Origin of the sequence: Nostoc sp. FACHB-133, from assembly GCF_014698055.1 — a bacterium.
GTDB lineage: Bacteria > Cyanobacteriota > Cyanobacteriia > Cyanobacteriales > Nostocaceae > Nostoc.
On sequence record NZ_JACJSH010000008.1, the window covers coordinates 57672 to 115342 of the forward strand.

The following is a 57671-nucleotide window of genomic DNA, read 5'->3' on the forward strand; positions in this document are numbered from 1 at the left end:
TACGAATAAAATGTTTTACCCCTAAGATATTTTCTGATTCAACTAAGGGACGATAAATCTCTAATAAAACTTTTACTCCTGCTTTCTTAGAAGTATCCAGAAATGCTTGAATTTTTCCCTTGTCTGCTTCTCCTACATAAGGTATTAATAGATCAATTCCTTTAGAAGATACTTGAGTTGAAACATCAATATTGTAAATGTGGTCATACCAGCCTAAGAAGAAGGGTAAATTTCGTTTCCGATTAACTGTTAAATATTTGGTGGCATTGAAACTTAAAAGAATGCAGCTAGTACTAGCTATTACGAAACCAGGAATCAAGCCTATAAATTTACGTCGCTTTATCAGCATGAAATACCGAATTTAATAACACACTTAATTAAATGTCGCATTGATTAGTTTGGCAATATTTGGCATTATCTATAAACTCTTGCAACTTATTCAAGGGAATTATCTGGAATGATGACCCACCTTGCACCGCCGCCGTGATGTAAGCAAACTTTTGTCCACGATAAAACTGGTCACGTCCAACCTTGGTGGCATACCGAGACTTCTGGAAGTCATTAGCAATATTAGAATTATAAATATTTTGTAACAGTTTCACCGCTTTGGCATTTTTTGTGGTGAATTTGATGCTTGAGTCACCACTCACAGTTATTCCTTCTTTAGTCACTGTCCCATTTTGAGAAGTGACATCAGCATAAAAGTATAAATTTCCCTTTGTACCCTCGTAGCCGTGGGCTTCGCTGTTGTATCTCAAAGTTGGTAATTGCGATCGCGTTTTTGCCCACTTAACAACAGTGTTGATGTTTTGCTCTGGAAGCGCATTTGCAGGAGTGACGGCTAAAATAACTGCGATCGCAGATAGGGCAACATTGAATAAATAGTTAAATTTAGAACTTTTGTGCATAGTATTTTCCCGTTAAAGAATACTGATAGCTAAAGCTAAAAAACACTGCATTTTGAGAATTATTTCCAGGGCGGCGTTATTTCGCAATCTTAAGTCATCAGTAGCAAAAACAACTTAACATCGACTAATGACTACTGTCCACCGATCATTGCTGAAGGAAATTTAGTTTCAACTAAGATTTTGTAACATTTGCAATAATCTTAGAATGGATACTGCCACAAACATCAAAATAGAGGTTTTCGGCATCAGTAGACCATGCCTAGCCTATTTCTGAGTTACAAAACTTAGATTTGATCTCAGCCAAACAAGAGTATGTACTCTTGAGACTGGATGTATCTAAGCTACGGGTTCTACACACTTCTTAATAAACCAGCCTTGAGAACGCAAAACGTTCTAATCTAAAAGCTAACTGGGTTAATTTACTGGCAGTTTTGCAGGCAATACTCTCAAGTTCATAAAGCATAGAGACACCGATGTGTCAAGCCTCAAAGCGACCCAGATTTAACATATATAACGATTATGATGGGAGTTTTACAAAGCCGATGAGTGTTAAGGCGAGTGGTGGAAGCTCAGTTGCGCGTCCGCAACTATATCAAACCCTAGCTGTAGCGACAATTACCCAAGCCGAGCAGCAAGACCGCTTTTTGGGAAGTGGTGAACTCAATGAACTGGCAAGCTATTTTGCATCTGGTGCAAAGCGGTTAGAAATTTCCCAAACGCTTACAGATAATGCCGAGATTATTGTGTCTCGCGCTGCCAACCGGATTTTTGTTGGTGGTTCGCCAATGGCTTTTTTAGAAAAGCCCAGAGAAGCAGAACTAGTAACTGCTGGTGGTGGTGGTGCTAATGTTCAGCAAGGGATGCAACTAGGAACTGTAACCTACGTTGAAAGTCGTGGCGGGTTCCTAGAAAATTTACGATCAATATTTAACTCATCCCCCAGCGGTCCGGTACCCGCAGGTTTCAGACCAATTAACATTGCTCGTTACGGCCCCAGCAATATGGCCAAGAGCTTGCGGGATTTATCCTGGTTCTTGCGCTACGCTACTTATGCGATCGTTGCTGGCGACCCCAACATCATAGCGGTGAACACACGGGGTTTGCGGGAAATAATTGAAAATGCCTGCTCTGGTGAAGCAACGCTGGTAGCTTTGCAAGAAATCAAAGCCGGATCACTTTCCTTTTTCCGCAAGGATGCTGAGGCTACAGAAATTGTGTCTCAGTACATGGATGTTTTGTTAACAGAATTCAAAGCAGCCACACCTTCAAATAAAGTCCGTCAACGTCCCTCTAGCGACCAACAAGGGTTGCAACTGCCGCAAATTTACTTTAATGCAGCAGAACGCCGTCCCAAGTTTGTGATGAAAACTGGGTTGTCAGCTAGCGAAAAAAATGAGGTAATCAAAGCGGCATATCGGCAAATTTTTGAGCGCGACATTACCCGTGCTTATAGCTTGTCCATATCTGACTTAGAATCCAAGGTAAAAAATGGCGATATCTCCGTGAAGGAGTTTGTTCGTCGTCTTGCTAAATCTCCCCTTTACCAAAAACAGTTTTACCAGCCTTTTATTAACAGCCGAGTCGTCGAACTTGCTTTCCGCCACATTTTAGGACGGGGCCCAAGTAGCCGGGAAGAAGTGCAAAAATACTTCTCGATTATTTCTAATGGTGGTCTGCCAGCCTTGGTAGATGCCTTAGTCGATTCTGCTGAATACGGCGACTATTTTGGTGAAGAAACAGTACCTTACCTCCGGGGTCTGGGCCAAGAAGCACAAGAATGTCGCAACTGGGGGCCGCAGCAAGACCTGTTTAACTACAGTGCGCCTTTCCGCAAAATCCCTCAGTTCATTACCACATTTGCGGCTTACGAACAGCCACTACCAGACCAACATCCTTACGGTTCTGGTAATGACCCCCTCGAAATTCAGTTTGGCGCGATTTTCCCGAAAGAAACTCGCAACCCCAGCACCCGTCCTGCTCCTTTTGGCAAAGATACCAAACGCATCCTGATTCACCAAGGCGCAGGGATTAATAACCAAAATAGTAATCCCAAAGCACGGGGTGAAGCTCCTGGTACACTTGGGCCCAAGGTGTTCAAATTAGACCAACTACCTGGTACAAGAGGTAAAAAGGCTGCCAAAAATTCTAGCGTCAGATTCTCCGAAAGCTCAACCCAAGCTGTGATTAGAGCTGCTTACCTGCAAGTTTTCGGTCGCGATCTTTACGAAGGTCAGCGCCCTAAAGTATTGGAAATAAAGCTGGAAAACGGCGACATCTCTGTACGGGAGTTTATCCGTGCTTTGGCTAAGTCTGATGTATTCCGCAATCTGTACTGGTCATCGCTCTATGTTTGTAAAGCGATCGAGTATATTCACCGCCGCTTGTTGGGTCGTCCGACTTATGGCCGTCAAGAAATCAACAAGTACTTTGACATTGCTTCCAAACAAGGTTTTTACGCAGTAGTTGATGCCATCATTAACAGCGTAGAATACAGCGAAGCATTTGGTGAAGATACAATTCCTTACGAACGGTATCTGACTCCCGGTGGTGTATCTGGGCGGCAATTGCGCGTTGGTAGCATTCGTGAAGATGTTGCCGCAAAAGTTCAGAAGGAAGTAACGCCAAGCTTTGTGACATTGGGTACAGTCACAGAAAAACGGTCAGAACCAGATATTCAGTTCCGTATTAACCAAGGTGTTAGCAAGCAACGCGAACAAACCAAAATCTTCAAACTGGTTTCCAATACCAGCGACAAAGTTGCAGTAAAAACCTTGATTAGCGCTGCCTATCGTCAGATTTTTGAGCGCGATATTGCACCCTACATCGCTAAAAATGAATTTACGGCGTGGGAAAGCAAGTTGGGGAACGGCGAAATCAGTGTGAAGGAATTTATTCAAGGTTTGGGTTACTCGAACCTCTACCTGAAAGAATTCTACACACCTTACCCCAACACCAAAGTGATTGAGTTGGGAACCAAACACTTCTTAGGACGTGCGCCATTAGACCAAGCAGAAATCCGCAAGTATAACCAAATTTTGGCGACTCAAGGGATTCGTGCCTTTATTGGTGCTTTGGTAGATAGTGTGGAATATAACCAAGTATTTGGTGAAGATACGGTTCCTTACCGTCGCTTCCCAACCCTACCTGCGGCAAACTTCCCGAATACCGAGAAGCTGTACAACCAGCTGACCAAGCAAAACGATGACGTAGTTGTGCCTAGCTTTAAACCCGTGCAAGCCCGCGTAGGAGTTAGTAACGATACACCACTTTTGACGCAGGCGATCGCAGATATAGCAGCCCAAACAAACGGTATCAACAAGAGCAAGCCCGCTTTTGCTGAACTAGGTCGTTCCTACAACGATGGTAGCGGACAACCCGTAGAAGTGAGTGTGCGTAAACATGCACGCATTTACCGTCTAACAGAAAGTGCAAACCAAGCCGAAACACAACAGGCAATCAACGCCATTTACTGTCAGGTATTGGATGTATTTAGCGGTGAAGTACCTGATAATTTCCGCCGTACTGACCTAGACAACAAACTCCAGAATGGTGAAATTTCCGTGCGGGAGTTTGTGCGTGAGCTAGCTAGTTCCGAAATCTATCGTCAGCGCTTCTTATCACCTTATCCTCATGCCAAGGTCATTGAGTTCCTCTTCCGTCACCTGTTGGGGCGTACACCCGCAGATCAGGAAGAAATTCGCCAGTGCAACCAGCTGCTAACTGATAGTGGTTTATCGGCTGCTGTAAAAGCAATAGTCGAAAGTCCAGAATATAGCCGCTACTTCGGTGAAGATGTTGTGCCTTACAACCGCTTCCCAATAGGGAATAGGGAATAGGGAATAGGGAATAGGGAATAGGGAATAGGGAATAGGGTACAGATTATTTACTGTTCCCTGTCCCCTGTAACCTTTGCCCTTTCCCTTTCGTAACCTTTCGTAATATTGCTCTCAGATTACAGCTAAAACAGGGAATTCTGAAAGGTAATATTACAAAGTGTTAAGAGCAGTCATAAATGCTCAACAGAATGCCGGAAAATGTTTTGCGGAAGGTAACTGAGTTTAAAAGCTTGTGTACTTGTGTTGACTCAAAAAACTCGTAATTGATTAGCCGTAGCAGTTATCAAAGTGTTGTGTCTAAAAGAACGAGAGAACAAACTCAGTAAACCAAATTTAGAGTCTCACCAGTTAAATCAAATCCTGGTTTCATTTGTATTGGAGGAATCCATTAATGAGTATCGTCACGAAAGCTATCGTGAATGCTGACGCAGAAGCTCGCTACCTCAGCCCTGGTGAATTGGATCGGATCAAATCCTTTGTTGCCAGTGGTGAACGCCGCGTGCGGATTGCTCAAATTTTGACAGAAAATCGTGAGCGGCTGGTTAAGCAAGCTGGCGATCAATTGTTCCAAAAGCGTCCTGATGTTGTGTCTCCTGGTGGTAACGCTTACGGTCAAGAATTGACTGCTACTTGCCTGCGTGACCTAGATTACTACCTCCGCCTCGTTACCTACGGTATCGTTGCTGGTGATGTTACACCGATTGAAGAAATTGGTGTTATCGGTGCCCGTGAACTGTACAAGTCCTTGGGAACCCCTATTGATGGTGTTGCTGAAGGTATCCGTGGGCTGAAGAATGTAGCTACTACATTGCTGTCTGGTGATGATGCTTCTGAAGCTGGTACCTACTTCGACTACCTAGTTGGTGCCCTGCTATAGGGTGATGCTGTTTCCCTGCCGAAACAGAAGTATTGCAATACGGTTGGAAATAAGGAATTAACAACATGGCTCAAGACGCAATTACCGCTGTCATTAACTCCGCAGACGTTCAAGGTAAATACTTAGACAGCTCTGCTTTAGAAAAACTAAAAGGCTACTTCGCTACTGGCGAACTGCGGGTACGTGCTGCTAGCACCATCAGCGCTAACGCTGCTGCGATCGTCAAAGAAGCTGTAGCAAAATCTTTGCTATACTCTGACATCACCCGTCCCGGCGGCAACATGTACACTACCCGCCGCTATGCTGCTTGCATCCGTGATTTGGACTACTACCTCCGCTATGCCACCTACGCTATGTTAGCTGGCGATCCTTCCATTTTGGATGAGCGTGTATTAAATGGCTTGAAGGAAACCTACAACTCTTTAGGAGTTCCCGTTGGTGCTACTGTGCAAGCTATCCAAGCAATCAAGGAAGTAACCGCTAGCTTGGTTGGTTCTGACGCTGGTAAGGAAATGGGCGTTTACTTAGACTATATCTCTTCTGGCTTAAGCTAAGAGCTAGTTTGCGCTTAACAATTTAGGTGCGGCTTTATTAAGGTCTGGAAATCAACCGTGAGTGCTAGAACGTTATATTGCTTATCTTGGTAAATTATCAGTGATGAGTGTTGGTGGTCTAGTATTGATGTTTGATTTCCAGCCTTGGAATGATTAAAAGATTTGCACTCAAGATTTTGAGATAAAAAAAGTTTTCACAAAGTTTACAGGAGATTTTCAAAATATGTCCCGTTTGTTTAAAATTACTGCTCTAGTTCCCAGCCAAACCCGAATTCGTACCCAACGCGAACTACAAAATACCTACTTCACTAAGCTAGTTCCATACGAAAACTGGTTCCGTGAACAGCAACGTATTCAAAAAGCAGGCGGTAAAATTATCAAAGTGGAATTGGCAACTGGTAAACAAGGTGCTAATACTGGCTTGTCGTAATTCTGTAAATAGAATATTATTTTAGGGAATTGGTAAGAGGTTGAAAAAGACCTCTTTTTTGTTGAGAATTAATATTACAAAAAATCTGTTTTCTATTTTGGAAAATTAGACTATCGCAAAATTTATGAATCTAGGTCTATGGGTGATAAAAATTGATAAAGAGGTCTAATACCAGACCTCTTTTTTTATTACTTATATTTCTGAAAGTTAAGAGTTGAACATCTCTATAAGGCGATAACCACGAGTATATAGCGGAACTGGAGCGCCAGAATTCTGTTTTTTCCTGGCTTGTTCACAACTTTCATCAAACACAATTAGCGTTTCTTGACCAACTTTCAGCCAGTCTTCATAAGGCACGCTCATATCTTCTTCAACACCACCAAGACTAGGTGCTACCATTACCCGGTAGGCTTCATTGAATTTCCTCCGAAACCGGAAATCTACAGAAATTCTTAAACCTTCAGTTTTCCTTCTTACTGTTTGGTGCAATCCACGGGCATCATTAAAGTACATCGTGCCATGTTGCAGTTGTGCTTCTGTATAGGAGACAACCATTGGAACATTCTGACCTTCATCGAAGTCTGACATCACTTGCATAAACTGTAGTTCAATCTCGCGGGGCATCTCACCTGCTTCAATGGTTATATTATCGATGTCGCCAAATAGTGGCAGAACTACTACAGTCGCATCAGCAGCAACACCTGCCCAGACATCGCTATGGCATTTTGAGCTAGCGAAGGGCAAACTCAATTTTTTTGCATCAGTTTTACCATAAACTATGCGGAGATTGACTGGTAAATCTACTGCATCAATCAGTTCATTTGCTCCTAATTGGTAGAAAGCCTCAGCTACACTTTTTTGAAAGAGGTTAAATGCTAAAGTATGTTCTCGCTTGGGCATCAAAAGACCAGTACCTGTGTAGTTCGGTAATGTATTTCTTGCTTCCAATAGTCGTTCCAGCATTTCGGCTTCTGAAAGAATTATGTGACTATTCAGACACGCTGAAATATAACCAGCAGCAGCAATGCGGATCTGCTGGAACAACTCAGCCTTTAATGTGTGTTCAAACAATAATCGGTACTGTCGTCTTGTAGCAATTTTCTCAGCAAGCTCATCAAAGAGTCGATCGCCAAGTTGAGAGAATGCGATCGCACGGTCATATTCTACGCGATCGCCCACTACTGACTTGTCTAACAGTTCTTCTAACATGATCTCTTCCAAGGTTATTCTAAATTATTTAAATCACTCATACATCCCAAGCCATTTCATTTTAAAAACGATCTGACTATTACAACTTAACAAGATTATTCTCCTTATACTTCGTAAAATATACTGTTTACTTTCTATTGTTTATCTTGATTTAAAGAGTTAACTTTAACCAGATTAGTAAAGTATATGTAAAGTTAAAGTTTAAGCCTCAATATATTTGTATGTAAAGTAGCCATTAACTAAGTATTTCGAAAACTTCATGAAGCCTGATTATATTAATGTTTTTATATTTAAAGAAATTAAAAAGTTAAGAATATTTCATTTAGGTTTAATCTTGAAACCTATCATTTTTTTACGCAAAATTAACCATAAAACAAAAATCAGTAAAATCAACATTAGCATTAAATTAGGTAAATGTTACAACATATATAGTATTAAATTCTTATAAACCTCGATTGATTAAAACCAAGATAACTCTAATATAAATAGATAGCTAAATATGTCAAATAATCACAAAGACTCAACTATCAACTTATACAATCGCACAGCATCAGACTGGATTAGAGGAGAACCTAGTTCGCTCTCAGACTTTACAGCACGTCCTTTTGTACTAGAGCTTTGTGAGCCTGTTAGTGGACTGCGAGTAGTTGATATAGGTTGTGGAGAAGGTTATTGCAGTCGAGAATTACATAGGCGTGGTGCTGCACAAGTATATGGAATAGACCTTTCCCAAGGCATGATTGAAGCTGCAAAGTTGCAAGAAGTCGAAGATGGTTTAGGTATTAGCTATGAAGTAGGATGTGCTACCAATCTCAAGCAGTTTGATGATGGCAAAATTGACTTAGTTGTTGCAGTATTTTTATTTAACTATTTGACAATTTCTCAAACCCAAGAATGTATGGCAGAAGTTGCACGCATTCTTCGTCCCGGCGGTAAATTTGTATTTAGCGTTCCCCATCCATCTTTTCCATATATGCGGGAGGCAGCATATCCATTTTATTTTCAAGTTGAGGGTGCAGGCTACTTCAGTAAGCGAGATCAGCAGTTTCCTGGTCGTATTTGGAAACGAGATGGCTCCTGGTTAAATGTCCAATTGATTCACAAAACTCTTGAAGATTACTTTAATGCCCTTAGAATTGCTGGCTTTAATACTATGCCAATTTTACAGGAATTACGTGTAACTCCAGAACATATTGCAGTAGACCAATCATTTTTTAGTCCTTTACTTGACCAACCACTCCATCTAGCCCTACAAATATCACGATGACACAGATATCTTCTTTAGCAAGAAATTCTTTCCGTGAAATAACAGTTAATCATCCTTTATGGAACCATGAGTTCCTAATCCGTTGTCGGGCTGGAAATTTATTTTTACCAGACGTACAGATACTAGCTGTTCAGATGTACAAATTCTCCAAACAATTTAATCGGATCTTGGCCAGTATTTTATCTTGTTGCGAAGATGAAAGTAGTCAGTTAGTCATCTTAGAAAACCTATTTGACGAAATGGGACAGGGAGATATAACTCAGTCCCACCCAGAGTTGTTTCGTCAATTTACCCGCGCCCTTGGTATCGACGACGAAACTTTGGCAGCACTGCCCACTGTACCTGAAACTCGTGCCCTGATTGAAACTTACTTGCAGATGCCACATAAATATGGCTACTTAGCTGCACTAAGTGCTGTCTGTTATGCTTCCGAAGGGATTGTTAGCTCACTTTACACGCAACTATATAAAGGAATTATTGGTGCTGCTCCCTTACCCAAAGAAGCCCTGATCTTTTTTGAAGTCCATATTGATGTAGATGATAGTCATGCAGCAAAGCTGGCAGCAGTGATTGAACCTCAAATCACCATGAATGAGGAGGATATCAAGGTAAAACTGGCTATTGTTGAAGCTATGGATGCGCGTGTCCAATTTTTTAATGGGATTCAGCGTCAAATCTCTAAATACAGCTTGTATCCTGATTCATGGGTGCATTTTGATGCATTGCTGTAGTATTGTGTCAAGTTTAAATTGATGAGTAAACAAGTTTGTAGTAAGGACTTTAGTGCTTACTACAGATCCTCAAAACTATCTGGGCAAAGCAATAAGTGAAAATACGGTTGTAACAATGAGGATTTGTAGCATTAGAATACAAATAGTTTTACTTGTTTTTTTGGGATTTTAAATCTGTAACAAAACATTTTCAAAGTATAACTACAGAAAATATTGTCATTTAAATAACCTTTTTAAGAAATTAGTTGTCGAGTCTTGGGTAAATTCACAAAGCAAAATTAGGTGCAGTCATCAGGAGGCTTCCATGTACGGTTTAGTGAACAAGGCGATTCAAGACATGGTATGCAGTCGTTTTGGCGAAGAGACTTGGAAACAAATTAAGCACAAAGCAGAGGTGGACGTAGATGTTTTCCTCAGTATGGAAGGCTATCCCGATGACATCACCCACAAGTTGGTAAAAGCTGCTAGTGTCGTTCTAAGTTTATCTCCCAAACAGATTATGCAAGCCTTTGGGGAATTCTGGGTTCAGTACACAGCCCAAGAAGGCTATGGTGAAATGCTGGACATGAGTGGAGATACATTGCCTGAGTTTTTAGAAAACCTCGACAATCTTCATGCTCGTGTAGGAGTTAGCTTTCCTAAACTCCAGCCCCCATCATTTGAGTGTACTGATATGGAGAAAAATTCTCTAAATTTACACTATCGTTCTGATCGAGAAGGGCTAACTCCAATGGTTATTGGTCTAATCAAAGGATTGGGAACAAGGTTTGATACAGAAGTTCATATTACCCAAACCCAGAATCGGGATGAAGGTGCTGAACATGATGAATTTTTAGTAATTTATAAACCAAATTGAGTGCAGCAGCATGGCTCCTCCTCAGCTTACGCTTTCACCAGAGTTACTGGCGAAAGCTTTTCCCTTCCACTTTGCATTTAGCCGTAATCGTGAAATTGTACAAACTGGTGATGTCTTGGAGCGCATTAGTCCTGAGCCATTAGTTGGTAAATTGATTGAGCAGCATTTCCAGATTAATCGTCCAAAGATTCTGATTGATTTTGATGCTATTAGTAACCAGCCTCGTGCCCTATTTATTTTAGAGTTTCTTCACAATGGAATGCAGCTAAAGGGTCAGATGATGTATCAACCAGAGGAGGAGGTAATATTTTTTTTAGGTTCTCCCTGGATTACAGATACAACTAGCTTGGCTCCTTTGGGTATCAAGCTCAAAGACTTTGCGATTCACGACCCAATAGTTGATTTTCTGTTTTTACTGCAAGCTCAGAACACTGCTTTGACTGATGCCAAAAAGTTAACAAGCGAACTGAAACAACAAAGGGCACAACTGCGGAGTGCGCTGCAAATTAAGGAGAACCTAGCGGAAATTGCTGAGGCTCAGGCTAAAAGATTGGAAAAATCTCTCCGGGAGCTACAGCAAACTCAAGCCCAATTGGTTCAGGCGGAGAAAATGTCCAGTTTGGGGCAGTTGGTTGCAGGAGTTGCTCACGAAATTAACAACCCTGTTAACTTTATTTACGGAAATTTAAAATATACAAAAGATTATACACAGTGTTTGCTGAAGCTTGTACTTCTTTACCAGCAATTTTATGCCAATCCTGTGCCAGAAATTAAAGAATACATTGAGGAAATCGAGTTAGATTTTTTACTAGATGATTTGCCTAAAATTCTAGATTCGATGCAAGTAGGAGCCGAAAGGATCTCTGAAATTGTCTTGTCTCTGCGGAACTTCTCTCGTCTTGATGAAGCAGGAATGAAAAAGGTTGATATTCACCACGGACTAGATAGTACCTTGCTGATTTTACAGAATCGGTTTAAGAATAGTGTAGATCATCCTGGGATAAAAGTAGTTAAAAACTATGGAAACTTGCCTTTGGTAGATTGCTACGCCGGCCAACTCAATCAAGTATTCATGAATATTATCAGTAATGCCATCGATGCACTCGAAAGCCATAACGATAAACGTGCGATCGCAGAAATTCATGCCAGTCCGAATATAATTACAATTATTACAGAAGTCATTGAAACAAACTGTGTTATCCGAATTGCTGATAATGGTTCAGGAATGACAGAAGCAGTTAAGGAACGACTGTTTGATCCATTTTTCACAACTAAGCCTGTGGGTAAGGGTACAGGACTAGGTTTGTCAATTAGCTATCAAATTGTAGTTGAAAAACATGGGGGAACACTGAAATGTGTATCAGAAACTGGGCAGGGCACTGAATTCTGGATTGAAATTCCCCTCTCTATGGACACACAAGCAGTTGATTGCGTCAAATCGTTGAGTTATGTTTTATGAATTATGAGAATTAAGAAATGCTTGCAGTGGCAGAGAAGCACTAACCATTTATTTTTAACTCTCTGAATTCTCAATTATTTTTAAAACTACTGTGTTTAATGTATAAAATATTGATTTTAGTTTACGTGTAGTGATGCTATCTCTATGGGATGGTAAGCATAGCTTGTTTCGTCTAAGGATATGGCATTCATAGCCAACCAAATTTGTCAAAAATATTTAACTAACAGTGTATTGAAGTTAACAACTCTAAGATTTATAGTTTTAAAGACTACTTATGAGTTATAAGTTATGATTTATGAGTTTTATTTCTAACTCCTAATTCCTAACTTTTTACCTGTACTGCTCGTGAATCTACGCCGCCTGATTCCAATTTTTGATAGTTCAGTTTCGAACTGGGCACTAGAAGCGCGTTTGTTGCGCTGGTTAACGTTGATTTGGCTGTTTGTCGGCTTGATAATGTTATTTTCAGCATCCTATCCCGTCGCTGACGCGCGTCAGAGTGATGGACTGTACTACTTTAAGCGTCAACTACTTTGGGTCTTAGTTTCTTTAATCGGATTTAATATTATTGTTAATTTGCCGTTACAAAAAATTTTGGGAGTATCCCATTGGTTTTTGTTGCTGTTTTTGGCATTAATTTTCGTCACACTGATCCCAGGATTGGGAAAAAAGGCATTTGACGCAGCCCGTTGGATTGCGATCGGGCCAATTCCTATTCAACCTTCAGAATTAATTAAACCCTTTTTGGTGCTGCAAAGTGCTCGGCTTTTTGGTCAGTGGGAACGTATCAGTTGGCGGGTTCGCTTTGCTTGGTTGGGTATTTTCGGTTTGGTACTTTTAGGAATTCTTGCCCAGCCCAACTTAAGTACAACAGCACTTTGCGGTATGACTATTTGGCTAATTGCTCTCGCGGCTGGCTTACCTTACAAGTACCTGGGAGGAACAGCAATTGGCGGAGTAATGTTGGCGATACTCAGTATTAGCATAAAAGAGTATCAGCGTAAGCGGGTGATGTCATTCCTCAATCCTTGGGCGGATGCTACAGGAGATGGCTACCAGTTGGTGCAAAGTCTACTAGCTGTGGGTTCTGGTAGGACTTGGGGAGCCGGGTTTGGGCTTTCTCAACAAAAACTGTTTTATTTACCCATTCAGGATACCGATTTTATTTTTGCCGTGTTCGCTGAGGAGTTTGGCTTTGTTGGCAGTATGGTGTTGTTGGCACTTTTAGCTACATTTGCCACCCTCGGATTAATTGTGGCGCTGAAGGCTAAAAATATAGTGCATCGATTGGTAGCGATCGGTGTGACGATTTTGATGATAGGACAATCACTGCTCCATATTGGTGTGGCTACAGGTTCTCTACCAACTACAGGCTTACCTTTACCAATGTTTAGTTATGGTGGTAATTCTATGATTGCTAGCTTAATAGCTGCTGGGTTGCTGATTCGGGTAGCACGCGAGAGTAATGAAGCTGAGGTGGTACCGTTACGAAAACCCCTGTTTCAAAATGGGCGACGACATCGGAGTTTTCAGAAAAATAGGAATTGAGTTAGTAGTAAATAGGGCAGGCAACCTTTCACAGCCTATTAAGAATGTTCCTAAGAGCCTGATAAAACTTACCTCTGAGGTAAGGGGCTTTGAAATGGGTTAGGTGGAATTGGGTTAATGGTAGGTATAGGAGTAGGCACTACTTTTTTGAGGACTGTGATTACAAATCCTTTTTGCTGGGGTGGTTGCTTATTAGATATATCATTAACTTGCAGCGTGATTTGAGGTGGGAAGGCTAGATTAACTGGAAACTGCTTTGAGTCACTTAATGCAACTTCATCGCCGTATGGCAGAAGTTTAACTTGAATATTTTCTTTTTCCCCTTCTACTCTCCAACTCAGGGTAGCAGTTGTTCCTTCGTCGAGAACCAGATTTGGTTGCTCACTACCGTTGATTGTGAAAGAAACAATCCTAAATGGTTTTGGTAAGATTTCTATTTTAGATTCAGTTTTTTTAAAACTAGTTTTTTGACTTCCATTAGAAAGAGCTTTGATTTGAAAGGCAAATTTTCCTGCTTTATATGCAGGTATAGGAATATTTATACATCGTAATTCTTGATTTTGTTGCGTACATAGCTTTTTAAGCTTAGGGTCTGCAAGATTACCTTGATTAATTTTATAAGCAATTGGTTCACCGTAGGATGTCTCATCATCTGCACCGCCAGCAATTTGAATTTGTTGCAGGAGTAATGGACGTGCAATAGTCCAACTTAAAAGAATATTTTGACCTTTTGTATACTGTGGTTTATCGGCTTGAAAATTAACAACTTCAGCAATTGGTTTCTCAGCTATTTCTACTTGGGTTGTTTGGGTTGATACTTGATTAGTTCGAGAGAATAATTGTATGCCATTTTGATAAGAGGCTTGTAACTCAAAAGTGTAATTTCCTTTTGTTTTCACTCCAGTCTTGACGTTACTACAAATAAGGTCTTCTTGTTGTATCTGACAAAGAGGTGTACCTCCCTTACCCAGTGCTTCAGGAATGCCATTGCTAAAGTCATAAATAATAGGCTCAATGGGTTGCGAACCTTTAGCAGTCAGAACCAACTTTTGCAACTGTTTATAGTGGTGAATTTCCCAGTTCAAAGAAACCTCATCACCTTCAGTAATTTGAGAGTCCTTTGCACTAAAATTTTCTAATTTCAAAGGATCGGGATTTAAAATTCGCCAAAGGATGAATCCTATTCCTCCTAATAATCCCAAAATTGCCAAAATTAACAGAATAAATTGCCACAAAGGACGAGGTTTCCATACCAAGCTGCCTTGAGGCAATGTGTTAGGTAGGGGTAAATTTTTTTGGTCTTTGATGTCCAGTTGAAAGTTAACCACTAGCCCTGCACCAAACCACGGTTTTCGCCACCAAGGTCTGGGTTTGACCGTCAAGTTGGCCACAGCATTTCTATTTGGTAATAATCTTATTTCAGTCGGATCAAATTTGTAAGTATATAGTTCTTCTTCGTCTCGACTTTTTAAGCTTAATATCAGTTCGCGGACAATATTACCCTGATTCGCTAGTGATAATTCATACTTGCCAAGACTACGGCTAACTTGTCCCAAAATCGTATGAAGTTCTATATCTAAGCGATAATTTGTCGGAATTTGAATATACACCAAGTCTAGCAGTACTAAGTCGGGAGAATTCTCCGAATACAAGCGGATTGTAGGAGAGTAGCTTCCTGCGAGTGTATCCCCAGGTGGGTGAAATTTCAACAATATTTGACCTTTAGTACCAGGGTTTAGTTCTAGCGCAGTAACTTCAGATACCAATCCAGAACCCTCGTATCCACTTGCAGGGTAATTAATTGTGAACCAGTCTTCGTCTAAATCTGGACAACTCAAGCGGAACCTATCGACGAGATAAGAGCGATTATCAACTATAATCTCTACTTGCAGAGGCTCACTAGGATTGAAAATTAGTGGCTTGTTGGGGTTGGTGTTAGGTCTAATGGAAAATGTCGGGTCATTCACCCGAATTGCAGTCTGTTCTTGTAGCAGAACCTTAATTTGGTTTGGGAAGGTTATGGGTGTATCTTGAGGATAATGTAGAGGTGAATCTACGACTAATGTATAGTCATAGGTTCCGGGAAGAGTATTTGCGGCAATTTGAAACTCAAATTTTACTTCATCACTATTCTGTTGAGAAGCTAATGCTAAACTTTCTCTAGGAGAACTAGACCAACCGGTTAAATTTTGAAATACTTCGTCAAAAACAAAATGTAAGTCAATAACCGCATCTTGGTCTCCTTGATTGATTACAACAACATAGAGTTCAATGGTATCTCCTGGCATTCCAAATTGAATTCCAGGTGGGTTGATAATAACTTGCAGTGGATTGAATTTAGCTTGCATGTCATTGACTCTCTTATTTGATGCGGTGTAGTTTGACTTGAAAATCTTCACCACCACTAACAATCATGGTTCCTTGATTAGTTTTCAAATCGATACTATTGATTTTTTTGGAGCTTTGGTAAATTGTTTTACCTTCTGCTGCCTTTATTTTGTCGAGCTTATGTTCGGGAGTTAAGTACCAAAGCACCACTCGTCCATCATCGCCACCACTTACTAGCAAACCACCATCATCACTAAATGCTAGACTACGCACAGATGTTTTTGATGCTGACCAGCGATCTAATGGCAAACAATTGAGTTCATTAACTTTTTCCTGCGGATTGGGATTTTTGAGAGTTTGGCACTGATTCAAATTCCAAATCGTAATGAATCCCGCAGAATCGGAAGTTGCTAGGATTTTTTCTGTGGAGTTAGGAACAAAAGCCAATCCCCAAATATAGTCTTCACGCCCAACTAATGGGTCTAGTTTTTCTAGATTTTGCACTGATAAACTTGGGAATTTTTTATCAGATTGAGTTGGGTTCCACTGCCACAAGATAAAACGCTTAAAGTTTCCGGCAATTACTAGAGTTTTGGCATCTGGGCTGAGATTTAATGCCCGGACTTGGAAACCTGATAGTTTCAATGTACTTTGTACGTCGATAACTTGCGGTTCTGGCTGAAAATCGCTGTTAGGCGCTGATCTTGACCATACTCTAACTTTACCACTGCCATAGCCACTGAATAAGTTAAGTGAATTTGAAGTGAAAGCTAAATCAAAGACGCGATCGCCTTTTGCTTTAGGATCTTTAAGGTCTTGAAGTTCGCTAATCTTTAGACCTGATGGTACATCTCTGAGTTCTATTACACCATTATCGAGACCAACGGCAACGCGATCATTTTGTAATGGCATGAAGCGTAAGACTTCTACAGCATCATCGGTAATCGCCATTAAACCTTTGGGCTGTTGCCGTTGGTCACAAGCTACGGGTTGCCCAGCGTATGTTACTGTGTCATCGGGGCCTAAGCTATCAGCAGCAATTCTCCAAAGTCTTAATGTGCAATCATCTGAGCCACTGACCACAGATAAACCAATACCACTAAAGCGTATTGAGTTTACAGAACGTGTATGCATTATATCTCTTGGTTGCAGTATTAATGCTAGGAATGCAGCTAAGAGTGCGATCGCAGCTAGCTGTAGCCATAGAGGTATAATTGGCAAAGCCTCCACTTCTAATGTCTGCGTGGCGGGGTCTGTACTCCCTAAACGTTGGTCGGATAATTCAGATTTAGCTTCTAATAAAAGAGTTTTACCGATTCCTACCCAAGGGCGTTTTGTTTTAACATCAAGAATGACCCTACTTGTCTCTCCTAAATGGAGATTGGCATTTTCAGGAAGCTTTTTGAAAGTACATTTTCGCCAGTCTCTACCCTGTACCTGGACATTAATTTGCTGGTTGAGGTTGCTAGCGTTTTTAAATAGTAATTCAAAGGAAGCTGTATCAGATTTCCAGTCAGGCAACCATGCCGATTTACTAGGAATTTTGAGGTGTTTTTGAGTGGTGGTAAAGTCTATAAAACCCACTGGTAAGACTTCAATGTTGCCTTCAGCACTGGTTGGATAACCATTATTGCTAACAGCTTCAATAGTAAAAGGGTAATTTTGGCTGGGCGCTTGCACTACAGAAGGAGGTTGACATTGAAATGTGGCTTCTCCTAATCCACCTGGATCTAGAGATAATCGGCGTTCTGCACTACTTGCTAGCCAAGATGGATTAACGCCTGTAAAACGTAGCCCCACATCAGTTGGTTGTTGCCCCAAGTTCCGCACCCGTACTGGTATATCTACTGAATTTCGGGGATAAACTTGAAACTCTCGCACAGGCAATTCGACACTTAAATGTGTTGGTCTGTTATCTCGTTCGATTTTCAGACGCAGCACAAGTCTGCACTGTTGTGCTAATTGCGGCGAAAAAATATTAACCATCAGGTTGACAGTACCGACAAATCCTGGAATAGGTGTATTGAATATGAAGACTTGAAATATGGTACTGCTTCCTGGTGGTTTAGCTGCTGCCACCTCTGGTTCGAGTCGATACCATCGGTATCCAGTGTTCCGGGTTTCTCCGGCGGCGGTAATTTCTACCTGAAAATTGACAAAGCGATCACTGTCATTATTGACAGTTACCTCAAATGATACAGGAGTATCACCTGGACGAAACGTTAGGTTCTGAGTAGAAAGGCTGGCATTAATAACACTTTTTTCCATGCTATTATTTATACTATTTTATTATTTTCCATGACTAATACTATTAAAAAATTAATATCTGCGAAAAAGTGACAATCGTTTTTTTGGTTTGATTATTCAAATGTATATATTCAATATTGTGTAATAAATTTCTCAATTGATAAAAGTCATTTTCATAAAAGCTATATAGTATATTCAAATAGAAATTCATCAATTGGATATCTGCCGCAATTCCCAATAAAGCTTGACAACCCAAGTTTATGGGTGAAAAATTGAGTTTTTCTGATAAAACTACCACAAAACCTGATTTTTAGTACCCATGCCAGATGTTTATTTAATAACTCAGCAAAAATACATACTTACTATTGCTTTACAAAAGTAGCAACTTGCTATAATTAACTGAATGATTATTGATAAAATACGTAAAATTTTTGGTATAATCTTAACTATTTATATAAGTAAATATTTGGGCAAAACTCCTATATAAAGTATTTGTTTTAGTAGTAACCCAAGTTGCTAGTTACTCTGATGAGCGATCGCTTTGGGACAGTTAAGCAATAAAATGCCCTCCAAGAAGAAAATTAGGAGGGCTATATGCTAAACGAAATAATTGCCATATATGCTATCACAGACGATCTTTTAAAGGCGATTGGGCATTATGAAGACAGTCATAGAGAGATGAATGACGCAGAAATTATCACAACTGCTTTTCTTCAGGCGATGTTCTTTAATGGTAATCATAGCAAGGCTTGTAGCTATATGAAAGACCATAAGTTAATATCTAATATGTTAGAAAAGTCATGTTTTAACCGGAGATTACACAGTGTCTCAATGTTAATCAACGACTTGTTTCATCAAGTGGGAATGGTACTGAAAGAAATTAGTGATTCCACGGAATATCTTTTAGACTAGTTTCCAGTGCCGATCTGCGACAACATCCGGATCTTTAATGTCAAAATAATCCAGTCGGCGCTATGCGCCAACGCCACTTTGTTGCACGTGTAGGCGTAGCCCGCCGGAGGCATCGCATCAATTGAGTGGTAACATTGATACTTTGTTCTCTGACGAACCATTAACACTAACCTTGCACTCCCCCAACGATTAGATGCGCCCAAGGTAACAACCACAGTTCAGTCGATAACCCGCAACTTGGGTTAATACCTTTATATCTTATACCAGTACAAAAGAACTAATTCACTAAAGTAACTATCAAGTTTGACGGTTTGTCTTTTGACAGCGATCGCAACTTTATGTAAAGTGCCGCACTAGAGGAGTGCTGAGTACTAAGTAAAGAAGAAAAGAATTTCTTATTACTTTTTCAAAATCTTTATTCTGACACTCAGAACTCATGACTCAGAACTCAGGACTTTTTTTATGGTAGATTTGTTGCTGATCTCAATCCTGGGGTTCCTGGGGAGTTTTGGGCACTGCTTTGGGATGTGTGGCCCTTTAACAGTGGCATTTTCCCTATCTCATCAGCCGAAAGGGACATCACCCTCAGAAAAGCCGAACACTTGGCGACAACAATTAAAATTTCATCTTTTGCTAAACCTGGGGCGGATGTTGAGCTATGCTCTAGTCGGTGCTGGCATTGGGGCGTTAGGTTCGGTATTGCTGCAAAGTGGACAGCTAGCGGGTATTGGCAGCGACTTTCGGCACTGGATGGCAATTCTGACTGGTGTGATGCTGATTTGGTTTGGCTTAGGACAAGTAAAACCCGATTTGCTCCCACGCATTCCCGTGTTACATCCCCTATTACAGGGTAGGCTACACGATCGCCTCAGCACAGGAATGGTTAAGCTTTCCTTTAAAAATAAATGGTGGACACCAATACTTTTGGGGATGACTTGGGGTTTAATGCCCTGTGGTTTCCTGTATGCTGCCCAAATCAAAGCCGTTGAAACTGGCAATTTATGGATGGGTGGGGCAACCATGCTGGCTTTTGGACTGGGAACCCTGCCCACTATGTTAGGTGTAGGCATCTCCACGTCGTTGGTAAGTAAAGACAAGCGCAGTCAGTTATTTCGATTAGGCGGTTGGGTGACACTCACCATTGGCATCATTACCCTGCTACGGACTGGTGACACAATGGTAGATTACACCGGGCACACCGCTTTATTCTGCTTAATATTGGCGTTAATTGCGCGTCCTATAAGTGGGTTGTGGGCTTCACCATTGCGTTATCGCCGCGCCTTGGGGGTGGGATCTTTTGTGCTTTCTGTGGTTCACACGTTCCACATGATAGAACACTCATTGCAATGGAATTTTGCCGCCTTTTCTTTTATGCCGCCAGAATTTCAGTGGGGTATGGCTGCGGGTGCTGTAGCATTAATATTAATGTCCCCCGCCGCTTTAACGAGTTGGGAATCGTTGCAGAAATCTTTGGGCAAGCGTTGGCGACAGATTCATCTATTGGGTGTGCCAGCCTTGCTCTTGAGTGCTATTCATGCTGTGTTGATTGGTTCCCATTATCTGGGTTCCTTGCAATCAACTTGGGGAAATAACTTAGCGGCAGTACTGATGGGAATTATTACCCTCAGTGTCTTACTAGTGCGTTCGCGTTTTTTTTGGTCAAAGTTAGCCGTAGAAAAGTTTTATGTCCCCCCAACAAAATCGCGGTAAATTATCCTTGTTCTCTGGCTCAATCCCAACGAGTCAAAAACAGAGGCATCAACTACTCAAAGGCATTTCTTGGAAGAGTCAAGGAACAATAAAGTATTTATTATTCCTGAGTTTCTTAGTTATATCAATAACTAATCCTTACCCTGCATCTGCTCATAAGGTGGAAGTTTCTGGAGATGTTGGTGGCACCCTCCACATTGAGCCAAATGATAATCCTCGGGCTGGAGAACCCTCCCAAGTCTGGTTTGCGCTTACCCGCAGAGGCGGAAGGGTTATTCCCCTGTCACAGTGTAATTGTCGGTTGGCTGTTTACGCTGAACCCTATGCAACCGGAGAGCCTGCACTGCTAGAACCGCAGTTAGAAGCTGTAGCAGCCGAACGTTATCAAGGTATTCCAGGTACAGAAATTACCTTTCCCAAACCAGGTATTTATGAGTTGCAACTAAATGGTAAACCAGTATCTGGGGCAAGATTCAAACCTTTTAACTTCAAATTTGAAGTTACTGTAGCAGGCGGTTCTACACAAAACACACAAATTCAGCGAGATGTCAATGGTGATTTAGTAGAGGGTGAATCTCAGAAATTACCCATTTGGGCGATCGCACTACCAATCTTCGGATTTATCGGCATCTTAGTTGTTGTATTGCGAAACATGAGAGGGGGTGGGGAGTAAGGAAGAAGCAGGGGAGCAGGGGGCAGGGGAGGCAGGGGAGGCAGGGGGACAAGGTGGCTTGAGTGAGAACTTACAACAAGTTCTTTCCCCATTCCCCATTCCCCATTCCCCTTTTCCTACTTATGTCGCTTCTGATGCCACTGCCACGCATGAGCGACAATATCTTGGATGGATGGATACTGAGGTTGCCAGCCTAAGATTGTTCTGGCTTTCTCGCTGGTGCCAATGAGAATTGGGGGATCTCCGGGACGGCGATCGCGTTCTTCTACTGGTATCGAAGTTCCTGTCACCTGTTCGGCAGCTGCAATTACTTCTCTGACGGAGAAGCCGCTACCATTGCCCAAATTAAAAACTTCGCTATCGCCACCTTTTAATAAATATTCCAATCCCAAAATATGGGCATCTGCTAAGTCGTTAACATGAATATAATCACGAATACAAGTACCATCGGGTGTGGGGTAATCGGTGCCGAAAATTGAGATGGATTTTCGCTTGCCTAAAGCTGTCATCAGCACCAAGGGAATCAAATGAGTTTCTGGGTTGTGATCCTCGCCGAGTAGGCCATTGGGATTAGCACCAGCAGCATTAAAATAGCGGAAACGCACTGATTGAAAACCGTAAGCAACATCAAAATCAGAAAGAATCCGCTCTACCATTAGCTTTGTAGTGCCATAAGGATTAATCGGATTTTGAGGATGGTTTTCTGGAATAGGTACAAATTCTGGCACGCCGTAGGTAGCACAGGTAGAAGAAAAGACAAATTTCTTTACGGATGCAGTCAGCATCGCCTCTAACAGGGTCAAAGTACCAACAACGTTATTGCGGTAGTATTTAGCCGGATCAGTCACTGATTCTCCTACGTAGGCGTAGGCAGAAAAGTGCATCACAGCAGCAATATCGCGGGTTTTAAATAGTTGATCTAGTAAGGCGCGATCGCCTGTATCCCCTACTACCAGTTCTACCTGTAAAATCTTTTCTACCAGGTCACGATGCCCATAGACCAGATTATCAAGGATGACAACGTTATAACCCGCTTGCTTCAAAGCTAGCACCGTATGAGAACCAATGTATCCAGCTCCCCCTGTTACCAAAATGGTAGGTTTTCCAGACGACATAGTTTTTCCTTTTAAGTGGATTACTCAATTAATTTAGTTTACCGGTGCCACATTACTCTTCTGGAAAATTATAAATAATAGACGCAGTGTTAAAAATTTGAACTAAAATCACTACGACGGTAGTCTTTGGGTGTGAGGTTTGAAGTATTTTAAGTCAAACAGTACGATTACAATTTGACAATAAAATAAATCCATTTCCCGAAACCTCTAGGTTGACCCTTATGGGTGACGCTTCTAGCGTCGCGGCTAAGAAGTCACTAGTTGTTTTATACAGGGAAACCATGCAGGACAGTTCCTCCTGGGGCATGAAAACCCCTAGTCAAGTGGACTGTCTTACCACCACACTGGCTCACCGCACCAGAAAATTTGAGAGTTAATCTATGTTTCTATTGCTAAGCCGGGTACTGCTGTGGCTGCTGATTGGCACTATCGTATATTCTCTGTTCCAGCGATTTTATCCCTCTGGAACTTTTGTAGGGCGATTAATCTTAGTCGTTATCTTGGTAATCGTAGCCCTTTCATTTCTTAACCCCAGTGAACCAGCTGTGGCATCTTTGTGGAGAATGCTATCTTTTCCACTCAAGCCTCTGGGGGCCTCTGTTTTACTGATGATTTTGGCTGCTCAAAAAATTAAAGGAGGTGGAATAGAAAAACCAGGAGGATACTTGATAGGTTGGGCACTGACGATTTTGCTGTTGGCAAGTACACCAGCAGTAGCCTATTTCCTCTATCGCGCACCTCTAGCAATGACAGGTGACACATCTGTAGCATCTGCTGCACCAACATCTGGGATACTGGTGGCATTAGGGCAACCAAACACCACAGCAAACATCTCAGATGTAAAGGGAGATAGCATTATTTCTTATAATCTGAGAGTGCCTCCCTATTTATTACAAGGAAATCCTCAAGATATTCGCACACGCGGTTTACGACTTGAAGACTTTGTACCAAATTCGGAAACGTTGCAATTGACAACAAGAACTTGGGAAAGTTATCTCGTTGAAATTTACAGGTTCTTGCGTGTTCAACGGTAATAAAGTAAAAAAAAGGGGTAAAGGGTAAAGGGCAAAGGGCAAAGGGTTGAATTAGTTAGCCACTGTCCCCAAATAGGTTTTTCCCTTCCCCATTCCCCATTCCCCATTCCCCATTCCCTGTACATAGCTGCCTGCTTGGGCTAGCAGTTAATCTAGGATGATAAAGTTGCAAAATTGCTTTAATGGCAAAATCTCGACGAATCGCTAAACTCAGTGCTTACTTACGACCCCATTGGCGGGAAGCGTCATTAGGCATTCTTGCTTTGTTGTCTGTCAATGCACTGGGCGTTTATATCCCTTGGTTGATTCGTGCTGGTGTTGATAAACTCTCAACAACCTTCAACTGGAACGAAATACTACATTATGTAGTAATAATTGTCTTACTCAGTTCGGCAATGTGGCTAATGCGGATGGCATCACGCATTTGGCTATTTGGGGTGGGTCGTCAGGTGGAATTTGACCTGAAACAACGGATTTTTGAACACTTACTCAAGCTGGAGCCGGCTTATTTTGCCAGTAATACTGCTGGTGATTTGATTAATCGGGCTACCAGTGATGTGGACAATATCAAACGGTTATTGGGTTTTGCCGTTTTGAGTTTGGCAAATACCGTGTTTGCCTACGCCCTAACACTGCCAGTAATGCTAGCGATTAGTGTGGATCTGACGCTAGCGTCTCTGGCAGTTTACCCTTTTATGCTCTTGTTGGTGAGTCTGTTTAGCGATCGCTTACGCAAACAACAAGCAGCAGTCCAGGAGCAACTCTCTGAAATCAGCGAACTCATCCAGGAGGATATTAGTGGCATTGCTTTAATTAAAATTTATGCCCAAGAAGCAAACGAGCGTCGAGCCTTCTCCAAGAAAAATCAGCAGCTATTGACTGCTAACCTGGAATTGGCAAAACTCCGAAATACACTTTTTCCGCTAATTGGTGGACTAGCTAATATCAGTTCGTTGGTAATTATCTGGCTAGGGACAGCGCGGATGTCTTCTGGAGCGCTTCAGGTTGGCGATTTTTTAGCACTGTTAATTTATGTAGAGCGTCTAGTTTTCCCCACAGCCCTTTTAGGATTCACAATTACTGCGTACCAACGGGGTGAAGTTAGTATAGATCGCCTTGAATCTATTCTCTCTGTCACACCGAAAATTCAAGATGCAGCCGATGCCATACATCTACCAGCAGCTGAACTTAAAGGGGAAGTGACAGCGAAAAATCTCAGCTACAGTTACCCTGGTTCTACTACTCCAGCTTTAGAAAACGTTAACTTTACTATTGCTCCTGGAGAAACCGTGGCCATTGTTGGGGCAATTGGTTCGGGAAAATCCACTTTGGCGAATGCTTTACCGCGCTTGTTGGATATTGAATCAGGACAATTGTTTTTAGATGGGCTGGATATTACTAAAATAGCTTTGGCAGATTTACGAGGTGCGATCGCTTACGTTCCTCAAGATAGTTTTCTATTTAGCACTACAATCAAAAATAATATCCGCTATGGCGATCCAATTAGCGAACAAGAGCAGATAGAATCTGTTGCTAAACTTGCCAAAATTGAATCAGAAATTAACAGTTTTCCTCAGCAATATGAAACTCTTGTTGGTGAACGCGGTATTACTCTTTCTGGTGGTCAACGACAACGTACTGCCTTAGCTAGAGCTATGCTGGTCAATGCGCCAGTGTTAATTTTGGATGATGCTCTCTCTAGTGTGGATAATCAAACAGCTACGCAAATCCTCAAAAATCTCTCCAGTGGTACTGAACGCAAAACAGTAATTTTCATTACCCATCAATTATCTGCGGCGGCTGCGGCTGACAGAATTTTTGTGATGGAAAAGGGAAAAATTGTTCAAATAGGCAATCACCTAGAACTATTGCAACAACAGGGTTTATACAGAACTTTGTGGAGCCAGCATCAAGTTGAGGAATTACTGCATTAAAGTTTTGACCCATAAGGATATTTTATTGCTTGGAGGGTAGCACATCTGTGCTACCCAAGTTTTTAGGGATTACAGTATGCCCGTTCAGCTAATGTGACATCCAGCACGAATGGATTGTCATTACCTTGAAATTTGGCGATCGCGTGACTGCGTTCTATTTCAGTAATATCAGGTACGTCTTGCTGATTCCATTTACACAAAATCTGACGCTGATTCTGAAAGTAATTTCGGTCTACCTTCTCAGCCTGATTCCGATAGATAGTGTAAAAGTAGAAAATTGCCCTAGCTATATCCCCTTTTACTTTTTCTCTAGGCTCAAATTTAGAAGAAGATGATTCGCTAAACTCGTCAATTGCTCTACTAGGAATTGTAGATTGAACAGTATCATTTCGATACCATTTTTTAGTACTTGTGTCGGCTATATCGTCGAAGGGTTTATTTCCTCGCTCAGTATTAATATCTTCTCGTGCAGGAAATAAATGGTGAAGGTCACTTCGAGCATTCCCGTTGTCAGCCCCTTTACTTTGTGGCCAAACGTGTTCAGTATTCAGCCCTAATTTATCAGCTTCCTGACTAGGATCGCCATTACCAGTTAGATGAATTTGGTAACTGGCATAGATATCTGTCACAATACCCGCTTGGTTGTCAATAATGCCAAACATTTCGTCTCTTGCGCGATCGTAGTTCAAAGTTTTGCTAGGCGTATACTTCTTAGCAAGTTCTTCAACTAGAGCGACTTTGGATAATTGAGGCAATATAATTGCCGAATCATTTACGGGAGTGGGAGTAGGTTGAACAACAGGAGGAATAGTGTCAGAGGTGGACTGGCTAGTAGGTAATGTAAACGCTGCAATTACAGGATCGTGGTCACTGACAGGCTGACTAAAGCCAACGTTGACATGCACAATGTCAATTTTTGGTTGAGCAAAACCAGAAAGGTTTTCACTGACCAACAAATGGTCAATAAGTTGAGGTTTTCCCCGAAATTTGAAAGTAAAGCGATCGCTAGCAGGTAAACGATCCGTCAGATTCTCAAGAATATTACCCTTTAAAGTTTTCAGAGGTAAGGAATCGGGTAAATCGTTTAAGTCACCCAGTACAATTACTTTGGCTTGCGGGTCAACTTCTAATATTTGCCCTACGAATTCATTAACGATTTCGGCTTGCTTGACTCGTTGAACATCGCTAGGAGAACCTCCCAGCTTAGAAACAAAGTGATTAGCAATGATAAACAGCTTTTGGTCGTTAAATATAAATTCTGCTGCAAGTGGCTTACGGCTTTCCTCGAAAGCACTATTGGTAGGATCAATTCGACCTGGGTTGAGTGAAAGATCAAGACCATTTGCACTTTGATTAATAGCCACAGCATCTAATGAACCGCCTCTTCTAGGCAGTTTTGCTAGAGTTATCCGACTGGGCCGAAATAATAAACCGACACGGATATTACCTCCAGGTTCTCCACCATCTTGATCGTCACTGGGTGCAATATCCACAAAATCGTATGCCGGACTACCGATATTTTCGAGCGCAGCAATCAGTTTTTGGTAAGTCTCGTTTGCATTCACAACATCATCATTGGTTGGCCCGTTGTTATCCTGAATTTCAACCAAACTGATGATATCTGGGGCGTTCAAATTATTTTGGATAATTTTGGCAATATCATCAAAGCGTCGATCTTTTGGGTCTAAATTCTCGACGTTAAAAGTTGCAACAGTCAATACATCCTGGGAATTTTTTAGAGATGTTGTTTCCCGTTGGGTAATTGGAAGTAAAGGAGTTGGCAATTGGGCTATTGGACTAGCGTGCAGTGGACTAATCCATATAAAGAAGATGAGAACAGTACTAAATAGTAACAACAATTTGATGGGTTTCATTCTCTCTTCCAATGAAGATATTTTCTAGATTAGTCTTCTTTTGAATAGAGTTCAATTAAGATAAGTTTTAGATTGAGTAAAGGTGAGCATTCTGCCTCAGAAAAAATACCAGGACACAAGGAAATTTTGCTCTATTCACCTACTACATTTGCAGTCTATTAAATACCGTGTTTAATATCAAATATTGATAATTAATTATTGGTAGCGATGTCTGTGACGGGTTCTCTACAGGAGGCTATAGCAGCGCTTACGTAGGCCATGATACTTTTCAATCACCGTGGCTTTGGATAACTTCATGAAGCTAGTACAAGGTAGTGTAATTACCACGTTAGTTTTTTGGGATAGGTGGGTAGTATAAATTACCGAAAAAACTAATTTGGTATATAGCGATGTTTAAAAGGAAATTATCAGAATTCCGTGCTTCACAGGAATTGTCCACCTCGAAGGTAATGGATCGCCATATTGGAGCGATCGCAGCTTTAATTTTAATTAGCTTACTGAGTTCATGGAGTGGAACACCAGATAGTCATACCATCACTACCTGGTGGGAAGGCTTTCTCTGGGGATTGGCAGATCCAGTCATTGCCTTAGATTGTTTAGTGGGGATTGTTGCTATTGGCTTACTGTCATCTATGTTTGTTCGTGGCGCTGCGATCGCTGGATATTTTGTCTTAGCAGCAATTTTGGGCATTGTAATTCATCTATTCCAGCTAAATTTCCCAGGTATAGAAATAGCCATCGCTATTTCTACCATCGTTTTTAGTACTATGCTGATGATGCCCAATCAACCAAACTTTGTGGTACTTGCTCTAATGGGCATCAGTGCTGGTTTATTTCAGGGTTACACTCTTGCTGATTCTATTATTGGGGCAGGAATGCTTCCACTAATTGCCTATATAGTAGGTATGACATTGACTCTGTTTGTGGTTGCCATGAGTGCCAGAGAAATTGGTGGTGCAATGGGTATGGGAGAAATAAACCGAACTCTACCCTGGAAAATTAGCATTGCTGGCTTCGCTTTCTGTGCGATCGGCATCGTGTTTTTGAGCAATTCGATGATCTAAATCACATATTTCAATTCAGTGGAATACATTTATTTATGGGGCGTACACTTAGCTGTGCGCCCTTATTATGTGTATATCTAAATAAAAGCTTATGACACCTGAAGAAATTGCGGATATGCTAACAGAATTAATTTATAAAAATAACTTTTGACAGTGGAAATATATCACAAAAAATTATGAAGATATCAAATCTAAAGAGATTTTTTAGGAATTAAAGTTTATTAATTTATCATGACAATGAATATCTATTTTTGACTGAATTTGCCTCTGATTGTTGGCACTGTTACAACCCGTAATTTGGAAACCGTTTACTATACCTAAGTACTTTCAAAAAAGAAAATTAGCTCATCATTAACATAAGGCTCTTATATCATTTCACGAAATTACTGATACAAATGATTTGTCTCTAGTTCTGTCATCCTGATCTCCTGATGGCTATTTGTATCAACCTTAAAGTGAAATGGTATTAATACTGGAGAGTGATTTATTATCGTATACAGAAAATCGCAGCAGATTGATAAATTGTCAACAATTTTCATTTTTTATGAACTTTGAATCGATAAATTAACAACAACTAACAGAAGTAAGGATAAAAACTTAATCTATTTAGTTTTTTCTGCGCCACTAGTTAAGAGGTAATCTATGGTGCGAAACTCAAAGCTAGGGTACAGAACGTTCCCTAAGTCTATTCTGCGTCCATCTGTTGCTATAGGTATAATTGCATCTTTATTGGTTGGCGGAATAAGTTTTTATATAGTAAAACGCTGGCAAAATTATGCAAATCCAGAAACACAAGTGCCAGCAACACAATTGCCACAGTTAAAAACGGTAACAGCTTTAGGGCGAATTGAACCACAGGGAAAGGTAATAAAACTTTCTGCTGCGGTATCTGCTGAAGGAAGCCGGGTAGAAAAGTTGTTAGTAAAGGAGGGGGATTGGGTAAAAGCGGGACAATTGATTGCAATTTTGAATAGCCGCGATCGCTTGCAGGCAGAATTAAAAGAGGCGCAGGAACAGGTAAAAGTAGCACAGGCAAACCTAAACCGCACTCAAGCAGGTGCTAAACGTGGTGAAATTGCCGCCCAAAAAGCCGCGATCGCTCGCTTAGAAGCAGAACGCCAAGGTGATATTAATACTCAAGCAGCAACAATTGAGCGATTCCAAGCCGAAGTAAAAAATGCCCAAGCAGAAGACGAACGTTATCAGCAACTATATCAACAGGGTGCAATTTCCATCTCCCAACGAGATAGTAAGCGTTTAAACCTGGAAACCGCCCAAAAAAGCCTGCAAGAAGCACAAGCACAGTTAAATCGTACCCAATCAGCTAGCCAGCAACAAGTAAAACAGGCTACAGCAACTCTTGAGGAAATTGCTGAGGTACGAGGAGTAGATGTAGAAGCTGCCCAAGCAGAAATCAATCGGGCTGTAGCAGCCATGAATCTGGCAAAAATCAATCTAAAACAGGCCCAAGTGCGATCGCCCCAAAATGGACAGGTATTTGAGATCCACACCCATCCTGGCGAATTAGTATCAAGTAATGGCATTGCTGATATTGGACAAACTAGCCAAATGTATGTTATTGCCGAAGTCTATGAAAGCGATATCGGCAAAGTTCATTCAGGGCAACAAGTACGAATATTTGGCGATTACCTCCCCCTTGAATTGCAGGGAATCGTAGATCGCAAAGGTTTGCAAGTGCGACGACAGAGTGTCATTAACACAGATCCCGTCAGCAATATCGACAACCGAGTAGTAGAAGTTTATATCCGACTAGATGAAGTTTCCAGTCGAAAAGCTGCCAGCTTAACCAATATGCAAGTTAAGGCAGTAATTGAATTGTGAAAAATCAGGGATTGGGGACTGGGTATTAGGGATTGGGATTATTCTTCCCCAGTCACTAGTCCCTAGTCCCCAATACCCAATACCCAGTACCTAATTATGGGATTGATCAAACAACTGCGACGGCGAACCCCTCTAGGATGGCTGCAACTGAACCATGAAAAAAGCCGCCTCTTGGTCGCTTTGTCAGGTATTGCCTTTGCGGATCTTCTCATGTTTATGCAGCTTGGCTTTCAGACTGCGCTGTATGACAGTAACACTAGACTACATCGCAGTTTGCAAGCAGACATTGTTTTAACCAGTCCCCAAGCCCGTAACCTGCCAAGCTTGTCTACATTTTCTCGGCGGCGACTTTACCAAGCAATGGATATACCAGGGGTGAAGTCGGCAGAACCAATGTATTTCAATAATACAATCTGGAAAAATCCTCAAACACATCGTGAGACGGGGGTGTTAGTTATCGGGTTTAATCCAGATAAGCCAGCTTTTGACTTACCGGATGTTAACCAGCAATTGCAGGCAATTAAGCTACCGGATACCGTTTTGTTCGATCGTGGTGCAAGAGGAGATTATCAAAAAGCGATCGCTCAAATTGACCAAGGTAAAACCCTAACCACCGAAATAGAACGGCGCACAATTACCATTAGTGGCTTATTTCAAGTCGGGGCTTCCTTTGGTTCTGATGGCAATCTGATAACTAGCGATCAAAACTTTTTGCGGCTATTTTCTGGGCGACAGTCAAGTAGCATCAGTCTAGGTTTGATCAAGGTAAAACCAGGCTATGACCCTAAAAAAGTGGCAGCAAGCTTGAAAGCCTACCTGAGAGATGATGTCAGAGTCCTAACCCACGCCGAATTTATTGAATTTGAGAACAACTTTTGGAGAACAAATTCCCCAATTGGCTTTATTTTCAGCCTAGGTGTATCAATGGGCTTTGTGGTGGGCGTGATTATCGTTTATCAAGTCCTTTCCACCGATGTTAATGCCCATGTTCGGGAATATGCCACCTTTAAAGCAATGGGATATCGCAATTACTACCTGCTGGGTGTGGTGCTTGAAGAATCGTTGATATTAGCAGCACTGGGCTTCCTCCCCGGATTGGGAGTGTCCTTAGCACTTTACCAACTGACTCGCAGTGCCACAAATTTACCCATGTACATGACTGCGATTCGGGCATTGCAGGTATTCGTGCTGACTATCATTATGTGTACAATTTCCGGTGCGATCGCCACCCGCAAACTTCAAGCCACCGATCCTGCTGATATGTTTTAAATTTGTCATTTGTCATTTGTCATTGGTCATTTGCAAAGGACAAAGGACAAACGACCAATGACGATCGTAACAAGTAATCGAGCCATTTATGACTAGTCAACCTGTGATCTCTATTAAAAATCTTGACCACCACTTTGGTACTAGTTCCCTTCGCAAGCAAGTTTTATCTAATATCAACTTAGAGATTAACGCCGGTGAAATTATTATTATGACTGGGCCCTCTGGTTCTGGAAAGACTACCTTGCTAACCTTAGTTGGTGGATTGCGTTCTGCCCAATCTGGTAGTTTGCAGGTGTTGGGGCGAGAACTTTGTGGTGCTAGTGCTGAACAATTAGTACAAGCGCGACGGCATAACGGTTATATTTTCCAAGCACATAACTTACATGGGAGTTTAACGGCACTCCAAAACGTCAAAATGGCTTTGGAATTGCACAAATATCTTGGGTTAAAAAATATGCTAGCTAGGTCAGCCCAGATGTTAGAGCAGGTAGGATTAGGAAATCATTTACATTACTATCCTGAAAAACTATCTGGAGGACAAAAGCAACGAGTAGCGATCGCTCGCGCCTTAGTTAGTCATCCTCAAATAATCCTAGCGGATGAACCCACCGCCGCCCTTGACAGTCAATCAGGTCGGGATGTAGTCAATCTTATGCAAAAATTGGCAAAAGAACAAAGCTGTACCATCTTGATGGTTACTCATGACAACCGCATTCTTGACATTGCCGATCGCATCGTTGATATGGAAGATGGTAAGCTGAAGTCAGAATTAACACTCTCAACCTGAAGTTAATCAGCTTTCATTCCTCAAGCTCAGAAATCGAAACCAGAACAATTTAAGTAAAATCACTGTTGTTTTATACCTTATATTAACAATAATAATATCTGTCATTAGTGTATAAACGGTGATTAAGAATTAGATAAATTAAAAATAATATAATTTCACACTATATTTTACTAAAAACTATTGTAGGGTAGGCATCTTGCCTACCCTACTTTTGCAAATTAAATGCTCAAAAACTTAATAAATCGAACTTTGCCTAAGCTTAATAGGGTTATTTCTAATACTTTGCCTTTGGTTTACCCTGACTTTTCACATTATGTGGAAAAGTCCACCAAAAACCTAACCCCCTTCCCGATGCGGGAAGGGTGAAAATTCAAAGTCTCTCTCCTTTTAGGAGAGAGATTTAGAGAGAGGTTTTGCAAATGCCGTGAAAAGTCAGGCTTTACCTGGCTTGCGCCATTTACTTACACCAATTTTAACTTAGCAATCTAGTACGAGTGTCCAGTTAAACAAGTGTCCAGTTGATTCCAAGATTTTCTTCAAGTATTATTATGTAATGGGTATAATCACAAGGTGTTTCTTTTGTTGCCTAATAAATGATACCTTGGCAAACACTTATAGAGTCTTTGCCTTCAATCTAGTTAAATTTTAAGATCATTACCAATGTCAATGTAATACATAAAGTTAATACCAACTAACTAAATTACAGTTACAAATCATTCTCTCTTATCTTTTACCTGATGTAACTCTGAGGTCTATAAGTCTCTGGAGGGTTTCAAAAACATCTACGTCAAAGAGGAAACACGAGTAAAAATAAGCTAGTCTATTTTCCAACACAAGCAAGGAATTTTTGTAGCTCCATGATTATTGAGAATAGTGCTAGTAGTTCAAACCAGAAGTTGCTCGGTTTTGATGTCAAAAGTTTGACAGCCAATCGCCTTGCAATAAATGTGTTAAAGGGAATATTTGCTGTTCTCCCTATCACCTTGGCATTGCCTGTAGATGCTTTACAAGTAAAGGTGACTCCAACTAGTCCTAAATTAGGGGATACACTCTCGGTAGAGATTAATCTAGATAATCCTGAGAATGGTACAAATCCAACAGTAGCGACTGGTAATAATACATACCCAGCCTTTCAAATTGCCCCTAATCAGTATCGGGCTTTTGTTCCCACAACTCCACTTGAAAAAGCTGGAACTAGAACACTTAAGGTTGCAGGGGATGGTCAAGTACAAAACTTAGCTGTGAATGTGCTTAATCGCAAATTCCCCATACAACGTATTACTTTGCCACCTGGCAAAGCCGGAGTGGATGCCACAGAATATGAACTTAAGCGTGTAGCGGCTTTCAAGGCACTAAAAACGCCAGAAAAGTATTGGAATGGGGTATTTTTGAAGCCAAATGCAGGGCGGATGAGTACAAACTATGGTGTACGTCGCTACTATAATGGTACATTTGCAAAGGACTACTATCATCGTGGTCTTGACTACGCTGGTGCTGCCGGATCTCCGGTAATTGCCCCAGCCCCTGGACGAGTTGCTTTGGTAGGTAGGGTATCCCAAGGGTTTCGGATACACGGTAACGTAGTTGGCATTGACCACGGTCAAGGAGTCACCAGTATTTTCATGCACCTAAGTCGCATTAACGTTAAAGAAGGTGATCTTGTAAAAGCTGGTCAAGTAATTGGCGCAGTTGGTTCAACAGGTGCTGCCACGGGGCCACATTTGCACTGGGGTCTGTATGTCAACGGACAATCTGTTGATCCAACACCTTGGCGAACTAAGGTCGTTAATTAGTAGAGGCGGAATTAATAGCGTCTGTGCATAATTTGTGTTTTTTTTGCTGAAGATTAGGCAAAATAAATTGGATTGATACCGTCCCTACCTTGCTTGGCTAACATAAATGATGATAAGTGTTATGAGTATCGAAAAAATTGTAGAACAAGCTCTCCAGGATGGTTATTTGACACCAGCAATGGAAGCAGAAGTCGGTAGAATCTGTGATAACGCCTCGGAACTCTCAATTGAAGAGTACATGGCCCTGGATCGGCTCATGGGAGCGCTATTGACTGGTGAGGTAGTGGCGGTACCTCGCAAACAATTCATTAACGTCATGGAAGAATTGGTACTGACAGAAGCGATCGCCAGAGTCGCAGAAATTGAAGCCACCAGCGAAAGTTCTCTAGATGTCGGAGATATTGCTGCTTATGCTCTCAATCGACTACCACCTTTGTATGCTACTACAGAAGAGGGTGCTAGCTTCCAGCGCCAAACGGCTCAAGCAGAACTGCAAGAATTAATTTCTCAGCAAGTAAGTGAAGCGATTAATCGTTACCTAGATCGACCCAATTTCTTCCCAGAACGGCAAGCCTTGGGCAAAAACACTGGTAATGAGGTTGTACGCCAGGTTAGTGCCTTACTCCAGACATACGCACCTAATTTTGAGCAAAAATTATAATTTCAATAGTCATTGGTCATTTGTCATTTGTCATTTGTTTTAGACAAAGGACAAAGGACTAATGACTAATGACTCTTAATTAATTACGTACCAGTACTGTTGTCCCTATACTCACTTGCTCATAAAGCATTCTGACATCAGAATTACGCATTCTTAGACAACCGTGGGATACAGCCGTTCCTACCAGGTCAATGTCTGGCGTACCATGAAAGCCAATTTCATTGCGTCCATCTGACCAAAAACCAATCCATCTGTCTCCCAATGGACTATCCGTACCAGCCTGAAATACTTTGCCTGTAATTGGGTGACGCCAGATTGGATAGTGTCGCATGTGGATCACCTGGAAAGAACCTGTGGGCGTTTCCCAACCTTTCTTACCTACAGCGATTGGGTAGCTAGCTATTACCTCATCTCCTGCATATACGTAAGTGCGGCGATCGCTTAAATCAACCACCACTTGCGTCTTGCCATCTGCTAGCCTATCAGATGCGGATGGTGCTTGTTGGGCTGAAGCCTTAGACCATAAACCTTTTGGCCAACTATCCACAACTGGATTTTGTCTTTCTGCTTGCGCCACCAGCTGCATCTTAATTGGTAGTTCTGCTGCTTGAGCTACATTATTTCTAATTGTTTTCGGCTGAGTTTGAGGCTTAATAGTAGAAGATTTTGGTGTAGAAGCCCTGCCAGTCCTTGTTTTAGCTACATTCTTCTTAATTATTTTCGACTTAGTTTCAGACTTAATCGCAGAATCTTTGAGTATAAAAGCCTTGCGAGTCGTTGCTTTAGCTACATTCTTCTTAATTATTTTCGACTTAGTTCGAGGCTTAATAGCAGAGGACTTTGGTGTAACCGCCCTCTGAACACTTGAGCCTTGGGCAACTTCAGCAGGTGGCACAGATCCACCTAGCGCAATTTCCCCTAAACTCACTTGTGACAGATTCTTGTAGACTCCCTCCGAGCGGCTTCCCTTGGGATTGGTTAGGGTAGAATCTCGCCGCATCGAAGTAGATGCAGACTTATCAAACTGCCGTTGTGCCGTAGTAATGCGCCAATGGACAGCTAAAGATAAAAATGCTGTGCCAAAACAGAGCAACATTACCATCCGCCCTACAGATTCGTTTCTTACCATTGCCATCGCCTATTGTTTATCCCTGACATATCCAGCCGAGAAATGGGATGTGTTCATCATCCGATTATCAAAAATTTATCAATACTTATCATTTCCGTTATAAATCTGCCAACACCTCTGGGCAAACTAAGACTATGCAAATTGTCCCAGCAGCAAAACTTCAAGTGACCAACCTCATTCCTCCAAAGTTCTGGGGGTTGTAAGCCAATACTTAGACTTTCTGGCGGAACTTTTGCAATGTAGCAATCAATGATTAGTGGTGTCGGTGGGAGAAAAACCATGTTTGAAAAACTATTGCTAGCAGTCACAATTACATTTTCCCTCAATTTATTTTTTCAAGTTCGTGTACCAGAGCAACATAACTCTGGTGCTATCTACGGGTCACAACTAGAACAATCAGCAACTATTCTGGTAACAAAATCAAAAAAATAAATCACCATTATAGTAACCACAGCAACCCAACTCCCAGAAATTATTACCTGAATTTTAAAGGTATCAAGAAGGTAGAATTACAAAATTTTTCTCTTCATCCTTAATAACCAGATTTAATTATTTTTATCAAGCGTATATACCCAGTTGCTAAAAGTACTAAAATGTGCATATTGCTGCGCTTTTTTGAGTTGATGGTTGTAAGGGCAACTATGCGAGCAGTATAAGGAAAAAGTGGCTCACCTTATTGCTATAAATGTATCCAAAATTGTCTGCCTCCGTGTTCCAGTAATAAATCCGTCACCTTAGCATGGAACTTCTGTCCCATTAGCAGGTCTAATAGATAGGGATGATTTAGAGCCAGTACGATCTATGAGTCAGTCGATTACTGTATCCTGGTCAACGGTTGATGCAAAGTATTCAGAAGCATCAGTGCAAGTTGACAAACTCCCTAACCACGATTTAATTTTGCGCTGTCAAGCGGGACTGCGGCCAGATCGTGTTGCGTTTTCAGAACTATTACGCCGCTATCAAAGTCAAGTTGATAGAGTTCTCTACCACCTAGCTCCAGATTGGTCTGACAGAGCCGATTTAGCTCAAGAAGTTTGGATTCGAGTGTATCGGAATATTAACCGATTACAAGAGCCTGCTAAATTTCGGGGCTGGTTAAGCCGCATTGCCACCAACTTGTTTTACGATGAGTTACGGAAACGCAAGCGGGTTGTTAGCCCTTTATCACTGGATGCTCCCCGCTCGTTAGAGGACGGTGAGATGGATTGGGAAATCGCTGGCGATACTCCCGGGCCTGAAGAAGAACTGACAACTAGAGAATTTTACGAGCAATTGCGGGAAGCGATCGCGGATTTACCAGAAGTCTTTCGTACTACCATTGTCCTGAGAGAAATCGAGGGCATGGCTTATGAAGAAATTGCTGAAATCACTGGAGTTTCTTTAGGAACTGTGAAGTCAAGAATAGCGAGAGCTAGATCGAGGCTGCAAGCTCACTTGCAGAATTATCTAGACTCCTAATTTACATTATCTTGCCTCTGCCCAATGACAGAATTTAAGCATAGATTAAGAATTACCAGAAAGATGTAGATCGCTTCTATCTTAAGAAGGAAAAATGGCTAATTTTCCCGAAATTCCCGCCCAGTTTACCCGTGTATGAATTGGTAATAATGTTAAGATGACTACTGATTCTCAGTTTTACGACCGTTCTTCTTTGCAACTTCCTCAAAATTTGTCAGATGGAATGGCCAAGCATACCAATGAATCAACGGGTCTTATGGATATGGTGAAGCGCGATCGCTTCGAGTTATTGAGTGCTTACCTCGATGGTGAAGTCACAGCCCCCGAACGCAGGCAAGTAGAAGAATGGCTGGCAAATGATGCCTCGGTTCAATGCTTGTATGCTCGACTGTTAAAGCTGCGCCAAGGCTTGCGGACTCTCCCAGTCCCCACAGCTCAAGAGTCACCAGAAGCAACAGTTCAGCAAGTATTCACACGTTTGCGCCGCCGTTCCCGTTTAAACTGGATGGCGGGAGGTGCAGCTGTTGCTGCTTGCGTAATCGGTGCAGTATCTAGCTTAGTACCTGGTGGTTTGAATGTGCCGCAACTGGCGCAACGACCACAAAAAGAACCGATTCAAACATCTTCAGCGTCTATAATTCCACCCTCTCCTCTGATGGTGGGACTAAATAACCCGGTAATTGAAATTCCTAAAGCAGCAGTAGCTTCTCCAGAAAATCCAATCTATCCGGTAAAACCACAACGGCATGACTCCAAACAGGACATCAACTAATTGCAAAGTTAACAGTTCACAGATTGTAATTGTGCTTTGCAGTTAAACCACAGCCACTCCACCAGCCGTCAGGTTGGAGTAATCCTCCTAATTGGTCAACTTGCTCTAGAGTCATTAAATAAACCCAAGCCCAACTATAAGAGAGCGATTGTGGTTCATAAACCTCGATAATTTGCCGATTATAGAGGTTTTCTAGTGATTGTCTAGTGGGCTGGTAATTTTCCAGCACATCTAGCTCATTTAAAATTATTGGGTTGGGAAAAGAAAGTAAATATCCGTAAACTTTGCTATTCCCCAGCGTCATTGCTGGGTAGCCCATTGGCAAAGCAAATAATTTACCTTCTACAAAAGCTCTTTTGACATCAACTACTTTGCCAACACAGTATTTTTTATAGTTAGCTTCACCTGGTTTGAGTGTGCCGTAGACAAAAACCCGCACCAAATCAGAAAATTTTATATTTGATTCAACCATCTAAACCTTCATCAAATGACTGTTGCCATACCTGAAACACTAGCAGTTCAGGCATAATTTGGCTGATGCTCAATTATATAAATCTGTGATTAGTTGACCTACAATATAGGTTAACCTAACAGGTTGACATAGCAGGTTAACCTAGACAGACCCATTAGGAGAATTTTTTGGTGGATTCCCGATATAACCCCGCAGCGATTGAGGAAAAATGGCAGAAAACATGGTTAGAACTTGGCTTAGATAAAACACCTTCAGCTAGTAACAAGCCAAAATTCTACGCTTTATCCATGTTCCCTTACCCATCGGGCAGCCTACACATGGGTCACGTCCGTAATTATACCATTACTGACGTGATTGCCCGCCTCAAGCGAATGCAAGGGTATCGGGTAATACACCCAATGGGTTGGGATGCCTTTGGCTTGCCAGCAGAAAATGCCGCCATTGACCGTGGTGTACCGCCAGCACAGTGGACTTATCAGAATATTGCCCAGATGCGGCAGCAATTGCAGCGTCTTGGTTTATCGATTGATTGGGAATGTGAACTAGCTACTTGTTCACCAGATTATTACAAGTGGACGCAATGGATTTTCTTGCAGTTTTTGCAAGCAGGGTTAGCTTACCAAAAAGAAGCAGCCGTAAACTGGGACCCCATTGACCAAACTGTATTAGCAAATGAGCAAGTTGATAACGAAGGACGTTCTTGGCGCAGTGGCGCAATAGTTGAGCGCAAATTGTTACGGCAGTGGTTTTTTAAGATTACCGACTATGCCGAAGAATTACTCAATGACTTAGATAAGTTGACAGGTTGGCCAGAACGAGTCAAATTGATGCAGGCAAACTGGATTGGTAAATCCACAGGCGCTTATTTAGAATTTCCCATTATCGGGATAGATGAAAAAATTGCCGTCTATACCACACGCCCAGATACTGTTTATGGCGTCAGTTATTTAGTATTAGCACCAGAACATCCCTTAACAAGTCGCGTCACTACAAAAGAACAACAAGCGGCGGTAGAAGTCTTTATTAAAGAGGTTTCTAATCAAAGTGAGTTGGAACGTACTTCTGAAGACAAACCTAAGCGGGGTATCCCCACCGGTGGCGTGGCAATTAACCCGTTTACAGGGGAAGAAGTGCCTATTTGGATTGCTGACTATGTACTGTATGAGTATGGTACTGGGGCAGTGATGGGTGTACCCGCACACGATGTCCGAGATTTTAAGTTTGCTAAAAATTACGATTTACCCATTAATTTTGTCATCGCTTCCCCTGATGATGTTGCAGGTTTTGACTTAACTCCAACATCAGAGATTGATGGAATCACACAACTTGTCGAAGTTGACTATAAACAGGCATACACTGAACCAGGAATTTTAATTAATTCTGGGGCTTTTACTGGTATAGCTTCCACAGACGCTAAACCAGCCATAATTGAATACGCCGAAAAACAAGGTTTTGGTAAAGTGCGGGTGCAATATCGCTTGCGGGATTGGTTAATTTCCCGGCAACGTTACTGGGGCGCACCAATACCTGTAATTCACTGTCCCAATTGTGGAATAGTGCCAGTACCTGACAAAGATTTGCCAGTCCAGTTGCCAGAAGAAGTGGAATTTACTGGACGTGGGGGTTCACCTTTAACTCAGTTAGAAAGCTGGGTAAATGTAGCTTGTCCAACTTGTGGCACTCCAGCGAAGCGGGAAACCGACACGATGGACACTTTTATTGATTCCTCGTGGTATTTCTTGCGCTTCCCTGACGCTAAAAATGAACAACAGGTTTTCGATTCCCGTAAAGTTAACGACTGGATGCCAGTGAATCAGTACGTGGGTGGGATTGAACACGCGATTTTACATTTGTTGTATTCGCGGTTCTTTACTAAAGTACTCCGGGACAGAGGGTTACTGAATTTTGATGAACCTTTCCAACGTCTGTTAACTCAAGGGATGGTACAGGGTTTAACTTACCTAAATCCCAATAAGGGCGGTAAGGATAAATGGATTCCTTCTAATCTAGTCAATTCTGCTGACCCCCTCGACCCTCAGACAGGCGAACCTTTGCAACGTCTCTACGCCACCATGTCTAAATCAAAGGGCAACGGTGTCGCGCCAGAAGATGTAATTTCCAAATATGGTATAGACACAGCAAGGATGTTCATCTTGTTCAAAGCGCCACCAGAAAAAGACCTGGAATGGGATGAAGCCGATGTGGAAGGACAATTCCGCTTTTTAAATCGGGTTTGGCGTTTGGTGACGGATTATATTACTGCTGGGGTATCCCGTAAGCAAGCTCAACTATCTGATTTAACTAAGGCTGAAAAGGAGTTGCGGCGGACGATTCACACGGCTATTCAAGCTGTGACAGAAGATGTGGAAGACGAATATCAATTCAACACAGCTATTTCCGAATTGATGAAGTTGAGTAATGCCCTAAGTGATGCCGACAAGAATTCACCAATTTACGCAGAAGGTATTCGGACTTTGGTGATGTTACTCGCACCCTTTGCACCACATATTGCTGATGAATTGTGGCATTTGTTGGGTGAAAGTGATTCAATTCACACTCAAACTTGGCCATCATTTGACCCTGTTGCTTTGGTAGCTGATGAAATCACTTTAGTGATTCAAGTTATGGGCAAAACTCGTGGCGCGATTCAAGTACCAGCACAAGCAGATAAAGCAGCGTTGGAGAAATACGCCCGTGAATCAGAAATTGCCCAGCGTTACATCGAAGGCAAAGAGATTAAAAAGGTAATTGTAGTGCCTGGAAAGTTGGTGAATTTTGTAGTCAGTTAAGTACAGTTTTACGTAAAATCGTGGCGAATTAAGGGTTTAAATTTAAACGCAAAGTAGCGCAAAGGGAAGCGCAGAGGTACGCAGACAATTTGCTACAAATTAATTAAAAGTTGTATTTAGCAATCGATAAAATTGTAAATGTAGCCTGACAAAACATCAAAGGATTTACATCCGTGACACTCAAAGAGTTAGAACAACAACTTCTTGCCCTCAGTCCTGATGAAAAATTGCAGGCTATACAGTTACTTGCTCAAAGCCTCGGCAACAATTGGCAAGGAATTGAGAAAACTCCTGGAGTCTGTGGTGGAGAGGCTCGTATCGCTAAAACTCGTATTCCTGTCTGGGTACTTGTGGAAGCTAGCCGTCTTGGATATAGTGATGCTGACCTTTTGACGAGCTATCCAACTATTACAGCTACAGATTTAGCCAATGCTTGGGTATACGCAGAAGCTCATCTTGATGAAATCGAATTGGCAATTGAGCGTAATGAGGTAGCCTAGTCGATGGCAAGGTTTTACGCAGATGAGCAGTTTCCATTTCCAGTTGTGGAATTATTACGCGCTTTAGGGCATGATGTTTTGACAGTTCAAGAAGCAGAAAATGCAGACCAAAGTATACCTGATGAGGAAGTGCTAGCATTTGCTATAAGTCAAGAACGCTCGATATTAACTATCAACAGAGTTGATTTTATCCGTTTGCATCGTCGTGATTCTAACCACTTCGGTATTATTAGTTTGTACGAACAATCGTAATTGGGGACAGTTTGCATCACGGATAGATGAGGCTGTGACAGCAGAACAGGCGTTGCAAGGAAAATTAATTCGTGTGGTACGTCCAGTCACTTAAAAAGATTTTGATGGAATGCAAGGATGTTAAAACCATCAAAAATCTGTTTCAAGAAGTATTGAAACAGTAGTTTTTTCTCTGGTATGTGTGTATTTAAAAACATCTATAATTATCGTTCAAAGAGTTAAACTGTCTTATTTATACACGAAAAAGCGCTTGAGAGTTTTGCTCACTCAAGCGCTTCCCCGTAAAAGCTTATACCAACTCACTTGTTTGATGCAACATTTGAAATCTGCAACACCCCCTTATCAGGGAGTATTGCGGGGATAACTTGTGACAAACATCTGGTGAAATGGTATCACTCCTTGCACTAACTAAGAATATCTCTTTTACAAGAAAATCGGGGATCTGGTGAGTGACAGTTTATGAACTGAACACTAGTTAAAAACGACTCACCATGAATGGTAACTAACGAAACTAGGCACAATTGTAGCAAGTTTGTAAGTATAGTATAAAAACTTATAGTTGATTAGCGTAGGCATAGGCATCGCCTGCCTTTGAGTAAAGCTTCAAAATGTGCAGCAATTAGCAGCATAAATATCTCAAATTTAGCAGCAAATAAACTGGAAGGTATCAGTGAAAAATCGCCATCAAGTAAGCCTGAGATGGCTTATATATCTGCATGAAAGCGATTTAGACTGCAATAAAATCATCACCTCCTAAATAGATAGAGGTATTCTTTAGAGAATGAGAACCAAAGAACAAATCTTCTACCTAGGCAGATTGAAAAATTTTGGTTGGGTATCTTTTATCTCTTAGCAAACGATGACATCTAACTCTTCCGCATAGTGTAGGCGGTTACTTCCTTGGTTGAAGCAAAACAGAGCTTTTTCACCGACGATTTCCACGATATTTAAATCGATTTCGCATATTTCTATCAAAACAACTGAGGTCGATGATGGGGAAGATTAAAGAATTTATAATATCTATACCTAAAATTGAGAGAGCTTAAATGGACGCTTCAGCCTCAGCTATTTTAGCTACTCTCCTACTAGCACACGCCTTAACCTGGTGTCTAAGTGTATGGTAAGATTGCCTGGAACAGAGGTTTTATTTGAGTTGGAGTCTCGTTGAAATTGCGAAGGTCAAGCTGACCGATCATTAACTCCCACGATACTTTTCCTATTTATTTGGAAAATATACAACAAGACTGGTGGCGATCTGAGTGTAATTTGTAGATGAATATCTAAAATTTGCTACCAGACTAAACCAATTTCCCACAATTTTGACTTTTATTTGACTTTTAGGATAGACACATGAACGATAAGCTGATGCTAATGATTCCAGGCCCAACCCCGGTGCCAGAAGCTGCTTTACTGGCATTAGCCAAGCATCCGATTGGACACCGTACCAGTGAATTTAGCAACATCTTGGCAGAGGTGACGGAAAACCTGAAGTGGTTGCACCAAACTCAAAGTGATGTGCTGACACTGAATGTCAGTGGTACGGGTGCTGTAGAAGCTGGAATAATTAATTTTCTCTCTCCAGGCGATCGCATTTTAGTTGGCTCTAATGGTAAATTTGGCGAACGCTGGGTAGAAGTTGGTCAAGCCTACGGTTTGAATGTAGAAGAAGTTAAGGTGGAATGGGGAAAACCCTTAGACCCCGCAGTATTTGCCGAAAAACTCCAAGCAGATACTCAAAAGCAAATTAAAGCTGTAATCATTACCCACAGTGAAACCTCGACAGGTGTGTTGAATGACCTAGAAAGCATCAACCGCCATGTCAAAGAACACGGTGAAGCTTTAATTATCGTTGATGCCGTCACAAGCTTGGGTGCGTCCAATCTACCCGTGGATGCTTGGGGTTTGGATATAGTCGCCTCCGGTTCTCAAAAAGGTTATATGATTCCGCCGGGATTAGGTTTTGTCTCTGTCAGCCCCAAGGCTTGGGAAGCTTACAAAACTGCGAAGCTGCCAAAATATTATTTGGACTTAGGCAAATATCGCAAAGCCACAGCCAAAAATACAACTCCCTTTACTCCACCCGTGAACTTGATCGTAGCATTACACACCACGTTGCGAATCATGAAAGAGGAAGGATTAGAGTCAATATTTGCTCGACATGAACGGCTGAAAAATGCTACCCGCGCCGCCATTCAAGGGTTGAATTTGCCCCTATTTGCAGCAGATAGTTCCGCTAGTCCGGCGATTACGGCTGTAGCACCACAGGGAATTGAATCGGATAAGATTCGGTCATTGATGAAAAAACGCTTTGATATTGCCCTTGCAGGTGGTCAAGACCATTTGAGTAATAAGATTTTCCGCATTGGTCACTTGGGCTTTGTGAGCGATCGCGATATCCTTAGCTGTATAGCATCTTTAGAAGTTACCCTAACAGAACTTGGATACAAAGACTTCACCCCTGGTTCTGGTATAGCAGCAGCAGTTAAAGTGTTTAGTCAGTCCTAATAAATCAAAAGAGCGAGTTAAATTATCAACTCGCTCTTTTGATTTGTTGTATATAAATAAGTAGAAACCACCAGAGCTAATAAACCTATATATCAACCTTTGTACAAGGTAGAGTTGATGTGACATACTTTTATTCTCTTAAATGAGACCAACTTGCCCTAGATAGTATTATTTGCTTCCAAGAGAGTCACACAGCTTATTTGACACCAAACAATACCAGCTTTGGCAACTTAGTACGATCCAGAATTTGCATAATCATAATATAGTATTGTTTGAGATTCCGGTAACAGCCTTTTGATAGAGACTTTTAATCCAAAACCCAAAATTGGCATAAATTATGCCGTCTCCAGCCAATCATAAATTTGTTCTAACTGTTCTAGAGTAATCAAACCATACTGCCAAAGAATCATTGCCAAAGGGCCTGGGTCTTGCTCCCGATGGCGCAGTGCAACAGCCAGCGATGCTGTGGAAATTGCCAAATCTTCTTGCAAAAAATGAATCAGTCGAGAATATTTTGATGGTGACATTTGAATCTCACCTCCTTGTGCAGAATGTATTGTCATATATCAGTTCACCATTGCTCGGTAGCCAGTAGCCAGTATTTCATCTGTCACTGTGCCGTTATTGGCTATACACCCCAGCACAGTTTTTTTTGATTTGCCTTTAAGAGAGGCTTATCATCTGCTCAATTATCAAGCAGCATTTTTACTTAATTCAATGACTCCATCTTGTTTACTTGTGTAGTTTTTTAATTACACATGTAGTAACAAAGATTCCATAACCTATACTCTCTTATTGGCGACTATTTACACTTACGCCGAAGGGAATATTTTTGCAACCAAACCTCAAGTTCGCGATTTCAGATTGGAGACATTAGAATTTTACATTTATTACCACAGTTTTTAAATAGTAGCGTTACAGATGACTTTTTGCTACAACACGTGACATTTTTTACAGAAAAAACATAGATTTAGGTAGTATACGGTCTGAACAGAGCAACTATCCAAATCTTTATCCTTGAAAAGTAGCTAAGTCTTAGAACTCTCAATTTTGACAATATCGCCCACTTTCAATTTCAATTCGGCAGCTCTTCCAGAGCGAAGTTCAATTACCTTATCGATTGGTGTGTTGGGGCCATAAGTAGGACAAGGCTCACTTGCACAAGGAGGTGCAGCAGATTGGATATATTTAACTACACCGTTCTGTAAAAATACCATATCCAAGGCTACAGGTACATTTTTCATCCAGAAACTAACTGGTTGTGGTGAAGCGAACCCAAATAGCATTCCTCGGTCATCTGGTAAAGCTGGTCGATACATCAACCCCATTTGTTGCTGTTGTGGTGTCTTCGCGACTTCTAGCTGAATAGTTGTGCCATTGGGAAGAATGGCTTTTGCAGAAATTGGTAGTTTTTGACCTAAACTCGCTGGGGTTGGAGGTTTAGAATCAGACGTGGGGGTTGGAGGTTTAGCCGTTGTTGGCACAGAACAGCCCATCAATAAAACACTCAGCAACATTGAGAATAAACCTAGCCAACGATTCATAATTATTTTTGATTTTGTAATTTAGATTTCAATTTTACAGAATTTAAGCTAAAAAGCTCACGCTTTTATTTGTCTGGTAATACACAGCCGTTTTCAGGCTGAATTAACTAGACAATGGGCTTAAGCCCATTGTCAAAAGTAGGCAAACTTTTGCCATCTCTACTAGGATTCTCTTAAAACGTACCCTACGCCGCGCACTGTCTGAATTAGGCGCTTTTGACCTTCATCTTCGATTTTGAGGCGCAGGTAGCGGATGTACACTTCAATGACATTGGACTCACCCAGAAAGTCATAACCCCAAACATTTTCTAAAATTTGTTCGCGGGTTAACACCTCACGGGGATGTTCCATTAAGAATTTTAATAGTTCAAATTCCTTCATTGTCAAGTCAATTGCCCGACCGCCGTGGATAGCACGGCGACTTGCGATGTCTAAAATAAGATCCCCAAAGCGTAATTGCTCCGTGGTATCCACATCGGGTTTTAAGTAGAGGCGAATTAACTTCAAAAAGTCTTCTGAGCGGTAAGGTTTGAGGATGTAATCATCCGCTCCTGCTTCTAGACAAGCTACACGATCGTCAACGGTATCCCTTGCCATTAAAATCAACACAGGCGATCGCATACCAGTGCTTCTCAGATTTTTACACAATGAGAGTCCTGATTCTCCTGCTAGCATCCGGTCTAAAACAATTAAAGCAGGTTGGCGATCGCGACAGTATTGCAAACCACTGGTCGCATCATGAGCCAATATCGATTCATAGCCAGCTTCTTGCAAATCGCAAGCAAGCTGATTTGCTAGGCTCTCATCGGTTTCAATCACCAAAACACAGGGACTTGGAGCAACTGTCATAACAATTTGGGATATTGGATTTGGGATTGTAAAGATGTTCCAGAGAAAATCTTTACATCAGTTATAAAGTGCAATTACGAGTTTTTAACGATGAAGCAATCCTGATTTGACGCACGGCTAAGAATCTTTTAGCACGTTCAGGTGTCAGCAATCGAATTCTCGGATGCAATCTTAATAACTAACTCCAAATACCATCCCTATACCAGTAATTCTGGACGGAAATCAGTAAATTGGGAATTGGGAAGAGGACAAGGAGAATTGGGGACAAGGGGAAAGACTTGTTTCAAGTTCTCACCTCTTGTCCCCTTGTCCCCCTATTCCCCATTTCCCATTCCCAATGCCCAATCATTACGGTAATTCTACCGAAGTTGGTTTGGCAATATGTGGTAAACCCCAACCTAATTTTTCTCGTAAAATTCGGAAAAACTCAGGCGGTTGCAGGCGAATAAATCGCACACTATATTGCGATCGCTCCATATATACTCTATCTTCTGGTAGGACATAACACCCTCCATTACCATCCACCACCATCACTAGCCGAGGAATGTTGACTGGATAAATGTTCACCGATTCAGTATCTGGAAATACCAATGCTCTAGAAGCTAGAGAATGGGGACAAATGGGTACTAGCTGTAAAACAGGTACGCCAGGAGTCACAACTGGGCCACCAGCACTCAATGAGTAAGCTGTAGAACCAGTAGGCGTAGAAACAATCACACCATCCGCCGCGATATCTACTGGTGCATGACGACCTATGGCAATTTCAAAATGGCACATAGAGGTCAAAGGTTCTCGGTGCAGTACCATTTCATTCAAGCAGAGAGCTTCCCACAGTACTGCATCTCCCCGAAATACTTTGACGGTGAGCATGGCTCGTTCTTCAATTTCATACTCACCGTTCATTGCCTGTTCTAGCGCTTGGGGCAATTGATTCAGGAAAGTTTCTGTCAAAAATCCCATGTGACCGGTATTCACTGTTAATAGTGGAATACCACAGGGGGCTACCTGACGAGACGCTGCTAAAACAGTGCCGTCTCCCCCTAACACCACTGCAAACTCCATATCTGAGTCAAAACCAGGGGGCGTTAGACCGTCAATGGGGGTGTGGCATACAGGACTATCTGGATTAGAGTAGCCCAATATTCCACCGATACTTGATGTGATAAACACATCCCAACCGGCTGCGGTTAGCTTGTCTTCCAACTCGATAGCGACACGACCCGCTATCGGTTTAACGTCATTGTAGATAATGCCTGCTTTCGGCACACTCAAATATCCAAGTTTAGGCGATGCTTTGTATTATGTAATCCTTACACATTTTGGGTCATGTAGTCATTAATCTGGAGTCGAATATCCAGAGTGTAGAGTTTCATGACTAATGTCTCTTCTGTAATTACTATTGACTATTGGCTTTTGAAGACTGTTTAAAAGGAGCTTTTTTAGGTTTCTGCTTTTTATTTTTATTTTTCTGGTAGTCTACCTCTTTGAGCTTCTTCATGATTCGGCTGAAATACTCTTGGAGATAGCTTTCTAGAGTTGTGGTTTGTTGCGGATCTAAGCCAAAAACTGTATATACTTCATCCATTGAAGCGTTTAGCTGTTTACCACTAGCCAATACTTCTGTAAACGCTAGCCTGTCGGCTACATTCCATCCCCACTGAAAAGACCGCATTAAGCCCCGCACGGCACGCAGTACGCTGATTGGCATCCGCGTTACCCTGGCATCTTTTCCAGATAAGCGTTCGCACAGGTTGATGATTTCTTCTGCACTCCATGCACGAGTACCAACTACAGGAAAAGTTTGGTTTTCCGTTTCGGGCACACTCAATGCACGGATTGCAAACTTAGCAATGTCCTGAGTATCCATATAGGCAATGGGAGAAGAATTACCTGTCACCCAAACTGGCTGTCCTTCCAAAATGGGAATCCCATATTGACCGATTAACCCTTGCATAAAACCAGCTAGCCGCAAGATGGTATAATTCAAGCCTGACTCAGCTAAGAATAGTTCTGTACAACGCTTAATTTCCATTAGCGGTACTTCTGGGTATTTATCCGCATCCAAAATTGAAAAGAAGATAAAGCGCTCTACACCTGCTGCTTTTGCTGCTTGAATTAATGCTACTTTGCCCTCCCAGTCAACTTGCTTGATACTCAGTGAATCTGTAGGGCGAGATGTTGACGCATCAATAACTTGGGTTACACCAACTAAAGCTGCCGCTAGGGTATCGGGGTAACGTAAATTTCCTGGTACAAGTTCTGCACCCCATTCTTTGAGAAAAGCTGCTTTTTTACTACTCCGCACGAGGCAGCGTACTTTATATCCCTCATCGATTGCACGACGAGCCACTTGTCTTCCTAAGGTGCCAGTGGCACCGACGATTAATAATGTCATGAGGTTTGTAATAAATTTTAATGTTTTATGAAAAGAATGTTATCAGAATAACCTATGTAAACAAAAGTTTACATCTTTTCTAAGAAAATCGTTTGTTATGGAAAAATTCATGGGAAAATTGCTGTCCGGTAAACGGACAAGCTTTTTTCCCACTTAGCGAAAAGTATGAACGCCAGCTTGGGGCGAACAGAACTTTTCAAGGCAGAGAAAAACCTCTTCCCTCTTAATAGTCAATACCAAAGAAGAATTCAGAATTCAGAAGCCAGAATCCAGAATGGATTCTGTGCGACTGGATGGAGAATCGAGGTTTAAAGCCCCGATTTTAATCGTGGAGAAGAAAAAATTCTTTCCGATTGTTAACCCTGACTTGACTGCTGGGGTATTCTGAATTCTAAATTCTGTCTTCTGACTCCTTCTCATCGTAGAAGTTATTCTTCTCCGCCTTGAATTTTCAGTAACAATGCGCCTAAGCCCCAGCCCACGAAGATTAAACCGAAGGACAATATAGCTGCATTCAAAATTTCGCCGCCCATTGGTGTGATTCTCCTTATGCAAATTAGTGTGTGTAAACTAGGTCTAGCAGAAGCTTTTCAATAGTTACTGTAGGATTAGACCTGTGTAAATAATTTTAAACTAGTTTAGCAAGTAATCCCTACTGGTTTGGGGGGCAATCCCTACTGTAGAACGGGAAATGAGGGGGATGGGGAAAATTTTAATGATAATAATTATGAATAAATTTTATGTATCAAAATAATCAAGGTGATTTAGTGAATTTTAGCAAAAAGAATCGCCCACGTTTGGCGCTGACGCTGGGAGATCCGGCGGGTATTGGGCCGGAGGTGATTTTAAAAGCTTTAGCAGAACCGGAAATTAGTAAAAAATACGACGTAACAGTTGTGGGTAATGGGAATTTGCTGGCACAGACTTATCACAAATTGAATTTAATCGAAAATTTAGCACCTTTGGCAAATCCAGAAGAGTTGTCTGTCTGTGATGTGCAATTGGATGGAGAAATTAAAGGTCAAATTATTCCCGGCATAGGAAATGCGGCCAGTGGTGCGGCTAGTTTTACCTATATGGAATATGCGATCGCACAAACACTCGCTGGTAAATTTGATGGGATAGTCACGGGGCCGATCGCTAAATCTGCTTGGAAAGCCGCAGGGTATAATTATCCAGGGCAAACGGAACTTTTGGCACATAAGTCAGGTGTTGACCGTTTTGGAATGTTATTTGTAGCGCGATCGCCCCATACTAACTGGACACTCCGCGCTTTACTTGCGACTACACATATTCCTTTACGTCAAGTAGCGGATACATTGACACCACAATTGTTGACACAGAAATTGGATTTGCTGGTGGAGTGCTTGGAAAAAGATTTTGGGATAGAAAATGGGAGAATTGCGATCGCAGGTTTGAATCCCCACAGTGGCGAACAGGGACAATTGGGACATGAAGAACAAGATTGGTTAATTCCCTGGTTGGAGCAAGAGCGGCAAAACAGACCAAAATTAGAGCTAGATGGGCCAATACCGCCAGATACGATGTGGGTTAAACCTGGTCAAGCTTGGTATGGAAATTCTTTAGTCCAAAATCCTGCTGATGGCCACTTGGCACTTTACCACGACCAAGGCTTAATTCCTGTGAAGCTGATGGCGTTTGATCGAGCAGTTAATACTTCTATTGGTCTTCCTTTCGTTCGGACTTCACCAGATCATGGAACAGCATTTGATATTGCGGGTAAGGGAATTGCTGATGCTACAAGTATGAAAGCAGCGATACATTTAGCAGCTGAGTTGGTTAGTCAAAGATTGGCGGCGAGAAAACTATGAATTATTTCATGATTTATAACTAGACTTGTCCAAAGAATCATGGAAGTGCAACCAAGAGAAATTAGAAATTATCTGACAGGAGATGAAAAAAATATTTTTGATGAGTGGCTTGATTCTCTGCGAGATAGAAGAGTAAAAGCTAAAAAAAGAGCCAGACTTGATCGAGTTTAAGATGGTAATTTAGGTGATTGTAAGTCAGTTGGAGAAGGTGTTTTTGAATTGAGAATCGACTATGGGCCAGGCTACCACATATACTTTGGACAAGAAAATATAACAATTATTATTCTTTTATGTGGTGGAGATAAAAACACTTATAAACAAGATGTTGATAAAGCTCAGGAATATTGGAAAGACTATAGGAGTATAGATAATGCCTAAAAGTGCAAGCTATCACGAAGGACTAGTAAAACATCTCCAAGATCCATTAGAAGCAGCATCTTATATCGAAGTAGTTCTAGAAGAAGGCGATCCTAAAATGTTAGGGAAAGCACTCAAAAATGTACTTGAGGCACAGGGTGGAATTGATCAGTTTCCAGCGCAAGTTAAGCAATGCTATGAGCAACTCGACTTGATGTTATCTGAGCAAGGTGAAATTGAATTTTATTGTCTGAGGAAATTACTGGATGCATTGGGATTACAGCTAGCAGTAACAGTGAAGTCAGTATGAGGTGATTTTTTAAGGATTTAAATCGCTCAGTCTTATACCTTCCCAATTTATTTTTACAATTTATAAATCGCCTCTCAAAGTTATTTACTAATTTCGAGGGAAGCTATTTTGCATATCCCAGTCATTCACTAGTTGTTTGTCTGGTTTTTTTGTTTCCTCATGTTGGAAGCTGTCATTTAACAGTATATATAAAAATTCTAATTTATTACTTTAACTCTTTGACTCTTTGACTTTATCATCGAACCTATTTACTAGCTTCAAGTAAAGGTGATTTATAAATACCAGCCATCTGTTTTTCGGACGGCTGGTATTTATTTTTTGTGCTTTTGTGGTTAGAGAAATAATAGGCTAACGCCTAGATTGAATGAAATAAATAAAGAGTTGTACTCCAATAGTCGTGGAGTGGAATCGACTTTAAATATTTTTTCTTAAACGCTTCGCGCTGAAGAAATAAAGAATAGGCTAACCCCTAAAAGTATATGAAGAAAATAAATAAAGAGTTGTACTCCAATAGTCGTGGAGTGGAATCGACTTTAAATATTTTTTCTTTGAACGCTTCGCGCTGAGGGTAGGTGTAATTAGTTTGATTTGCAGAGTTGAAATTTTCAGGAGTTAATAATGGATTTAGCTAAAATTGAAACTATTGAAGACTTTGGTTGCGATCTTCAAAGTCTTCATTACTTGTGCAATCATCAATTTGGCATGAAGTCAATGCCTTCTAGTAAGATTGCTTTTGGTCGAACTCACAAACCGTTTGGAAACGAGGTAATACTACTATACCCTCCGGTAATTAACAAAGGACATTCGGATGAGACGGTTAATCGACTTGGCAATCGCATTCTTCCAGGATGGAATTCTGCCTTACTCTGCCATTATCCTCCAGGTGTTGGCATGAAACGACACCGTGACCACCGCGCTTTTGAACCTCTGGTAGCATTAGTCAATATTGGACGTGCTACTTTCTGCATTGATACTCAAGGGTATAGTAATAAATATCACCTTGAAGATGGTCAGGTTATCAAGTTTTATTCTAATCTTCACCATGAACTACTTCCGGTTGTATCTGATCGCTGGTCTTTGTCCTTTCGCCGGATTAAACCACACGATCTACGGTTCTAAACTTATGTAATCCTTTTCATGTAAGGATTATGAGCCTGTTCTTGTATCGCTGATGTCACTCTATATTAAATCTTTGTAACTTGCGCTCCCATCGGAAATACAAACTTTCTCCATCCACCTCGTCTGTCTCTTCACTTTCATCAATGAGGTCTTGGTTTTTCTCCTCTAATTCGCGCATATACTGCCTGAGTATACCCCCAACAGCGATCGCTCTACTTTTATGCAGTTGACGGGTTAACTCTAAAAACCATTCTCTATCACCCACTAAATCTGACTCTTTTACCTGATACTTGAGAATTTCAGGGATAAGTAGTGAAGGGTTATGATGTTTAGCGATCGCGCTAGTATTAACAACAGGCTGGTAATCAATCCGTAAGCACTGCTGCCATAACGCTACCCATTTGGCATGAGAAAGATAGCCATGACTGAAATACGAAGGCGGCACCATTGCCAAAATATGTAAATGCGGGTGTGCTGAGACTCCATCTCTACCTTTAGTTACTTCTGTGGATTTTACCCAACCTTTTGCAGGCCATGCCTTCAATTCAGTAAATCGCTTAAAAGCTTTATTTATCGAATCCAAGTTTTCCCTGAGTTCCTCAATCTGGCAATTTTTTACAGTCAAGGTGACAAATAGCCAACGGTACTTGGGGTAATCAGTTACAACCTGTGGGAGAATTTTGTAAGCTCTTGCTTTCCACATTAGCGATCGCCGCCACTGACAAACCGGACAGTGACGAACTCTACAAAATCGGGCATCGGATAACTTTAACTTGAGAATACCTTCCGATTCGTCTGGTACTAATTGAAATTTCAGCAACTCGGAACATATTTTCATGCGCCAAGCATATTGGTGAAAATAATGTTCGTCTGCTTTGGCGTAATAATACAAAACTTTATCAGTATTAGCTCTGTGCTTGTCCCAAATTTTCCCTATAGGTGAAACTTCGGATAAACTTTGTAAGTTTTGATTTTTCTGAAACTTATCTTGAGACGATATATTAAAAGCAATAAAGTTGCTGTCTGAGGCTTGAGCAGACACGAAATTACCAAATGAGTTTAGTATCAACGCCCCAAACTAACGCAAGTTATACGGTCAAGCCTCAGTAAAAGTATTTAAGTAAACAATAAGACTAATGCTGACTCAGATGAATCATTTTTTGTTATAAACTACTCCTGAAATCGCAAAGCTCAAGAAGTAGTATTTTCTTCGGGTGCTTCAAACTTATAACCATAGCCGCGTACAGTTTTAATAAACTCTGGTACGCTAGGATCGACTTCCATTTTCTTGCGAAGCTGACCAATATGTACGTCAACCACCCGGCCATCTCCTACGTAGTCGCAACCCCAGATTTTTTGGATTAATTGTGGGCGACTCCAAGCCTGATTAGGATGACTTGCCAAAAAATGTAAAATATTAAATTCCAGTGCTGTTAAAGCGAGAAGCTTATCGTTTAGTATTACCTCCCGTCCCTCTGGATTAATTACTAGCTGCTTGAAAATAATCCGTTGTGTTGGTGAAGGGTTGATGTAGCGTATCCGCCTCAAAAGAGCTTCTATTCTAACTTCTACTTCTGCAAGACTAAATGGTTTAGTCATGAAATCATCAGCACCTGCACTCAAGATTTTAATTTTATCAGCTTCATCAGTCCTACTAGTCAGTATCAGCACTAAAACATTAGTTCGACTCTGCATTTCTTGACAAAGGCTATAACCATTAACATCTGGCAAATTCCAATCCAGAATTACTAAGGCTGGGTTGAATTGCTCAAACATCGATAAGGCAGTCTTACCATCTGCTGCTGCCTCTATTTGATATTTCCGACTCAAAAAACGATGAACGAGATTTCTCACGCCGAAGTCGTCATCAACAATCAGAATTTTAGGAGTAGTAGCGGTAATCATAACCATAATGCTGCCTATTGTAGATTGGGCGATTCGCTGTTGTCCCAGTTTTGCTGTACGTGTTTCTGTTGAGAGTGGATTCACGCGCGTCTCTGCTGAGTACGATCGCTACTGTAGTACTTGTATACAATTAATTTTCCATGAAGTTTATGAAAACTTCAGCCACCGTAATGCTGATAAATTGTATGATTTTTGTATGATTTTTGTATAATTTTGAATTTACATTGTATAATTATTGACTTTAATACTTAAGATAAGTGTAATGTGAGACAATTTTTATAATCAGAAATAGTCTAGAGAGACACCAGACGCTACGGCAGTTTCCTACAACTTTGGAAAAGCAATGTACTCCCTGATTAATTAGTGATTCGTAAAGGCCCACAAACTAAGCCATAAACCAATTTAGATTCTACCCAATCCTACTTGAACTAACTAGTATCTGCTCCTGAAGAGGGACTACGAAAATTCACTCTGGGTGCATTTACATGTAGCTACCCTTTTAAGCATATACTATACTACAAATTTCAGCCTGAGACTATGACAAGCCAAGGACTCAGAGCATCACCAGAAGGTATAAGGGCAGCAAAAACAGCTTTAACAGACAAAACTTGGAGTCAGCATAAATTAGCGATAGCTTTAGGCATTACACGTCAACCAGTTTCCAAATTTTTTGCAGGTGAGTCAGTTTCCCGATCTTGTTTTGTGCAAATTTGCCAGCAGCTAGGTTTGTCTTGGCAAAAGGTTGCTGGTTTACCTGAAAATGTGGCATTTGAGGTAACTACTAAGACGCAAATCAAAGGTACTGACCTCGATACACTGGTGCGGGAAGTGCGTCAAAAGCGCCAAGAGAAAATTCAAGACCAGTGCAACACTCTGCAAATGTTGGACATTTCCCAGACAGTCCAACTGATGGATATTTACACCAATACTAATGTCTTAGAGGAGATAGTAAGCCTGCAATGGCAAGAAATTTCTGACCTGTTGAAAGACTTGAAATCGGAATCAGACTTTAATCAACTTGGAGGATACAACCGTCAGAGAAGATTACCAGGGTTGGAAGCAGTATTAAGGCACTCAAAACTGATGGTGCTGGGTAAACCAGGGTCAGGTAAAACTATATTTTTACAATATCTAGCGATTGAGTGTAACAAAGGCAATTTTCAGCCAAACCGCATCGCAACTTTTATTAGGATGAAAGAATTTGCTGAAGATGTCAAAAATGATAGTGAATTCAATCTATTAAACTACATCATCCAAGATTTTATCAATTGCGGTGTTGAAAAGGAATCAACTAAAACTCTTCTGACAGAAGGAAAACTGCTGATTTTGCTAGATGGATTAGATGAAGTGCCAGCAGAAAAGGCAGAACAATTAACAATCGAAATTCGGAGACTTACCCAAACTTTTTACAAAAATCAGTTTGTTATTAGCTGTCGGATTGCTGCCCAAAAATATAGATTTCAGGGATTTACTGAAGTTGAGTTAGAAGACTTTGACCAAGGACAAATAGAATTTTTTGCCAAAAATTGGTTTGTTGGAGTTGCTCTTAAGTCTAAAGAAGATGGGGAAGCAATAGGAAATTTATTTATTAATCAGCTTCATCTACCAGAAAATCAGCATATCCGAGAATTGGCGGTCACTCCCTTACTGCTACATTTGATTTGCTTAGTGTTCCAAGTAAAAAATCAATTTCCCGTAAATCCAGCCAAGTTATATGAGCAAGCACTGAACATTTTGTTGGTCAGATGGGATGAAGTCAGAGGAATTAAACGCGATCGCGTTGCTTATAATTTAACTCTAGCAAGTAAGAAAAAGCTGCTTTTTCAACTTGCAGCTATCACTTTTGAGCAAAAAAAATACTTTTTTGAACAAGAAAATATCCTGCAACTTATTGCTGACTATCTTGAACCCATACAAAATCTTAACTCTGATGCAACTCAATACCAGCTAGATAATGAAGCAGTGCTAGAAGCAATTGAGGTACAGAATGGGTTATTGGTGGAAAGGGCACGGGGAATTTACTCTTTTTCTCATCTGACATTTCAAAAGTATTTCACGGCTCGAAAAATTGTTGAAAGTTACCAAGACTATGATTGTAACAATCTCGTCAATCATATAACTGAAAGGCACTGGCGGCAAGTATTTTTACTAACTGTTACTATGTTGCCAAATGCTAATGAAATACTACATTTAATGAAACAAAAAGTTGATTTGCTATTGGCTGACGATGAAAAATTACAGCATTTTCTAACCTGGCTGCATCAAAAATCTAGTTCAGTTTCTAGTAGTTACAAAGCAGCAGGTGTTCGTGCTTTTTATCTCGTTTGCGTTGAGCGAAGCTCTTGCATTTGCAGTAGACATAATGCTTTTGTCTATACCTCTGGTTATGACCTTGAGTGCGCTCTTGTAGGTAACATCACCTTTAATGCAGAGCTTGTATTAGATGAGTTTCTATTCAGTACTGTTGCGTGTATTCACGATCTTGACTTTGCCTTTGAGCATACCCTCAACGATGCCCTCGATCATGCTCATGCCCTTGTTATTGCCTTTGATAAAGCTATTGAT

The 57671-nt window shown here is 41.2% G+C and carries 48 protein-coding genes and 2 pseudogenes (2 of these 50 cut by a window edge); 33 read left to right on the forward strand and 17 right to left on the reverse strand.

Annotation, left to right across the window (positions count from 1 at the left end; genetic code table 11):
- Both H6G86_RS09000 and H6G86_RS09005 read right to left on the reverse strand, forming a co-directional pair.
- Window positions 1-349, reverse strand: the 5' end (the start) of a protein-coding gene (locus H6G86_RS09000; RefSeq protein ID WP_190934023.1) for a hypothetical protein. 785 nt of this gene lie to the left of the window's left edge; 349 of the gene's 1134 nt are visible here — the first part of the coding sequence; the start codon lies at window positions 347-349; the stop codon falls past the left edge of the window.
- Window positions 350-377: 28 nt separating this feature from the next.
- Window positions 378-908, reverse strand: coding sequence for a hypothetical protein (locus H6G86_RS09005; protein WP_190934024.1), 531 nt, complete (start codon window positions 906-908; stop codon window positions 378-380).
- A 542-nt stretch (window positions 909-1450) separates the two neighbouring features.
- Between H6G86_RS09005 and H6G86_RS09010 the strand changes: the two genes are divergently transcribed.
- The 4 genes from H6G86_RS09010 to H6G86_RS09025 all read left to right on the forward strand — a co-directional run bounded on the left by H6G86_RS09010 (window position 1451) and on the right by H6G86_RS09025 (window position 6605).
- Complete coding sequence (locus H6G86_RS09010; RefSeq protein WP_190934025.1) at window positions 1451-4744, forward strand: phycobilisome rod-core linker polypeptide; 3294 nt, start codon at window positions 1451-1453, stop codon at window positions 4742-4744.
- Window positions 4745-5135: 391 nt separating this feature from the next.
- Window positions 5136-5621: an allophycocyanin subunit alpha gene (gene apcA / locus H6G86_RS09015; protein ID WP_012411145.1), complete on the forward strand. Its 486-nt coding sequence runs from the start codon at window positions 5136-5138 to the stop codon at window positions 5619-5621.
- Window positions 5622-5686: 65 nt separating this feature from the next.
- Window positions 5687-6175 carry an allophycocyanin subunit beta gene (apcB, locus tag H6G86_RS09020; protein ID WP_069068902.1) on the forward strand — a complete coding sequence of 163 codons (489 nt, stop codon included), beginning with the start codon at window positions 5687-5689 and terminating at the stop codon, window positions 6173-6175.
- Window positions 6176-6398: 223 nt separating this feature from the next.
- Complete coding sequence (locus tag H6G86_RS09025) at window positions 6399-6605, forward strand: phycobilisome linker polypeptide (protein WP_012411143.1); 207 nt, start codon at window positions 6399-6401, stop codon at window positions 6603-6605.
- 207 nt (window positions 6606-6812) lie between these two features.
- On the opposite strand, the gene H6G86_RS09030 is transcribed toward H6G86_RS09025, so the two are convergent.
- Window positions 6813-7814, reverse strand: coding sequence for a hypothetical protein (locus H6G86_RS09030; RefSeq protein ID WP_190934026.1), 1002 nt, complete (start codon window positions 7812-7814; stop codon window positions 6813-6815).
- A gap of 499 nt (window positions 7815-8313) precedes the next feature.
- Between H6G86_RS09030 and H6G86_RS09035 the strand changes: the two genes are divergently transcribed.
- The 5 genes from H6G86_RS09035 (at window position 8314) to H6G86_RS09055 (ending at window position 13675) form a co-directional block, all read left to right on the forward strand.
- Window positions 8314-9081, forward strand: coding sequence for a class I SAM-dependent methyltransferase (locus H6G86_RS09035; RefSeq protein WP_190934027.1), 768 nt, complete (start codon window positions 8314-8316; stop codon window positions 9079-9081).
- Window positions 9078-9812, forward strand: a complete 735-nt coding sequence (locus tag H6G86_RS09040) for an iron-containing redox enzyme family protein (protein ID WP_190934028.1) — start codon at window positions 9078-9080, stop codon at window positions 9810-9812. The genes H6G86_RS09035 and H6G86_RS09040 overlap by 4 nt, the downstream gene beginning before the upstream one ends.
- Before the next feature lie 304 nt (window positions 9813-10116).
- Window positions 10117-10668 carry a heme NO-binding domain-containing protein gene (locus H6G86_RS09045; protein WP_190934029.1) on the forward strand — a complete coding sequence of 184 codons (552 nt, stop codon included), beginning with the start codon at window positions 10117-10119 and terminating at the stop codon, window positions 10666-10668.
- 10 nt (window positions 10669-10678) lie between these two features.
- The gene (locus H6G86_RS09050; RefSeq protein ID WP_190934030.1) at window positions 10679-12127 is read left to right on the forward strand and encodes a sensor histidine kinase; all 1449 of its coding nucleotides are present in this window, start codon (window positions 10679-10681) and stop codon (window positions 12125-12127) included.
- 345 nt (window positions 12128-12472) lie between these two features.
- On the forward strand, window positions 12473-13675 hold the full coding sequence (locus tag H6G86_RS09055) for an FtsW/RodA/SpoVE family cell cycle protein (RefSeq protein WP_190934031.1): 1203 nt from the start codon (window positions 12473-12475) through the stop codon (window positions 13673-13675).
- 68 nt (window positions 13676-13743) lie between these two features.
- Here H6G86_RS09055 and H6G86_RS09060 read toward each other — a convergent pair whose 3' ends face one another.
- Both H6G86_RS09060 and H6G86_RS09065 read right to left on the reverse strand, forming a co-directional pair.
- Window positions 13744-16023 carry a COG1470 family protein gene (locus H6G86_RS09060; protein WP_190934032.1) on the reverse strand — a complete coding sequence of 760 codons (2280 nt, stop codon included), beginning with the start codon at window positions 16021-16023 and terminating at the stop codon, window positions 13744-13746.
- A 13-nt stretch (window positions 16024-16036) separates the two neighbouring features.
- A complete protein-coding gene (locus H6G86_RS09065) occupies window positions 16037-18271 on the reverse strand; it encodes a hypothetical protein (RefSeq protein WP_190934033.1) in 2235 nt (744 codons plus the stop codon).
- A gap of 573 nt (window positions 18272-18844) precedes the next feature.
- Between H6G86_RS09065 and H6G86_RS09070 the strand changes: the two are divergent.
- The 3 genes and pseudogenes from H6G86_RS09070 to H6G86_RS09080 all read left to right on the forward strand — a co-directional run.
- Window positions 18845-19159, forward strand: a pseudogene (locus tag H6G86_RS09070) (IS982 family transposase); the annotation flags it as partial.
- A gap of 465 nt (window positions 19160-19624) precedes the next feature.
- The gene (locus H6G86_RS09075; protein WP_190934034.1) at window positions 19625-20872 is read left to right on the forward strand and encodes an urease accessory protein UreH domain-containing protein; all 1248 of its coding nucleotides are present in this window, start codon (window positions 19625-19627) and stop codon (window positions 20870-20872) included.
- A complete protein-coding gene (locus H6G86_RS09080) occupies window positions 20847-21545 on the forward strand; it encodes a hypothetical protein (RefSeq protein WP_190934035.1) in 699 nt (232 codons plus the stop codon). Before H6G86_RS09075 ends, H6G86_RS09080 begins: the two co-directional genes overlap by 26 nt.
- Before the next feature lie 116 nt (window positions 21546-21661).
- Here the strand turns inward: H6G86_RS09080 and galE are convergent, their stop codons facing one another.
- Complete coding sequence (gene galE, locus H6G86_RS09085; RefSeq protein WP_190934036.1) at window positions 21662-22660, reverse strand: UDP-glucose 4-epimerase GalE; 999 nt, start codon at window positions 22658-22660, stop codon at window positions 21662-21664.
- A 380-nt stretch (window positions 22661-23040) separates the two neighbouring features.
- Between galE and fraI the strand changes: the two genes are divergently transcribed.
- Both fraI and H6G86_RS09095 read left to right on the forward strand, forming a co-directional pair.
- Window positions 23041-23694: a septal nanopore formation protein FraI gene (fraI, locus tag H6G86_RS09090; RefSeq protein WP_114082975.1), complete on the forward strand. Its 654-nt coding sequence runs from the start codon at window positions 23041-23043 to the stop codon at window positions 23692-23694.
- A 182-nt stretch (window positions 23695-23876) separates the two neighbouring features.
- Window positions 23877-25628 (forward strand): ABC transporter ATP-binding protein, encoded by a 1752-nt coding sequence (locus H6G86_RS09095; RefSeq protein ID WP_190934037.1) that lies wholly within the window; start codon window positions 23877-23879, stop codon window positions 25626-25628.
- A 62-nt stretch (window positions 25629-25690) separates the two neighbouring features.
- On the opposite strand, the gene H6G86_RS09100 is transcribed toward H6G86_RS09095, so the two are convergent.
- A complete protein-coding gene (locus tag H6G86_RS09100) occupies window positions 25691-27502 on the reverse strand; it encodes an endonuclease (RefSeq protein WP_190934038.1) in 1812 nt (603 codons plus the stop codon).
- A gap of 389 nt (window positions 27503-27891) precedes the next feature.
- Between H6G86_RS09100 and H6G86_RS09105 the strand changes: the two genes are divergently transcribed.
- From H6G86_RS09105 to H6G86_RS09130, 6 genes are all read left to right on the forward strand, one after another.
- A complete protein-coding gene (locus H6G86_RS09105; RefSeq protein ID WP_190934039.1) occupies window positions 27892-28566 on the forward strand; it encodes a HupE/UreJ family protein in 675 nt (224 codons plus the stop codon).
- Window positions 28567-29208: 642 nt separating this feature from the next.
- On the forward strand, window positions 29209-30408 hold the full coding sequence (locus H6G86_RS09110; RefSeq protein WP_190934040.1) for an ABC exporter membrane fusion protein: 1200 nt from the start codon (window positions 29209-29211) through the stop codon (window positions 30406-30408).
- Between the two features lie 96 nt (window positions 30409-30504).
- Complete coding sequence (gene devC, locus H6G86_RS09115; protein ID WP_190934041.1) at window positions 30505-31677, forward strand: ABC transporter permease DevC; 1173 nt, start codon at window positions 30505-30507, stop codon at window positions 31675-31677.
- An 88-nt stretch (window positions 31678-31765) separates the two neighbouring features.
- A complete protein-coding gene (locus tag H6G86_RS09120; RefSeq protein WP_190934042.1) occupies window positions 31766-32464 on the forward strand; it encodes a DevA family ABC transporter ATP-binding protein in 699 nt (232 codons plus the stop codon).
- An 857-nt stretch (window positions 32465-33321) separates the two neighbouring features.
- A complete protein-coding gene (locus H6G86_RS09125) occupies window positions 33322-34257 on the forward strand; it encodes a M23 family metallopeptidase (RefSeq protein ID WP_190934043.1) in 936 nt (311 codons plus the stop codon).
- 121 nt (window positions 34258-34378) lie between these two features.
- A complete protein-coding gene (locus tag H6G86_RS09130; protein ID WP_041565537.1) occupies window positions 34379-34918 on the forward strand; it encodes a late competence development ComFB family protein in 540 nt (179 codons plus the stop codon).
- Between the two features lie 79 nt (window positions 34919-34997).
- On the opposite strand, the gene H6G86_RS39850 is transcribed toward H6G86_RS09130, so the two are convergent.
- Window positions 34998-35636 carry a L,D-transpeptidase gene (locus H6G86_RS39850; RefSeq protein WP_313930788.1) on the reverse strand — a complete coding sequence of 213 codons (639 nt, stop codon included), beginning with the start codon at window positions 35634-35636 and terminating at the stop codon, window positions 34998-35000.
- A gap of 690 nt (window positions 35637-36326) precedes the next feature.
- Between H6G86_RS39850 and H6G86_RS09140 the strand changes: the two genes are divergently transcribed.
- The 3 genes from H6G86_RS09140 (at window position 36327) to sapG (ending at window position 38277) form a co-directional block, all read left to right on the forward strand.
- Window positions 36327-36479, forward strand: a complete 153-nt coding sequence (locus H6G86_RS09140; protein WP_167306191.1) for a QAALIT motif small membrane protein — start codon at window positions 36327-36329, stop codon at window positions 36477-36479.
- 369 nt (window positions 36480-36848) lie between these two features.
- Window positions 36849-37505: an RNA polymerase sigma factor SigG gene (gene sigG, locus H6G86_RS09145; RefSeq protein ID WP_190934044.1), complete on the forward strand. Its 657-nt coding sequence runs from the start codon at window positions 36849-36851 to the stop codon at window positions 37503-37505.
- Between the two features lie 157 nt (window positions 37506-37662).
- The gene (gene sapG, locus H6G86_RS09150) at window positions 37663-38277 is read left to right on the forward strand and encodes an anti-sigma factor SapG (RefSeq protein ID WP_190934045.1); all 615 of its coding nucleotides are present in this window, start codon (window positions 37663-37665) and stop codon (window positions 38275-38277) included.
- Between the two features lie 16 nt (window positions 38278-38293).
- Here sapG and H6G86_RS09155 read toward each other — a convergent pair whose 3' ends face one another.
- Window positions 38294-38749: a gamma-glutamylcyclotransferase family protein gene (locus H6G86_RS09155; protein ID WP_190934046.1), complete on the reverse strand. Its 456-nt coding sequence runs from the start codon at window positions 38747-38749 to the stop codon at window positions 38294-38296.
- A 170-nt stretch (window positions 38750-38919) separates the two neighbouring features.
- On the opposite strand from H6G86_RS09155, the gene leuS reads away from it, so the two are divergent.
- The 4 genes from leuS (at window position 38920) to H6G86_RS09175 (ending at window position 44795) form a co-directional block, all read left to right on the forward strand.
- Entirely contained in the window at window positions 38920-41538 is a 2619-nt protein-coding gene (leuS, locus tag H6G86_RS09160; RefSeq protein ID WP_190934138.1) for a leucine--tRNA ligase, read from the forward strand.
- Window positions 41539-41711: 173 nt separating this feature from the next.
- On the forward strand, window positions 41712-42038 hold the full coding sequence (locus H6G86_RS09165) for a DUF433 domain-containing protein (RefSeq protein WP_190934047.1): 327 nt from the start codon (window positions 41712-41714) through the stop codon (window positions 42036-42038).
- Window positions 42039-42041: 3 nt separating this feature from the next.
- The gene (locus tag H6G86_RS09170; RefSeq protein WP_313930764.1) at window positions 42042-42290 is read left to right on the forward strand and encodes a DUF5615 family PIN-like protein; all 249 of its coding nucleotides are present in this window, start codon (window positions 42042-42044) and stop codon (window positions 42288-42290) included.
- 1350 nt (window positions 42291-43640) lie between these two features.
- On the forward strand, window positions 43641-44795 hold the full coding sequence (locus H6G86_RS09175) for a pyridoxal-phosphate-dependent aminotransferase family protein (RefSeq protein WP_190934048.1): 1155 nt from the start codon (window positions 43641-43643) through the stop codon (window positions 44793-44795).
- Window positions 44796-45130: 335 nt separating this feature from the next.
- Here the strand turns inward: H6G86_RS09175 and H6G86_RS09180 are convergent, their stop codons facing one another.
- The 6 genes from H6G86_RS09180 to petM form a co-directional block, all read right to left on the reverse strand.
- Window positions 45131-45358: a DUF2949 domain-containing protein gene (locus H6G86_RS09180; RefSeq protein ID WP_012410503.1), complete on the reverse strand. Its 228-nt coding sequence runs from the start codon at window positions 45356-45358 to the stop codon at window positions 45131-45133.
- Window positions 45359-45823: 465 nt separating this feature from the next.
- Window positions 45824-46339, reverse strand: coding sequence for a DUF192 domain-containing protein (locus H6G86_RS09185; RefSeq protein WP_190934049.1), 516 nt, complete (start codon window positions 46337-46339; stop codon window positions 45824-45826).
- Between the two features lie 162 nt (window positions 46340-46501).
- Window positions 46502-47188, reverse strand: coding sequence for a response regulator transcription factor NblR (nblR, locus tag H6G86_RS09190; RefSeq protein WP_012410505.1), 687 nt, complete (start codon window positions 47186-47188; stop codon window positions 46502-46504).
- Window positions 47189-47536: 348 nt separating this feature from the next.
- Window positions 47537-48454: an NAD(+) kinase gene (locus tag H6G86_RS09195; protein ID WP_190934050.1), complete on the reverse strand. Its 918-nt coding sequence runs from the start codon at window positions 48452-48454 to the stop codon at window positions 47537-47539.
- Window positions 48455-48584: 130 nt separating this feature from the next.
- Window positions 48585-49583 carry an SDR family oxidoreductase gene (locus H6G86_RS09200; protein ID WP_190934051.1) on the reverse strand — a complete coding sequence of 333 codons (999 nt, stop codon included), beginning with the start codon at window positions 49581-49583 and terminating at the stop codon, window positions 48585-48587.
- 428 nt (window positions 49584-50011) lie between these two features.
- Window positions 50012-50116, reverse strand: coding sequence for a cytochrome b6-f complex subunit PetM (petM, locus tag H6G86_RS09205; protein WP_012410508.1), 105 nt, complete (start codon window positions 50114-50116; stop codon window positions 50012-50014).
- A gap of 207 nt (window positions 50117-50323) precedes the next feature.
- Here petM and pdxA point away from each other — a divergent pair, with 207 nt between their 5' ends.
- The 4 genes and pseudogenes from pdxA to H6G86_RS09225 all read left to right on the forward strand — a co-directional run bounded on the left by pdxA (window position 50324) and on the right by H6G86_RS09225 (window position 53201).
- Window positions 50324-51415 carry a 4-hydroxythreonine-4-phosphate dehydrogenase PdxA gene (pdxA, locus tag H6G86_RS09210; protein ID WP_190934052.1) on the forward strand — a complete coding sequence of 364 codons (1092 nt, stop codon included), beginning with the start codon at window positions 50324-50326 and terminating at the stop codon, window positions 51413-51415.
- Window positions 51416-51454: 39 nt separating this feature from the next.
- Window positions 51455-51793, forward strand: a pseudogene (locus H6G86_RS09215) (type II toxin-antitoxin system RelE/ParE family toxin).
- Complete coding sequence (locus H6G86_RS09220; RefSeq protein ID WP_190934053.1) at window positions 51786-52082, forward strand: helix-turn-helix domain-containing transcriptional regulator; 297 nt, start codon at window positions 51786-51788, stop codon at window positions 52080-52082. The pseudogene H6G86_RS09215 and the gene H6G86_RS09220 overlap by 8 nt, the downstream one beginning before the upstream one ends.
- Before the next feature lie 618 nt (window positions 52083-52700).
- Entirely contained in the window at window positions 52701-53201 is a 501-nt protein-coding gene (locus tag H6G86_RS09225; RefSeq protein WP_190934054.1) for a 2OG-Fe(II) oxygenase family protein, read from the forward strand.
- Between the two features lie 55 nt (window positions 53202-53256).
- Here the strand turns inward: H6G86_RS09225 and H6G86_RS09230 are convergent, their stop codons facing one another.
- Together H6G86_RS09230 and H6G86_RS09235 are read right to left on the reverse strand one after the other, a co-directional pair.
- The gene (locus tag H6G86_RS09230; protein WP_313930765.1) at window positions 53257-54243 is read right to left on the reverse strand and encodes a protein rep; all 987 of its coding nucleotides are present in this window, start codon (window positions 54241-54243) and stop codon (window positions 53257-53259) included.
- A 149-nt stretch (window positions 54244-54392) separates the two neighbouring features.
- A complete protein-coding gene (locus tag H6G86_RS09235; protein WP_190934056.1) occupies window positions 54393-55112 on the reverse strand; it encodes a response regulator transcription factor in 720 nt (239 codons plus the stop codon).
- Between the two features lies 1 nt (window position 55113).
- Between H6G86_RS09235 and H6G86_RS09240 the strand changes: the two genes are divergently transcribed.
- Both H6G86_RS09240 and H6G86_RS09245 read left to right on the forward strand, forming a co-directional pair.
- Complete coding sequence (locus H6G86_RS09240) at window positions 55114-55317, forward strand: hypothetical protein (RefSeq protein WP_190934057.1); 204 nt, start codon at window positions 55114-55116, stop codon at window positions 55315-55317.
- A 326-nt stretch (window positions 55318-55643) separates the two neighbouring features.
- On the forward strand, window positions 55644-57671 hold the 5' portion of the coding sequence (locus H6G86_RS09245; protein WP_190934058.1) for an NACHT domain-containing protein. It continues 351 nt past the right edge of the window; 2028 of the gene's 2379 nt are visible here — the first part of the coding sequence; it begins with the start codon at window positions 55644-55646; its stop codon lies off the right edge, out of view.

Bases quoted from the DNA above. Each gene is read 5' to 3' on its own strand.
- H6G86_RS09005 (WP_190934024.1), bottom strand. From the start codon at position 908: ATGCACAAAAGTTCTAAATTTAACTATTTATTCAATGTTGCCCTATCT.
- H6G86_RS09010 (WP_190934025.1), top strand. From the start codon at position 1,451: ATGAGTGTTAAGGCGAGTGGTGGAAGCTCAGTTGCGCGTCCGCAACTA.
- apcA (WP_012411145.1), top strand. From the start codon at position 5,136: ATGAGTATCGTCACGAAAGCTATCGTGAATGCTGACGCAGAAGCTCGC.
- apcB (WP_069068902.1), top strand. From the start codon at position 5,687: ATGGCTCAAGACGCAATTACCGCTGTCATTAACTCCGCAGACGTTCAA.
- H6G86_RS09025 (WP_012411143.1), top strand. From the start codon at position 6,399: ATGTCCCGTTTGTTTAAAATTACTGCTCTAGTTCCCAGCCAAACCCGA.
- H6G86_RS09030 (WP_190934026.1), bottom strand. From the start codon at position 7,814: ATGTTAGAAGAACTGTTAGACAAGTCAGTAGTGGGCGATCGCGTAGAA.
- H6G86_RS09035 (WP_190934027.1), top strand. From the start codon at position 8,314: ATGTCAAATAATCACAAAGACTCAACTATCAACTTATACAATCGCACA.
- H6G86_RS09040 (WP_190934028.1), top strand. From the start codon at position 9,078: ATGACACAGATATCTTCTTTAGCAAGAAATTCTTTCCGTGAAATAACA.
- H6G86_RS09045 (WP_190934029.1), top strand. From the start codon at position 10,117: ATGTACGGTTTAGTGAACAAGGCGATTCAAGACATGGTATGCAGTCGT.
- H6G86_RS09050 (WP_190934030.1), top strand. From the start codon at position 10,679: ATGGCTCCTCCTCAGCTTACGCTTTCACCAGAGTTACTGGCGAAAGCT.
- H6G86_RS09060 (WP_190934032.1), bottom strand. From the start codon at position 16,023: ATGCAAGCTAAATTCAATCCACTGCAAGTTATTATCAACCCACCTGGA.
- H6G86_RS09065 (WP_190934033.1), bottom strand. From the start codon at position 18,271: ATGGAAAAAAGTGTTATTAATGCCAGCCTTTCTACTCAGAACCTAACG.
- H6G86_RS09075 (WP_190934034.1), top strand. From the start codon at position 19,625: ATGGTAGATTTGTTGCTGATCTCAATCCTGGGGTTCCTGGGGAGTTTT.
- H6G86_RS09080 (WP_190934035.1), top strand. From the start codon at position 20,847: ATGTCCCCCCAACAAAATCGCGGTAAATTATCCTTGTTCTCTGGCTCA.
- galE (WP_190934036.1), bottom strand. From the start codon at position 22,660: ATGTCGTCTGGAAAACCTACCATTTTGGTAACAGGGGGAGCTGGATAC.
- fraI (WP_114082975.1), top strand. From the start codon at position 23,041: ATGTTTCTATTGCTAAGCCGGGTACTGCTGTGGCTGCTGATTGGCACT.
- H6G86_RS09095 (WP_190934037.1), top strand. From the start codon at position 23,877: ATGGCAAAATCTCGACGAATCGCTAAACTCAGTGCTTACTTACGACCC.
- H6G86_RS09100 (WP_190934038.1), bottom strand. From the start codon at position 27,502: ATGAAACCCATCAAATTGTTGTTACTATTTAGTACTGTTCTCATCTTC.
- H6G86_RS09105 (WP_190934039.1), top strand. From the start codon at position 27,892: ATGTTTAAAAGGAAATTATCAGAATTCCGTGCTTCACAGGAATTGTCC.
- H6G86_RS09110 (WP_190934040.1), top strand. From the start codon at position 29,209: ATGGTGCGAAACTCAAAGCTAGGGTACAGAACGTTCCCTAAGTCTATT.
- devC (WP_190934041.1), top strand. From the start codon at position 30,505: ATGGGATTGATCAAACAACTGCGACGGCGAACCCCTCTAGGATGGCTG.
- H6G86_RS09120 (WP_190934042.1), top strand. From the start codon at position 31,766: ATGACTAGTCAACCTGTGATCTCTATTAAAAATCTTGACCACCACTTT.
- H6G86_RS09125 (WP_190934043.1), top strand. From the start codon at position 33,322: ATGATTATTGAGAATAGTGCTAGTAGTTCAAACCAGAAGTTGCTCGGT.
- H6G86_RS09130 (WP_041565537.1), top strand. From the start codon at position 34,379: ATGAGTATCGAAAAAATTGTAGAACAAGCTCTCCAGGATGGTTATTTG.
- H6G86_RS09140 (WP_167306191.1), top strand. From the start codon at position 36,327: ATGTTTGAAAAACTATTGCTAGCAGTCACAATTACATTTTCCCTCAAT.
- sigG (WP_190934044.1), top strand. From the start codon at position 36,849: ATGAGTCAGTCGATTACTGTATCCTGGTCAACGGTTGATGCAAAGTAT.
- sapG (WP_190934045.1), top strand. From the start codon at position 37,663: ATGACTACTGATTCTCAGTTTTACGACCGTTCTTCTTTGCAACTTCCT.
- H6G86_RS09155 (WP_190934046.1), bottom strand. From the start codon at position 38,749: ATGGTTGAATCAAATATAAAATTTTCTGATTTGGTGCGGGTTTTTGTC.
- H6G86_RS09170 (WP_313930764.1), top strand. From the start codon at position 42,042: ATGGCAAGGTTTTACGCAGATGAGCAGTTTCCATTTCCAGTTGTGGAA.
- H6G86_RS09175 (WP_190934048.1), top strand. From the start codon at position 43,641: ATGAACGATAAGCTGATGCTAATGATTCCAGGCCCAACCCCGGTGCCA.
- H6G86_RS09180 (WP_012410503.1), bottom strand. From the start codon at position 45,358: ATGACAATACATTCTGCACAAGGAGGTGAGATTCAAATGTCACCATCA.
- H6G86_RS09185 (WP_190934049.1), bottom strand. From the start codon at position 46,339: ATGAATCGTTGGCTAGGTTTATTCTCAATGTTGCTGAGTGTTTTATTG.
- nblR (WP_012410505.1), bottom strand. From the start codon at position 47,188: ATGACAGTTGCTCCAAGTCCCTGTGTTTTGGTGATTGAAACCGATGAG.
- H6G86_RS09200 (WP_190934051.1), bottom strand. From the start codon at position 49,583: ATGACATTATTAATCGTCGGTGCCACTGGCACCTTAGGAAGACAAGTG.
- petM (WP_012410508.1), bottom strand. From the start codon at position 50,116: ATGGGCGGCGAAATTTTGAATGCAGCTATATTGTCCTTCGGTTTAATC.
- pdxA (WP_190934052.1), top strand. From the start codon at position 50,324: ATGTATCAAAATAATCAAGGTGATTTAGTGAATTTTAGCAAAAAGAAT.
- H6G86_RS09220 (WP_190934053.1), top strand. From the start codon at position 51,786: ATGCCTAAAAGTGCAAGCTATCACGAAGGACTAGTAAAACATCTCCAA.
- H6G86_RS09225 (WP_190934054.1), top strand. From the start codon at position 52,701: ATGGATTTAGCTAAAATTGAAACTATTGAAGACTTTGGTTGCGATCTT.
- H6G86_RS09235 (WP_190934056.1), bottom strand. From the start codon at position 55,112: ATGGTTATGATTACCGCTACTACTCCTAAAATTCTGATTGTTGATGAC.
- H6G86_RS09240 (WP_190934057.1), top strand. From the start codon at position 55,114: ATGCTGCCTATTGTAGATTGGGCGATTCGCTGTTGTCCCAGTTTTGCT.